50 protein-coding genes and 2 pseudogenes are annotated in these 48,321 nt (G+C 67.3%); 28 read left to right on the top strand and 24 right to left on the bottom strand.

All coding sequences use genetic code 11. From position 1 onward, the window contains the following. The 3 genes from NN4_RS34950 to NN4_RS34940 all read left to right on the top strand — a co-directional run. A partial coding sequence (locus tag NN4_RS34950) for an asparagine synthase-related protein (RefSeq protein ID WP_222595226.1) occupies positions 1 to 1,023 on the top strand: 1,023 nt, incomplete at its 5' end. 5 nt (positions 1,024 to 1,028) lie between these two features. Next, positions 1,029 to 1,304, top strand: coding sequence for a PqqD family protein (locus NN4_RS34945; RefSeq protein ID WP_107655861.1), 276 nt, complete (start codon positions 1,029 to 1,031; stop codon positions 1,302 to 1,304). Continuing rightward, a complete protein-coding gene (locus tag NN4_RS34940) occupies positions 1,301 to 1,819 on the top strand; it encodes a lasso peptide biosynthesis protein (RefSeq protein ID WP_147140208.1) in 519 nt (172 codons plus the stop codon). The genes NN4_RS34945 and NN4_RS34940 overlap by 4 nt, the downstream gene beginning before the upstream one ends. Before the next feature lie 35 nt (positions 1,820 to 1,854). Here the strand turns inward: NN4_RS34940 and NN4_RS34935 are convergent, their stop codons facing one another. Continuing rightward, complete coding sequence (locus NN4_RS34935) at positions 1,855 to 2,694, bottom strand: helix-turn-helix domain-containing GNAT family N-acetyltransferase (protein WP_147140206.1); 840 nt, start codon at positions 2,692 to 2,694, stop codon at positions 1,855 to 1,857. 98 nt (positions 2,695 to 2,792) lie between these two features. Between NN4_RS34935 and NN4_RS34930 the strand changes: the two genes are divergently transcribed. Genes NN4_RS34930 through NN4_RS34920 form a run of 3 tightly spaced genes read left to right on the top strand, consistent with a single transcriptional unit; the run spans position 2,793 to position 6,439 of the window. Next, a complete protein-coding gene (locus tag NN4_RS34930) occupies positions 2,793 to 4,148 on the top strand; it encodes an NAD(P)-binding domain-containing protein (RefSeq protein WP_147140204.1) in 1,356 nt (451 codons plus the stop codon). Positions 4,149 to 4,157: 9 nt separating this feature from the next. Next, positions 4,158 to 5,375, top strand: coding sequence for an MFS transporter (locus NN4_RS34925; protein WP_147140202.1), 1,218 nt, complete (start codon positions 4,158 to 4,160; stop codon positions 5,373 to 5,375). After that, positions 5,372 to 6,439: a flavin-containing monooxygenase gene (locus tag NN4_RS34920; RefSeq protein WP_147140200.1), complete on the top strand. Its 1,068-nt coding sequence runs from the start codon at positions 5,372 to 5,374 to the stop codon at positions 6,437 to 6,439. The genes NN4_RS34925 and NN4_RS34920 overlap by 4 nt, the downstream gene beginning before the upstream one ends. A gap of 98 nt (positions 6,440 to 6,537) precedes the next feature. Here the strand turns inward: NN4_RS34920 and NN4_RS34915 are convergent, their stop codons facing one another. Next, positions 6,538 to 7,455 (bottom strand): universal stress protein, encoded by a 918-nt coding sequence (locus NN4_RS34915; RefSeq protein ID WP_147140198.1) that lies wholly within the window; start codon positions 7,453 to 7,455, stop codon positions 6,538 to 6,540. Between the two features lie 323 nt (positions 7,456 to 7,778). Here NN4_RS34915 and NN4_RS34910 point away from each other — a divergent pair, with 323 nt between their 5' ends. The 3 genes from NN4_RS34910 to NN4_RS34900 all read left to right on the top strand — a co-directional run bounded on the left by NN4_RS34910 (position 7,779) and on the right by NN4_RS34900 (position 9,642). Continuing rightward, positions 7,779 to 8,126: a DUF5713 family protein gene (locus NN4_RS34910; protein ID WP_246181251.1), complete on the top strand. Its 348-nt coding sequence runs from the start codon at positions 7,779 to 7,781 to the stop codon at positions 8,124 to 8,126. 129 nt (positions 8,127 to 8,255) lie between these two features. Then, complete coding sequence (locus NN4_RS34905) at positions 8,256 to 8,978, top strand: PP2C family protein-serine/threonine phosphatase (protein ID WP_222595225.1); 723 nt, start codon at positions 8,256 to 8,258, stop codon at positions 8,976 to 8,978. 346 nt (positions 8,979 to 9,324) lie between these two features. Further along, positions 9,325 to 9,642, top strand: a complete 318-nt coding sequence (locus NN4_RS34900; protein ID WP_147140196.1) for a hypothetical protein — start codon at positions 9,325 to 9,327, stop codon at positions 9,640 to 9,642. An 83-nt stretch (positions 9,643 to 9,725) separates the two neighbouring features. Here NN4_RS34900 and NN4_RS34895 read toward each other — a convergent pair whose 3' ends face one another. From NN4_RS34895 to NN4_RS34875, 5 genes are read right to left on the bottom strand one after another with little or no spacing between them, the layout of a single operon-like run. Continuing rightward, positions 9,726 to 10,613: an STM4011 family radical SAM protein gene (locus NN4_RS34895; protein ID WP_147140194.1), complete on the bottom strand. Its 888-nt coding sequence runs from the start codon at positions 10,611 to 10,613 to the stop codon at positions 9,726 to 9,728. 2 nt (positions 10,614 to 10,615) lie between these two features. Next, positions 10,616 to 11,956, bottom strand: a complete 1,341-nt coding sequence (locus NN4_RS34890; RefSeq protein WP_147140192.1) for an STM4012 family radical SAM protein — start codon at positions 11,954 to 11,956, stop codon at positions 10,616 to 10,618. Then, complete coding sequence (locus tag NN4_RS34885) at positions 11,953 to 12,774, bottom strand: STM4013/SEN3800 family hydrolase (RefSeq protein WP_246181250.1); 822 nt, start codon at positions 12,772 to 12,774, stop codon at positions 11,953 to 11,955. The genes NN4_RS34890 and NN4_RS34885 overlap by 4 nt, the downstream gene beginning before the upstream one ends. Continuing rightward, positions 12,761 to 13,879 carry an STM4014 family protein gene (locus NN4_RS34880; protein WP_222595224.1) on the bottom strand — a complete coding sequence of 373 codons (1,119 nt, stop codon included), beginning with the start codon at positions 13,877 to 13,879 and terminating at the stop codon, positions 12,761 to 12,763. The genes NN4_RS34885 and NN4_RS34880 overlap by 14 nt, the downstream gene beginning before the upstream one ends. Then, the gene (locus tag NN4_RS34875; protein WP_147140188.1) at positions 13,872 to 14,852 is read right to left on the bottom strand and encodes an STM4015 family protein; all 981 of its coding nucleotides are present in this window, start codon (positions 14,850 to 14,852) and stop codon (positions 13,872 to 13,874) included. Before NN4_RS34875 ends, NN4_RS34880 begins: the two co-directional genes overlap by 8 nt. A 107-nt stretch (positions 14,853 to 14,959) precedes the next feature. Between NN4_RS34875 and NN4_RS34870 the strand changes: the two genes are divergently transcribed. Together NN4_RS34870 and NN4_RS34865 are read left to right on the top strand one after the other, a co-directional pair. Continuing rightward, positions 14,960 to 15,400 (top strand): DUF8820 family protein, encoded by a 441-nt coding sequence (locus NN4_RS34870; RefSeq protein WP_246181249.1) that lies wholly within the window; start codon positions 14,960 to 14,962, stop codon positions 15,398 to 15,400. A gap of 46 nt (positions 15,401 to 15,446) precedes the next feature. After that, positions 15,447 to 16,457: a DUF6745 domain-containing protein gene (locus NN4_RS34865; protein WP_147140186.1), complete on the top strand. Its 1,011-nt coding sequence runs from the start codon at positions 15,447 to 15,449 to the stop codon at positions 16,455 to 16,457. Positions 16,458 to 16,642: 185 nt separating this feature from the next. On the opposite strand, the gene NN4_RS34860 is transcribed toward NN4_RS34865, so the two are convergent. Continuing rightward, the gene (locus tag NN4_RS34860) at positions 16,643 to 17,131 is read right to left on the bottom strand and encodes a DoxX family protein (RefSeq protein ID WP_147140182.1); all 489 of its coding nucleotides are present in this window, start codon (positions 17,129 to 17,131) and stop codon (positions 16,643 to 16,645) included. 16 nt (positions 17,132 to 17,147) lie between these two features. Continuing rightward, positions 17,148 to 17,873, bottom strand: a complete 726-nt coding sequence (gene aztA, locus NN4_RS34855; protein WP_147140180.1) for a zinc ABC transporter ATP-binding protein AztA — start codon at positions 17,871 to 17,873, stop codon at positions 17,148 to 17,150. 47 nt (positions 17,874 to 17,920) lie between these two features. Here aztA and aztB point away from each other — a divergent pair, with 47 nt between their 5' ends. The 3 genes from aztB to aztD are packed head-to-tail and all read left to right on the top strand — an operon-like array spanning position 17,921 to position 22,029. Further along, positions 17,921 to 19,912, top strand: a complete 1,992-nt coding sequence (aztB, locus tag NN4_RS34850) for a zinc ABC transporter permease AztB (protein ID WP_147140178.1) — start codon at positions 17,921 to 17,923, stop codon at positions 19,910 to 19,912. Continuing rightward, positions 19,909 to 20,832: a zinc ABC transporter substrate-binding protein AztC gene (aztC, locus tag NN4_RS34845; RefSeq protein WP_147140176.1), complete on the top strand. Its 924-nt coding sequence runs from the start codon at positions 19,909 to 19,911 to the stop codon at positions 20,830 to 20,832. Before aztB ends, aztC begins: the two co-directional genes overlap by 4 nt. Before the next feature lie 27 nt (positions 20,833 to 20,859). Further along, on the top strand, positions 20,860 to 22,029 hold the full coding sequence (gene aztD, locus NN4_RS34840; protein ID WP_147140175.1) for a zinc metallochaperone AztD: 1,170 nt from the start codon (positions 20,860 to 20,862) through the stop codon (positions 22,027 to 22,029). A 79-nt stretch (positions 22,030 to 22,108) separates the two neighbouring features. Here aztD and NN4_RS34835 read toward each other — a convergent pair whose 3' ends face one another. Then, the gene (locus NN4_RS34835) at positions 22,109 to 22,321 is read right to left on the bottom strand and encodes a hypothetical protein (RefSeq protein WP_147140173.1); all 213 of its coding nucleotides are present in this window, start codon (positions 22,319 to 22,321) and stop codon (positions 22,109 to 22,111) included. A 267-nt stretch (positions 22,322 to 22,588) separates the two neighbouring features. On the opposite strand from NN4_RS34835, the gene NN4_RS34830 reads away from it, so the two are divergent. Both NN4_RS34830 and NN4_RS34825 read left to right on the top strand, forming a co-directional pair. Continuing rightward, a complete protein-coding gene (locus tag NN4_RS34830) occupies positions 22,589 to 23,134 on the top strand; it encodes a hypothetical protein (RefSeq protein WP_186818777.1) in 546 nt (181 codons plus the stop codon). A 90-nt stretch (positions 23,135 to 23,224) separates the two neighbouring features. Then, the gene (locus tag NN4_RS34825) at positions 23,225 to 25,312 is read left to right on the top strand and encodes an MMPL family transporter (protein WP_147140168.1); all 2,088 of its coding nucleotides are present in this window, start codon (positions 23,225 to 23,227) and stop codon (positions 25,310 to 25,312) included. On the opposite strand, the gene NN4_RS34820 is transcribed toward NN4_RS34825, so the two are convergent. From NN4_RS34820 to NN4_RS34810, 3 genes and pseudogenes are all read right to left on the bottom strand, one after another. Then, on the bottom strand, positions 25,269 to 25,790 hold the full coding sequence (locus NN4_RS34820) for a CAP family protein (protein WP_147140165.1): 522 nt from the start codon (positions 25,788 to 25,790) through the stop codon (positions 25,269 to 25,271). The genes NN4_RS34825 and NN4_RS34820 overlap by 44 nt on opposite strands. A 248-nt stretch (positions 25,791 to 26,038) precedes the next feature. Then, positions 26,039 to 26,248 (bottom strand): annotated as a pseudogene (locus tag NN4_RS34815) (alpha/beta fold hydrolase); the annotation flags it as partial. A 47-nt stretch (positions 26,249 to 26,295) separates the two neighbouring features. Continuing rightward, positions 26,296 to 26,961 carry a dioxygenase family protein gene (locus NN4_RS34810; RefSeq protein WP_135236594.1) on the bottom strand — a complete coding sequence of 222 codons (666 nt, stop codon included), beginning with the start codon at positions 26,959 to 26,961 and terminating at the stop codon, positions 26,296 to 26,298. A 400-nt stretch (positions 26,962 to 27,361) separates the two neighbouring features. Here NN4_RS34810 and NN4_RS34805 point away from each other — a divergent pair, with 400 nt between their 5' ends. From NN4_RS34805 to NN4_RS34775, 8 genes are all read left to right on the top strand, one after another. After that, entirely contained in the window at positions 27,362 to 27,739 is a 378-nt protein-coding gene (locus NN4_RS34805) for a nuclear transport factor 2 family protein (RefSeq protein ID WP_147140161.1), read from the top strand. Between the two features lie 135 nt (positions 27,740 to 27,874). Further along, complete coding sequence (locus NN4_RS34800; protein ID WP_147140159.1) at positions 27,875 to 28,927, top strand: multicopper oxidase domain-containing protein; 1,053 nt, start codon at positions 27,875 to 27,877, stop codon at positions 28,925 to 28,927. Between the two features lie 2 nt (positions 28,928 to 28,929). Continuing rightward, on the top strand, positions 28,930 to 30,111 hold the full coding sequence (locus NN4_RS34795) for a ZIP family metal transporter (protein WP_147140157.1): 1,182 nt from the start codon (positions 28,930 to 28,932) through the stop codon (positions 30,109 to 30,111). Further along, positions 30,108 to 30,524: a Rieske (2Fe-2S) protein gene (locus tag NN4_RS34790; protein WP_147140155.1), complete on the top strand. Its 417-nt coding sequence runs from the start codon at positions 30,108 to 30,110 to the stop codon at positions 30,522 to 30,524. Before NN4_RS34795 ends, NN4_RS34790 begins: the two co-directional genes overlap by 4 nt. Before the next feature lie 43 nt (positions 30,525 to 30,567). Then, on the top strand, positions 30,568 to 31,134 hold the full coding sequence (locus tag NN4_RS34785) for a GNAT family N-acetyltransferase (RefSeq protein ID WP_147140153.1): 567 nt from the start codon (positions 30,568 to 30,570) through the stop codon (positions 31,132 to 31,134). Positions 31,135 to 31,180: 46 nt separating this feature from the next. Then, complete coding sequence (locus tag NN4_RS34780; RefSeq protein ID WP_147140151.1) at positions 31,181 to 31,450, top strand: hypothetical protein; 270 nt, start codon at positions 31,181 to 31,183, stop codon at positions 31,448 to 31,450. Beyond that, entirely contained in the window at positions 31,447 to 31,587 is a 141-nt protein-coding gene (locus NN4_RS45370; RefSeq protein ID WP_186818776.1) for a hypothetical protein, read from the top strand. Before NN4_RS34780 ends, NN4_RS45370 begins: the two co-directional genes overlap by 4 nt. Positions 31,588 to 32,724: 1,137 nt before the next feature. After that, positions 32,725 to 33,504, top strand: a complete 780-nt coding sequence (locus NN4_RS34775; RefSeq protein WP_147140150.1) for a class I SAM-dependent methyltransferase — start codon at positions 32,725 to 32,727, stop codon at positions 33,502 to 33,504. Positions 33,505 to 33,539: 35 nt separating this feature from the next. Here the strand turns inward: NN4_RS34775 and NN4_RS34770 are convergent, their stop codons facing one another. Genes NN4_RS34770 through abc-f form a run of 3 tightly spaced genes read right to left on the bottom strand, consistent with a single transcriptional unit; the run spans position 33,540 to position 37,037 of the window. Then, a complete protein-coding gene (locus NN4_RS34770; RefSeq protein ID WP_246181247.1) occupies positions 33,540 to 34,748 on the bottom strand; it encodes a macrolide family glycosyltransferase in 1,209 nt (402 codons plus the stop codon). Positions 34,749 to 34,753: 5 nt separating this feature from the next. Then, the gene (locus NN4_RS34765) at positions 34,754 to 35,374 is read right to left on the bottom strand and encodes a CatB-related O-acetyltransferase (RefSeq protein ID WP_147140218.1); all 621 of its coding nucleotides are present in this window, start codon (positions 35,372 to 35,374) and stop codon (positions 34,754 to 34,756) included. 55 nt (positions 35,375 to 35,429) lie between these two features. Next, positions 35,430 to 37,037: a ribosomal protection-like ABC-F family protein gene (abc-f, locus tag NN4_RS34760; protein ID WP_147140216.1), complete on the bottom strand. Its 1,608-nt coding sequence runs from the start codon at positions 37,035 to 37,037 to the stop codon at positions 35,430 to 35,432. Between the two features lie 157 nt (positions 37,038 to 37,194). Here abc-f and NN4_RS34755 point away from each other — a divergent pair, with 157 nt between their 5' ends. Further along, positions 37,195 to 37,824: a TetR/AcrR family transcriptional regulator gene (locus tag NN4_RS34755; protein ID WP_147140149.1), complete on the top strand. Its 630-nt coding sequence runs from the start codon at positions 37,195 to 37,197 to the stop codon at positions 37,822 to 37,824. On the opposite strand, the pseudogene NN4_RS34750 reads toward NN4_RS34755, so the two are convergent. Both NN4_RS34750 and NN4_RS34745 read right to left on the bottom strand, forming a co-directional pair. Next, a pseudogene (locus NN4_RS34750) lies at positions 37,825 to 37,926 on the bottom strand (GTP cyclohydrolase I FolE); the annotation flags it as partial. 182 nt (positions 37,927 to 38,108) lie between these two features. Further along, positions 38,109 to 38,585: a hypothetical protein gene (locus tag NN4_RS34745; RefSeq protein ID WP_147140148.1), complete on the bottom strand. Its 477-nt coding sequence runs from the start codon at positions 38,583 to 38,585 to the stop codon at positions 38,109 to 38,111. A gap of 92 nt (positions 38,586 to 38,677) precedes the next feature. Between NN4_RS34745 and NN4_RS34740 the strand changes: the two genes are divergently transcribed. The 3 genes from NN4_RS34740 (at position 38,678) to NN4_RS34730 (ending at position 41,176) form a co-directional block, all read left to right on the top strand. Next, complete coding sequence (locus NN4_RS34740) at positions 38,678 to 39,349, top strand: helix-turn-helix transcriptional regulator (protein WP_147140147.1); 672 nt, start codon at positions 38,678 to 38,680, stop codon at positions 39,347 to 39,349. A 109-nt stretch (positions 39,350 to 39,458) separates the two neighbouring features. Continuing rightward, positions 39,459 to 40,544, top strand: a complete 1,086-nt coding sequence (locus NN4_RS34735; RefSeq protein WP_147140146.1) for an NAD-dependent epimerase/dehydratase family protein — start codon at positions 39,459 to 39,461, stop codon at positions 40,542 to 40,544. A 152-nt stretch (positions 40,545 to 40,696) separates the two neighbouring features. After that, positions 40,697 to 41,176, top strand: a complete 480-nt coding sequence (locus tag NN4_RS34730) for a hypothetical protein (RefSeq protein WP_147140144.1) — start codon at positions 40,697 to 40,699, stop codon at positions 41,174 to 41,176. A 93-nt stretch (positions 41,177 to 41,269) separates the two neighbouring features. Here the strand turns inward: NN4_RS34730 and NN4_RS34725 are convergent, their stop codons facing one another. From NN4_RS34725 to NN4_RS34700, 6 genes are all read right to left on the bottom strand, one after another. Next, a complete protein-coding gene (locus tag NN4_RS34725) occupies positions 41,270 to 42,100 on the bottom strand; it encodes an alpha/beta fold hydrolase (RefSeq protein ID WP_246181246.1) in 831 nt (276 codons plus the stop codon). A 43-nt stretch (positions 42,101 to 42,143) separates the two neighbouring features. Beyond that, positions 42,144 to 42,782, bottom strand: coding sequence for an NADPH-dependent F420 reductase (locus tag NN4_RS34720; RefSeq protein WP_147140142.1), 639 nt, complete (start codon positions 42,780 to 42,782; stop codon positions 42,144 to 42,146). Continuing rightward, entirely contained in the window at positions 42,779 to 43,396 is a 618-nt protein-coding gene (locus NN4_RS34715) for an antibiotic biosynthesis monooxygenase (protein ID WP_222595223.1), read from the bottom strand. Before NN4_RS34715 ends, NN4_RS34720 begins: the two co-directional genes overlap by 4 nt. Before the next feature lie 9 nt (positions 43,397 to 43,405). Continuing rightward, positions 43,406 to 44,842 (bottom strand): aldehyde dehydrogenase family protein, encoded by a 1,437-nt coding sequence (locus tag NN4_RS34710; protein ID WP_246181245.1) that lies wholly within the window; start codon positions 44,840 to 44,842, stop codon positions 43,406 to 43,408. A 50-nt stretch (positions 44,843 to 44,892) separates the two neighbouring features. Continuing rightward, complete coding sequence (locus tag NN4_RS34705) at positions 44,893 to 46,401, bottom strand: GMC family oxidoreductase (protein WP_147140140.1); 1,509 nt, start codon at positions 46,399 to 46,401, stop codon at positions 44,893 to 44,895. 234 nt (positions 46,402 to 46,635) lie between these two features. Beyond that, the coding region (locus NN4_RS34700; protein WP_222595222.1) for a helix-turn-helix domain-containing protein at positions 46,636 to 48,321 on the bottom strand (1,686 nt) is incomplete at its 5' end.

Raw genomic sequence — 48,321 nt, 5'->3', positions numbered from 1 at the left:
ATCGGACTACTGCTGAGCGGCGGCATGGATTCCTCCGCCGTGGCCGCCGCGCTGGTGGCCAACGGCGCCGACGTCACCGCCTACCACCTGGCCACCGACGATCCGCTCGCCGACGAATCCGAGTACGCCCGCGAAGTGTGCCGGTATCTGTCCATCCCGTTCGTACCGATCATGACCGACACCGGTGCCGGGCACGTCAACGAGGACTGGCGGTTCTCCCACCCGTACAACCACACCGGGTTTCGCTGGCTGGAGCAGATCGTGCAGCGGGTCCACCAGGACGGCGTGCAGCTGCTCACCTGGGGCCGGGACGGTGACCTGCTGTTCAGTCCCGCCCCCGACTACGGCGTGTGCGATGTGCTGTGGGGGCGGCTGAGCTTGCCGGAGAAGCGCCTGATGCTGCGCGGCCTGCTCTGCTCGCGCTGGACGCTGACGGATCTGCTGAAGAGCGTCCGTCGCTCGTATTCGCTGGCGATCGACGCCTCGGCGTTCGGCGATTACACGCGCCACCCCGACTTTCTGGTCCCGATGCCGGGCGTGCGGTTCGAGTTGCCCAACCCGGAGTTCGTCCCCGAGGAGCAGACCACCGATCTGGCCCTGGCCTGGCCGCACGGCGTCCAGTTCTGCTCGCCGATGGCCGATCGGGCGCTGTACGAGCTGATGACCGGCATGCCGAGGGCATACCGGTGTATTTCGTACGGCGGCCGAAATATCAACAAACCGGTGCAGCGGTTGATGCTCGAAGACCGGCTGCCGCCGATGATTTGGCGTCGGCACGGACGGTTGTGGCTGGGTTCGCCGCACGAGAACTTCTGCCTCAACCATCCGCAGGCGCTCGCCGGGCTACTCGGGCCCGACTCGCTGCTGGCTCGGCTGAACATCGTCGACCCGGCGCGGGTGGTCGCCGTGCTCGGCCATCCGTTGTCGACCCGCCGCCACGCGCAGAGCCTGATCTGCACGGCCATGACCGAACTATTCCTGCGCAGTCTGGAAAGCCGGACCGCACATCCGGTGAGGAGCTGATCACCATGCCGCTGCTGCAACTCGGCGACGACGCCATTCTGGACACCACCGACGGCGTCGGCGTCATCATGGACTCCCGGGCGGGCGTCTACTTCGAACTGAATCCCGTTGCCACGCTGATGGTTCAGGCTGCGATGAGCTGCGAGACCGTCGAGGATGCGGTCCGCGAGCTCGAGCAACGTATCGATGCGAGCGCCGAGACATTGCGCGCCGGTCTGGGCAAGCTGGTCGATCAGCTCGCCGAACACCGGCTTCTCGCGCGAACGGATGCCGCGAAATGACCGAGCTGGCACGCCAATTGGAGTCCATGCTGTCCGATATCGATGGTGTGCCTGCACCGCCGCGCCCGTCGTATCGGCTCCGCGGTTACGCGGTGCGCAGCACGTGGCGGGCGCTACGCCTGCTCGGCACGCAAGGGTGGGGACCGGCCCATCGCTACCTGCAGGACCTGCGGCCCGGACCGGGCTGGCAGGCGTCCGCCGAACTGGCTCCTGCGGAGGCGATCCGGCTCGTCCGGCGCGAGATCCTGTTCAGTCAGCTGGTTTTGCGAACCTTGCAGCCCAACGGGCTATGTCTGCCCCGTTCCTTCTCACTGGGAACTTATCTTTCGGCTATCGGACTGTCGGCCGAAGTCATCGTGGCGCGCGAGCGAACCTCCACCAACCCCCGCTACTCCTTCCACTCGTGGACGGAGCTACACGGGGAGGTGCTCAACGACAGTCAAGATGTCACCGTGGGATTTTCGGTGCTGCAACGGGTTTCCGCGCGCGCACTCGGCGGTCGACCATCGCCCTGAAGTCGCACAGTTGACGGACGAACCCCGACACGCGCTCAGTTCACCGGTGAGCGGCGTTCGAGGAGAACTGTGTCGTGCCAGACGCCGTCGAGTCGCGCGACGCGTTCGCGAATGCCGACGGTGCGGTATCCGGCGCTGTGGTGCAGGGCAAGCGCGGTGCGGTTCTCGGTGAAGATCGAGGACTGCAACGTCCACAGGCCCGCGGCGTCGGCGGCGGTGACCTGCTTGTGCAGCAACGCTTTTCCGACACCTCGACCGCGGTAGTCCGCACCGACGTAGACCGAGGTCTCCGCGACGCCGGAATACGGCGCGCGGGTGGAGGCCGGGCTCGCGGCGGCCCACCCGACTACCTCGCCGTCGATCTCGGCGACCCAGCGGTGCTCGGGCAGCCAGTGGGATTCGAGGCTGGGGCGGCTGGGCACGGTGGTCTCGAAGGTCGCCAGGCCGGTGGCGAGGCCTTCGGCGTAGATGCGGCGCACGGCGGTCCAGTCCGCGGCCCGCAGGGCGCGCACGGTGACATCGGTGGGTACGTCGTCGGGGCAGCAGGGGCGCGGCGCGAGCAGCCCCATGACGGCGTCGGCAGCATGCGGCAGGCCCGAGCAGCAGGCTTGGTTGACCGTGACGATGGTGGCCGTGCCCTCCTTGTGTAGATGCACGAAGCCGACGTCGGCGAGTTTGCGGACGTGGTGGGAGGTCGTGGACTGGCTGGTGCCGAGGATCTCGGTCAGCGCGCCGACGGTGATGCCCTTCGGTGTGGTGGCCACCGCGTGCAGGAGTCGCACCCGCACCGGCTCGGCCAGGCAGGCGAACCACTCGGCGTAGGTGGCGGCCTCGCTCGGCGGCAGGACCTGGGCTTGCGGCAAGGCGACGGGCATGTCACCGAGTATATCGATTTGTATCGATGGTTGCATTCATCGACGGTGGTCGATACTGTCGCACTTGATCGATACAGATCGATGGAAGCGAGAAGGTCATGAGTACTCTCCCTGTTGTTGTCGTCGGTGCGGGCCCGAGCGGGCTGGCCGCGGCCGCCGAACTCACCGCCCGCGGACTGCCCGTGCTGGTCCTCGAACGCGGCGCGCACGCCGGCGCGGCGGTCGGCGAGTGGAACCATGTGCGTCTGTTCTCCCGGTGGGGAGAGCTCATCGCACCGGCCGCCCGGCCGCTGTTGGCAACCCACGGCTGGCAGGAACCGGACCCGGAGTCGTATCCGACCGGTGGGGAATGGGTCGAGCAGTACCTGCGTCCGCTCGGTGCCGCCCTGGGTGACCGGGTCCGGTTCGAGGCCGAAGTGGTCGGTGTCGCCCGGCGTGGCCGCGACCGGGTGGTTGATGCCGGGCGTGACAGCGAGCCGCTGACCGTGCACGTGCGCACCGCCGACGGGGAGGGGCGGATCACCGCCCGCGCGTTGATCGATGCGTCCGGAACGTGGACCACCCCCAGCCCTCTCGGCGGCGACGGTCTGCCCGCGATCGGGGAAGCCGCTGCGGCAGAGCGCATTTCCTACCGGGTGCCCGACCTCTCCGGTCCCGATGGTCTTGCTCGGTACGCGGGCAAGCATGTCGCCGTTGCGGGCAGTGGGCACTCCGCGCTCACCGCGTTGATCGTGTTGGCCGGGCTCGTCGAACAACATCCGGCCACCCGGGTCACCTGGTTGCTGCGCCGCGGGGAAATCGGTGCCACGTTCGGCGGCGGCGCGGCCGACCAGCTGCCTGCGCGCGGCGCGCTCGGGCTGCGTGCGCAGGAAGCGGTCGCCGCCGGGCACATCGGCGTGGTCACCGGATTCCGCACCGAAACCGTGCAGCGCGACGCGGAGGGCCGCCTGGTTTTGATCCCGGCCGAGGGGCAACCGGTCAGCGGGGTGGACGAGGTCGTGGTGCTGACCGGGTTCCGGCCGGACCTGTCCTGGTTGGCGGAGGTGCGGCTCGGCTTGGACGCCACCTTGCAGGCGCCGACTTTGCTCGCGCCGCTGATCGATCCGAACGTGCACTCCTGCGGGACGGTGTATCCGCATGGCGTGCGGGAACTTTCGCATCCCGAGCCGGGGGTGTTCCTGGTCGGCATGAAGAGCTACGGTCGTGCGCCGACCTTCCTGGCGATGACCGGATACGAGCAGGTTCGCTCGATCGCGGCCGCGCTGGCCGGGGACCAGGAGGCCGCTGATCGGGTGGAATTGGTGCTACCCGACACCGGGGTTTGTGGTGGATCCGGGCTGTTCGATGCGCCGGTTGAGGAAAGCGGTGGCAATGGCTGCTGTGCGGCGCCCGCGGAGCTGTCCGCGCCCGTAGCGCTTCAGGACTTGACCCTGTCGGCTACCGCCACTCGCTGAAGCGCTGCGATGCAAGCAGTTTCGACGCTACCCGCACCCGCCGGACTGCGGCGGGTGCTGGTGGTCCTGTGCGGTACCGAGATCACCAGCTGGGGCATCCTGTTCTATGCCTTCCCGGTCCTATTGGGTGACATCACCGCCGACACCGGCTGGTCGGCCACCGTGCTGATGGCGGCGTTCTCGGCCGGGCAGCTCGTCGCCGCCCTCGTCGGGATCCCGGTCGGGCGCCGGCTCGACCAGCGCGGACCACGGACAGCGATGACAGCAGGTTCGGTGCTGGCGGTTCCGGCCCTGGTCGTGGTGGCGCTCGCACCGACTCCGGCGTGGTTCTTCCTCGGCTGGCTGCTCGTCGGGGTGGCGATGGGCGCGGTGCTCTACCCGCCGGCCTTCGCCGCCGTCACCCGCTGGTACGGGCCGGATCGGATCCGGGCACTGACCGCCCTCACCCTGGTCGGCGGGCTCGCCTCGACCCTGTTCGCGCCGTTGACCGCAGTGCTGTCGGCCCATCTGGACTGGCGCACAACATATTTGGTGCTCGCGGTCCTGCTGGCCGTAGTGACGATTCCGGGCCACTGGTTCGGCCTGACCCTGCCGTGGCCGGCGCGTCCGGCGGCCGAACCGGAGTACGCGCACCTCACCGATCCTGGCCGCACGGCACGCAGCCCCGCGTTCTGGGCGTTGGCGATAGCGTTGAGTGTCACGGGGTTTGCTTCGTTCGCCGCGGTGGTGAACCTGGTGCCGCTGCTCGTCGAACTCGGCTTCGATACCGGAATCGCCGCTGTCGCATTGGGTCTCGGCGGTGCCGGGCAGGTCGTCAGCCGTCTCGGCTACTCCGCGTTCGCGGCGCGCACCAGCGTCCGCACCCGCACACTCTCGATCCTGCTCGCCATCGCCGCCACCACCGCACTGCTCGCGGTGTTCACCTCCGCGGTGGCGCTGATCGCCGTCGCCGTCCTGGCCGGTATGGCGCGTGGGGTATTCACCCTGCTCGAGGCCACCGCCATCACCGACCGATGGGGCGCCGCCCATTACGGTCGGCTCAACGGAGTCCTGACCGCCCCGGTAACCATCAGCCTGGCCCTGGCCCCGTTCGCCGCCACCGCCGTGGCCGAAGCTGTCGGCGGGTACCCGCGCGCCTTCCTGATTCTCGCTGCCCTCGCCACCGCAGCGGCCTTCCTGTCGCTGGCCGGCATCCCGAAACAACCACGGAAAGAGCACTTCTCATGATCGATGCCCTTGTCATCGGTGCGGGACAATCCGGTCTCAGCGCCGCCCGCGCCCTGCTCGACCACGGGCTGGCCCCGGTGATCCTGGAAGCCGGCCCTGAGCCCGTCGGGTCCTGGTCGTGCTACTACGACAGCCTCACCCTGTTCTCGCCCGCTGCGCACAGCACCATGCCCGGGCTCGAATTCCGTAGCGGCCCAGACCATTACCCGCACCGTGATGAAGTCGTCGACTATCTGCGCCGCTACGCCATCACCCTCGACGCCGACATCCGCACCGATACCCCGGTCGCAGCGGTCGAAGTCCATACCGATACGGGATTCCTCGTCCACACCACCACCGGTGAGACGCTGCACACCGCCGGGATAGTGGCCGCCACCGGCTCTTTCGGCAATCCGTACCGTCCGCGGCTGCCCGGACAAGAGCAGTTCACCGGCGACCTGCTGCATGTCGCCGACTACCGTAGCCCCAAACGTTATGCAGGCCAACGGGTCATCGTCGTCGGTGCCGGAAACTCCGCGGTCCAGGTCGCCTATGAACTGGCCGAGACCGCGACGGTGACCCTCGCTACCCATCGACCGGTCAACTTCCTCCCGCAGCGCCGCGACGGGCACGATATCCACCACTGGCTGGTCGACACCGGCTTCGACCGGTTGCCGCCGGAATGGCTGATCCGCTATGCCGGCGGCACGCTGGTCATGGACACCGGCGACTATCAGCACGCCCTCGACAGCGGCCGGATGGACCGGCGCCCCATGTTCACCGCCTTCGACCAGGACGCGATCGTCTGGACCGAGGGAATCCGTGAGCCCGCCGACACGGTCATCTTCGCCACCGGATACCGTCCGCACCTGGACTACCTCGCCCCGCTCGGTGCCCTGAACGATGGCTATCCGCTGCACCGGGACGGGGTGTCCATGACCCACCCCGGACTGGTTTACGTCGGGCTGGAATTCCAGCGCTCGTTCTCCTCCAACACCCTGCGCGGCGTGCACCGCGACGCTGAACATGTGGTGACCGCACTGGCCGCGCATGTCACCGGAGCGCCGGCGCTGGTCGGGTCGTAGGCGGAGTGCGGCGCGGTCGGCATGTGCGGTCGACGCCATCGGACCGGCGGCGCGAAAACGGTCCGCCTGCTTCGCAAGCGGACCGTTTGCTCTCCCGGCTACTCCGGATGTGCGACCAGCACCGGGCAGTGGGCGTGCTGGACGAGGAAGTGGCTGGTGGAGCCGAGCAGCATGCCGGTGAAACCGCCGCGGCCGCGGCTGCCGACGACGATCAGCTGGGCGCTGTTCGACCATTCCGCGAGTTGCTCGGTGGGTTCGGTGCGGTAGACCTTGCGGGTGACGGTGACGTCGGGGTACTTCTCCTGCCACCCGGCGAGGCGTTCGATGAGGATCGCGTCCTCGGTCGATTCGATCTGTTCTCCGGCGACCAGGACGTAGGGTTCGCCCGCGAAATCGCCGAGCTGCCAGTAGTTCCAGGAGTGTGTGGCGATGAGGTCGGTGCCGCGGGCGGCGGCCTCGGCGAAGGCTGCTGCGATCGCGGCCTCGCTGACCGGGCCGCCGTCGATGCCGACCACCACCGGTCCGTCGGTTCGGATGTGCTGTTCGGTGTCGGTCTCGCGGACCACGACGATCGTGCCGTGGCCGTGGCTGACCACGGCGAGCAGTGTGGAGCCGAGATGGGCGATGGTGCCCAGATTGCCGGTGGCGCCGATCGCGACGAGGTAGGCGGTGCGCGAGTGCTGAATCAGCATTTCGGCGGCTGATGCGTCGGTCGTCTCCGTGGTGATGTGGAGGTCAGGGGCGACCGCGGTCGCGAGCCGGTGTGCGTGGGCGACGGTCTCGGCGCCCTGGGCGCGGGCTGTTTCGATGAACGATGCCGCCGCTATGTCGTAGCCGCCGACCACCGAACGCATGGCCGCAAGATCGAGGCCGTGCGCGATGAGTAGTGTGCGGCCGCGTTGCGCGGCGAGCTCGGCGGCCCACCGAACAGCCAGGTCGCTGCCGAATGACCCGTCGACGCCGACGACGACCGGTGCCTTCGCGAGTTGGTGCGGATTGCCGTGCGGTGTAGCCATAGTCGTTGTTGCCCTTCGTGCTGCGAGGTGGTCGCCACCATCTACGACGTTCCGCAGTGGTCGCTGCGTGGTCCGCTCCGGGAAGGTGTTCCGGCCGGTCTGTTCCCAGGTTCTCGCGGATCGCGGTCGGTATGCAGGGCCGTTGGTCCCATGCTGAGGGGAGCAAAGACAGCTATCGGTAGCGGACCGCGAGCAGGGATCCGCCGGGAGATGCACCCACCCGAACGCATCCGCGCCGTCTCGGAGCCGCTCGAATAGGTTGAGCCGCATGGTCCTCCGCTACAGTGACCGACGGCCGACGGCCGTTCGCGCAGGAGAGAAGAGTGACAGTGTCGATCACGAATCAGCAGGTGAACGAGCATGCGTTCCTGCAGATGATGTACGAGGACCCATATTTCCCGAACCACGTCTTGGACAAAGGTACCGAGATCCTCCGGCGGCTGTGCGCGCAGATCGAAGCGGAACCACCTGCCGATCTGACGAAACTGTACGAACTCACCCAGCGCGCCACCGAGGAGTTCAACGCGCTGGAAGCGGAGTTCGAAGCGGCAGACAGTGGAATCGAAACCACTGCGCGCGAAGAGATCTGCGAGGAGTTCTGCTTTATCGCCGACGCTTACGGGTTCGAAGACGCGGATCCAGAAGAACTGACCGCCACTCGCGAGTGGTAACGGGGTGCCCGAAGCGCGAGCGCGGACGTCGTGGCAAGCGCGCCTGATGCTTCCTCCGTCTTCGCGCCGACTGCCTTGACGCCGAGACGGTTCCGAGCACCAGACCTGGGTTACTGGCACAGTGGTGCGATGACCACGCTGAAGCTCAGCTCCGCAAGTGGGAGCGAGATGGGAAATCGCTACCGGGCCAATTACGATGTCATGCACCTGGAACCGGAACCCCTGCTCGCGGTTGTCGCGGACGGCATGGGCGACAGTGAAGGTAGTGCCCTCGCCGGGCGGACCGCGGTGGACACCTTCGTCGACCACGTGAATGCCGCGGACGGCAAAGTCTCCCCGGACGTTCTGCATGCGGCGGTCGCGGCGGCACAACAGCGGGTGGGCGACATCGGTCGGCGGGTCGGCGGGCTGGCCGGCTGCACGCTCACCGCGCTCATCGGGTCGGATACCGGGTACTGGATCACGAACATCGGTGACTCCCGGGTCTACCGGCTCAGAGAAGGACTATTGGAGTTGCTCACCACGGACCACACCATGGCCTGGCTAGGCGTGATCCACGGCTGGTACCCCATGGACTCACCCCAAGCCGCCGCTGCGCGCTACCACCTCACCCGATATGTCGGGCATGGCGCGCATCCGGAGCCGGACGTGCTGAGCGTGAGCGTACGACCCGAAGACCGGTTTCTGTTGTGCAGCGACGGTATCGCCGATCAGGTTGCCTACCAACAAATCCTGGAAATACTGGAGCAGCAGAGCTCACCCGACATGATGGTCTGGCAGCTTCTCTCCGCTGCTGATGCGGCAGGGGGAAACGACAATGCCACGGCCATCGTCATCCACGCTCACCGTTAGATGACCACGCGTTCAACCTCAACCGTGGTCGGTCGCTGACGAATTGGGCGCGGTATCTCGCGGGTTCGTTTGGTTGACGGTTACCGGGGTGTCACTTGGGGTGGGGGTGGTCGCGGTATCGTGCGGGTGTGGCGGATGGGGGCATCGAGTTCAAGCCGGATGCGGATGATCCTAAGCGGGTGCGGATGTGGCGGGGGTTGCCCGGTGGGGTTTCGCGGGCGGAGATCAGTTTTCGGGTGGCGGGTGGGTTGCGGGGGACGCGGGTGGTGCGGCGGTCCGACGCGGAGTTCGTGCAGCTGCGGACGGGGCGTATGAAGGGCCGTGGAGTGAGCCGGAGCGGCTGACGGTGGAGGAAGGCCGACGTTATGTCGAGCAGGTGGAGCAGCGGATAGCGTTGCGGGAAGCTGCGATTCGGCGGCGGCGTGAAGCTGTTGATTTGATGTGCCAATGGTGTGAAAGGCAGCGGACCTATATCGGGGTGCTGGGGTTTGTCACCGGGCATGCCGGGTTGTTGACCGATCATCCGAGCGAGCTGGGGCAACAGGTGGTCAAGCAGCATGCTTATCGGTGTGATCGGTGTGGGTCGATGATGTTCTTCGCTGACGGGTTCATGGCGCATCCGTTGCCTGGTCGGGCTGCACCGGAAGGTAGCGACCGGCCGTAGAACTGTGTCGTGCAGGTACGGCCGCTGTGCCGCGATCAGGGCTGGTTCGATATCGGGCGGGGCGAGGTCGTCCGCGTGGAAGGTCAGGCAATTCCGTGCCACTGCGGGACACCGAGGTCGGTCGCGCCGAGTCGAGCGGGGATGCGTTCGAGGATGCCGCCGGCGAAGACATCGTAGAGCGGGAGCGTTTCGAGGTGGACGTAGCCGATGTGGCAGTCGCAGATGGTGAGTGGGCAGGGGCGCGGGGTCAGGGCGCTGCGGTAGGAGTTGTCGTAGAGGTTTCCCAACGGGTCACGGACGAAATGGCAGCGGCGGACGGTGCCGTCGCCGTCGACGGAGATGACCGACGAACCGGTGCGGCAGGCTTGTCCGGCGGAGTTGTGGGGGTGGCGGCTGACGGGGAAGAGGGGGTCGAGGGCGGTCCAGCGCTCGGCTTGGGCGTCTGTGTAGGTGTGGCCTTCGGCGGCGTTCACCCAGAGGTAGACGTGGTCGGGGAGGTCGGTGCGTAGCCGTTGTGCGTGTTCGAGATGCTCGGGGACGCCGACTATTCCGACGCTGAAGCGGATACCGGCACCGGCGAGCTGGTGGGTTTTGTCGAGGAAGCGGTGGTAGGGGGTTTGGCCGGGGTGGTAGGTGCACCAGAGGGCGAGGGTGTCGGGGTCGGCGTCGGACAACCAGTTCGTGCGGCAGCTGAGGTTGGTCTGGATGGCGACGCGGTCGATATGTGGCGCGTGGGACAGCTCGACCAGTGCGCGTCGGTACCAGGAGCGCACCAGGCCTTCGCCCCAGGGGGTGAAGAGGAGGGAGAGCCGGTCACCGGTCTGCTGGTGCGCCCAGGTGGTGAATCGTTCGAGGCAGGCGCGGTCGGCGCGCAGTTGCGCGGTGCTGTCTCTTCGTTTGGCGAAGGGGCAGTACGGGCAGTCGTAGTCGCAGGACGCGAGTGGGCCGCGGTAGAGGATGGTCAGGTCCACGGCTATCTCAGTTCGTAGGCGGCCATGGCCGCTTGCACTGTGGGGGAGAAGAATTCGGGGCCGATGGCGTCCGAGTAGGCGAGGCCGTCCGAGGTGAGGCGCACGCGGTCGACTTCGGTGTCGGACAGCCAGCCACGGTCACCGAGGGTCTGTAATTCGGTGGGGAAGTCCTGCCACGGGTCGTTGCCGAACTGAAGTCGATAGTCCGCGGTCGAGAAGCCGTCGGCTTGTAACAGCGACTGGAGCAGGAACCTCCGCTTCGCCTCGTCCTGATCGATCACTCGCCCGTGGACTGCGCGGCTGAAATCAGTTGTGGCGGTGTAGGTGTCGATGATGGTGCGGACCTCCCGCATGGAGACCGCGTAGTCGAACGAGTAATGCAGTGCGGAGGTGTAGGAGCGGGCGCCGCAACCGAGTCCGATCATGCCGTCGGTCTGGCAGGCGTAGTCGTCGGGTCCCTGTGGCGGGGCGTCGGTTCGGCGGAACATGCGCATGGAGACCTGCGTATAGCCGTGCGCGAGCAGATGATCACGGCCCTCGGTGTAGCGGCGCAACCGTTGTTCGTCCCAGTCGCGTTCCGCGACAGCGGGATCGGCATGACGGGCGAGGCCGGTCAGCGGGCGCACGTAAAGCGGATAGAGGTAGATCTCTTCGGGTCGCCAGGCGAGTGCGGCATCGAGCGAGCGTCGCCAACTCGCCTCGGTCTGACCGTCGATGCCGTAGATCAAGTCGATATTGAGGACCGGGATGTCGGTGTCGCGGATGCGTCCGAGGGCCGCCTCGACCTCGGTGCGTCGTTGGGGTCGTACGGCGGCGCGGGCCTCTTCGTCGATGAAGCTCTGCACGCCGATGCTCAGCCGGGTTGTTCCTCGCTCGGCGAGTACGGCCAGACGATCAGCGGTGGCGGTACTCGGCGAGGTCTCGACCGACAGTGGGATGGACCGCAGGTCGGCGCCCATGAGCACCTCGGCGATATCGCACAGTCGCGACAACTCGGCGGCCTCGAGATAGGTCGGCGTGCCGCCACCGAACGCGGCATTCGCGAAACGCACGGGTTCTCGGTCGCCGAGTGCCGCCCGCACGGCTTGCGCTTGCCGGGCGAGGGCGTCGAGGTATCGGCCGGTGAGCCCGTCCGGTGCGCCGACCCGGGTGAACAGATTGCAGAAGCCGCAGCGCACTTCACAGAACGGGATGTGCAGATACAGCGAAAGCGCTTGTCTGGGTTGGTCTGCCCACAGATCGGCGAGTGCGGGACTCGGTGTCAGCGGCCGATACGCCGTCTTGTGCGGATACGCGTACACGTAGTTCTGGTAGGGCCGCGGTAGCGCGATGGTGTCGATCATGCGGAAGGCTCCAGGAAGAAATGGCTGTAGGGGACTGTCCATACGGATTCGTGGCCGAGCCGGTGTCCGGTGTAGCCGTCGTCGCCGTAGGCGGTGCCGTGGTCGGAGCAGACGATGGCGAAGCAGCGCCGCCGGGAACGCATGGCGTCGAACAGGCGGCCTACGTGTCCGTCGATGTATTGCAGAGCGGCAGCGTGTGTTTCGCGGCTGTCCCCGGTTTCGCGGGTGGCTCCCGGCAGATGGAACCAGTTGGGTTGATGGAGCGCGGAAGCGTTGAGGAACAAGAAGAGTCGTTGCTCGGCAGGCAGGTCGGCGACCACTTTCTCGGCGCGGGCTACCTGAGATTCGAACGAACTGGGCGATGCTACCGAGAATTCCGGCTCCCAGTGACTTTCGGCGAACAGTCCGGGCAGCACGTTGCCGAGGGCACCTTGCTTGTTGAAGAACCCGACGCCGCCGATGCATACCGTGTGATAGCCGCGGTCCGCGAGCGCGGTTACCAGGTCGGGGGAGTCGAAGACGAAGGTGCCGTCGGCGGTTGTCTCACTACCGGCGAAACGTGCGGCGAAGAGGCGGGGGTGCGGGCCCGGTGCTGCGGGAGTCGGTAGAAATCCGGCGAATATTGCCTGATGGGAGGCGTAGGTGAAATTGCCTGGCGCGTGTCGCTGCTCCCACGTGCCGCCGGGAAGATGGGCGGACAGGTTCGGTAGTTTGCCGGCCGCCGCGAGCTCCACCGCGACGTCGTAGCGGAGCGTATCGAGGGTGAGTAGCAGCAGATCGTCGCGGCCGACGACCTCGTTCATGTCAGGCCGGTGCATACCTCTCCTCCGATGAAACCCGCTGTCGGGCAATGAAATATGGCGCTGCGCGCAGTTGTGCGGTGTAGGTGTCCGTGCCTGCGGAGGGGCCTTCGGGTAGTCCGGTGAGCCGGGGAAGGAGATCGCCGAACGCGTTGACCTCGCCGACCGTGAACCGCCGCCAGCCGATCGAGGGCAGCAAATCGACACCGACGCACAGCGTTCCGGGAAAGCAGGCGGCGGCCTGTTCGCAGATCGACAGCGCGTCGTCCCAGTACTTACCCGCCGCCGCGCGAACGGCGGCCAGGTCGCCGCGGGCGCCGCCGAGGTGCAGGTTGGTCATCGGCGCCCGGCTCGTTCGCACCACGGCATGGGTGGCGCGGCCCGCGACGACGAGCACCCGTAGGTCGGCGGTCCGGCCGGCCAGCGCAGCCTTCGGCACCCACTGTTCGATGTGCAGCCCGTCCGGTGCGAGCCGGTCGACGATCGCGGCGACCTCGGATTCGCTGGTGTAGCAACGGATCTTGAGCGAGTTGTGGAGTCGGCCGCCGGGCGCGACCTCCACCGAGGTGGTTGCCCGCAGTCGGCCTGTGCTGGTGGATTCGATCGCCAGCACACCCGATGCGGAGGATCCGTGCGCGAGCTTCACGAAGACGCGGTGCAGGCGGGCGTCGCGCATGCGGTCTCGCACGTCGGACCAGCCTCGCACAGGCGCAGCGACACCCGAGGTGGGCGAGCGCGGCACCGGTACGGCCGCGGCGTCGAGGCGGGCATGGCACAGTCGCTTGTCGAACAGCAGCGCCAGTTCCGCCGGATCGTCCAGCCGGATGCCACCGCGCAGCGAACCGACCGCGTCGCGGAACCGCGCGTACCACCGTGCCGAACCTTCTACGCGGGTCGGGTCTTTCACACCGCGCAGTAGCTCGTCCACCTCGGGATTCTCCCCGGACGAATCGAGCCGGACGATCTCGTCGTCGGCGAAGTCGTGTCCGCCGTCGCGCAGCACGTCACGCCACTCGACGACCCGCGGCGCGGCCATACCTGCCGCGCGCGCGGTGTCGAGGAACAGGCCGACCCGACGATTCTCGCTGTTGCCGACGACTACCCAGCGTCGCGACTCACTCACCGACCGCGACGAAGCGCCAGACAGTGCCCGCGTCCTCGTCTTCGTCGGAGTAGGCGTCGTCGGGATCCAGATTCAGCTTCACCCCGGCAGGCGCGAGTGCTTCGGTCAGCCGGGTGCGCATCGCCGCGGACAGGTAATTGTGGTGCAGGTCCAGGAATTGCAGATGGGTGAGCGGTTGTCCGGTGAGCAGGGCGGCGGCGCCGTCGTCGGTGAGCACGCCCATCGAAACGTCGAGGACATCGAGGCGGGCCACCACCGGCGCCGACGCGAGCGCGGCGCAGACCTCGTCCTGGATCTCGCTGTTGCGCAACGCTAGGTGCTTCAGGCTCGGTAGCCGGGTGCCGGCCAGGATCGGGGCGAGATCGGCGATGCCGGCGTCACCGCCGTACTCCGAGGTGCCGAGCCACAGGTCGAGATGGGTGAGTGCGGGCAGGTCGCTCGCGGCGATCCCGCGCACCACCTCGGCGGGCATACCGCCGGTTTCGACGGTCAGCTTCCGGAGACGCTCGTGGCGGATCGCCGGGAACACCAGTTCCTGGCCGCCGCGTATGCCGAGTTCCGTCAACTCCGGGAAGGCCTCCAGCAGCAGCGTCGGCTGCCCCTGGTGGATCCAGGAGATCTCGCACTCCTCACCGACGATGTCGCCGAGGAACAAGGCGCGCAGCGCGGGGAACCGATCCTTGGCGTCGAGCAAGGCCTCGAACACCTCGTCCGGCTTGGTTTCGTACGCCTCGGTCCAGCAACCCACGATCAGCGCCCGCACCTCGGTGGTGTCCACGGTGTCGAGGAATTCGGCGAAGGCCGCGCCCCAGGATTCTTCCTCTTCGTAGGACGGGACACCGATGCGCCAGGCGACCGAGTCCGTGACCGGGAGCACGACGCCTGCGGACTTCTCCGGGCCGTCCGTATCGGTGGTCGGAAAGTCGTACGCCGGCAAGCCGCCGAACTCTTGCAGATGGTCGCCGACACTCATGCCTGCACCTCGCTCGCGCTCGGCTCCGGCCTGCGCGTTGCGCACTGCGACACGATTTGCTCGCTCATACGTCCCCGCCCCTTCTGTCCTGTTTCGATAGTGATGAGGTGAGTTCTACCAAGTCCCACCGACATCCGGGGCAGCGGGCGGGCTTTGTCGGTGCCCGCCGCTACCGTCCTGGGCACGGCACCGATCTCGGGCCGGCGGTGGGAGGAGAAATCATGTATCGGCAAGGCGACGTCTTGATCGTTCCGTTGGCGGAAAGCGCGGTGCCCGAAACGGCCGTGCACGCGGCCTCGGAACCCCGCGACGGCCGCGGGCGATTGGTGCTGGCGCTCGGCGAAGTCACCGGCCATGCGCACGCAATCGCCGGTCCCGGCAGGTTGATTCGCGAGGCGAGTGTGTTCGGACCGATGCTGCTGCACCTGCCCGAGGGCGGTCGCGTCGTGCACGAAGAGCATGCGGCCATCACGCTGCCGAAGGGGTGGTATCGGGTGGTGCGCCAGCGGGAGTACGTGCCCGGGTCGGTACGAATCGTCGCCGACTGAACATCACAGCGTCAGACAACCTTACGAACACAGGAAGAGTGAAGACGTGACGGAACGTGATGTGTGGCGGGCGATTTCGGCGAAGACCGGCGCCGGTGATCGAGCGGCGGCGGAGGCCGGGGTGCGGGCGGCCTATCGGCAGGCGGGACTGGCCGAGCCTGAGCGGATCGTATGGGTCGGTTCGCCTTTGGCGGCGGTGCGGATGCTGTCGGAGGGCGGGGTGGGGGAGCGCGGTGCCAGTGTGCGCGAAGCGGTGCGTAGTGCGCCGTGGGCGGCCGAACGTGCCCGCGTCCATGCGGAATTGGGGTCGAAGGCGTTCAACGAACGCTGGCAGGCCACCGGTGCGGGCTTGTGGGAGCTGACGCAGACCGTTGTCGATCGGGTGCGTGAAGGTGTCATCGAAGCTGCGGCGAGCACGGCCGAGCAGCGCACCCAGGTTCGCCTGTTGCTGCTGGATGCCACACTCGGCCAACATGATTCCGCGTGGTTGTGCGCCTTCGACACCGACGCAGGCTCGCCACTCGGTGGATTGGCCGCGGTGGCAAGGGAAGCTGGCTGGTGGTGGCCGTACGAGAAGGTCGCCCTGATCAGCGAACGCCCCACCGCCTTGCACCGCGACGAAGCCGGCCGCCTCGACCGCGGCGACGGCCCCGCGCTGGCCTATAGCGACGGCTTCGAGCTACACGCATGGCGCGGCATGTCCGTCAGCGCCGAATTCCTCGACAGCTTGCGGGCACTGACTCCGGAGCAGATTCGCGCGGAAGAGAATGCCGAGCTGCGCCGGATCATGCTCGAGTACTACGGCTACGACCGCTATCTCGACGAATCGGGCGCGCAACCGATCCACCGCGACGAAACAGGGGTGCTCTGGCGGATCGAGCTCGTCGGTGACGAGGACGTGGCGATGGTCGAAGTCGTCAACTCCACCCCCGAGCCCGACGGCACCCACCGCACCTACTGGCTGCGCGTCCCCCCGGCGACCCGCACCGCCCGCGAAGGCGTGGCATGGACTTTCGGACTGGGCGCAGAAATCTACGAGCCCGTCCAGCAGACCTGAGTACTTGTCACTGTGCCTGGGGTTGCTCCAGCGGCAAAATCCGCACCGACTCTCGGGATCTGTACCCACCTGGGCGCCCCTAGTGGATGCGGATCCCGAGAGCCAGTGCGGATTCTCGGGAGTTGCGCAGCGCGCCGACCGGGCTGGGCGCTGTCGATCGGCGGCGATGGTGCATGCGGGGGCAGTCAGTAGGCGAGGGGGCGGGCTCCCCGACGGGCGAGGCGTGCGTCGATCGACCAGGCTCCGGCGCCGACGATGAGGAGGAAGACACTGCCGCACAGTTGGGCGAGGTCGGTGCGGGAGTCGTGGATGAAGTCCCACCAGCCGGACTTGCCGCTGAACAGGGGCGCGTCGCCCCACAGGATCGGGAGTTTGGTGATCAGCAGGGCGCCGAGCATGTTCACGATCATCGGCACCGCCGCGAGGCGGGTGAGGAGCCCGGCCAGAATCAAAGCGCCGCAGACGATCTCGAACACGCCGTCGAGTGGGCCGAAGAATCCTGGGGCCGGGATACCGGCTTTGTCGAATCGGCCGGTGCCGAGGGTGTCGGGGTAGAGGAACTTCTGGATGCCTTCGAAGAAGAACACCGCACCTACGTAGAGGCGAATCCAGATCGTCGCGGCCGGCGCGGTGGTGGAGAGCAACCGAGTTCGCCAGGGGACGGTGTCGGACACGCGGAGCCCCTTTCCGTCAGGTCAATTCTAGGGCCCTTTCGTTCGCTGCGGAGGGCACCGCGCGGTATCGGATGAGAACGTCATCGGGCGCGCCCTCGGAGATCAGGGTGCCGTCGCGCAGGTAGAGGCAGTGGTCGGCGCGGGCCGCCTCCTCGGCGTCGTGGGTGGCCTGTACGACGGTCACGCCGCCGGCGCTGATTTCTCGAATGGCGCGCGAAATCTCTTGCTGGGAACTGGAATCCAGTCCGGCGGCCGGTTCGTCGAGCAGCAGTACCTCGGCCTCCTGCGCCAGCGCTTGGGCCAGCAGGGCACGCTGACGCTGACCGCCGGACAGGGTGTCGAGCCGGCGGCCCGCCAGGTCGGTGATGTCGAGACGCTCCAGACAGGTGTCGACGAGGGCGCGGTCGGCCCGGGTCAGCCGCCGCCACGGGCCGCGGTGCGCCCAGCGGCCCATCGCCACCGTCTCGCGCACCGTGATCGGCAATGTCGCGGGCACCGCGGTGTGCTGGATCACGAAGGCGGGCCTGCGCTCGGTGGTCCGCTCGACCGTCCCTGCGGACGGGGCGAGCACGTCGGCGAGTACCGCGAGCAGCGTCGATTTCCCGGACCCGTTCGGGCCGACGATCGCGGTGACCTGGTCGGCCGGAATCACGCCGCTCACCTGGTGCAGCACCGTACGACCTGCGTAACCCGCGGACAGGCCGTGCAGGCGCAGCGCGCTCGGGGTCTCCGTGTGGATCATTTCACCTCACTTGTAATGACAATCGTTTTCATTCTACTGTAGGGCGCATGGAGTGGTTGTTCGCCCCGTTCGAGGTGGCTTTCGTGCAACGGGCGCTGTGGGGCGGCCTGCTCGTGTCCTGCATCTGTGCCCTCGCGGGCACGTGGGTCGTGGTGCGCGGCATGGCTTTTCTCGGGGACGCGATGGCGCACGGCATGCTGCCCGGCGTCGCGGTGGCCTCGCTGCTCGGGGGCAATCTGCTGGTCGGCGCCGCGATCAGTTGTGCGGCAATGGCGGTGGGCGTCTCCGCGATCGGCCGCAACAAACGATTGTCGGCCGATACCGGCATCGGTTTGCTGTTCGTCGGCATGCTCGCGGCTGGTGTCATCATCGTGTCGCGCTCGCAGTCGTTCGCGGTCGACCTGACCGGGTTCCTGTTCGGCGACGTACTGGCGGTGCGCGACCGGGATCTGCTGTATCTCGTTGTGGCGCTGGGTATTGCGGTGCTGATAACGGCACTCGGGCATCGCGCGTTCGTGGCATTGACCTTCGACGCGCGCAAAGCGCACACCCTGGGTCTGCGCCCGCAACTCGCGCACGTGGCGCTGGTGGGACTGGTGACACTGGCGATCGTCGCGTCCTTCCATATTGTCGGCACGCTGCTGGTGTTCGGGCTGCTCATCGCACCGCCCGCGGCCGCGACGTACTGGGCCGACCGGATTCCGATGGTGATGGTGCTCGCCGCGGTGTTGGGCGGTGTGGCCACGACGACGGGGCTGCTGATCTCCTGGCACGCGGGGACGGCGGGCGGCGCGACGATCGCCGCCGTCGCGGTCGCCCTGTTCTTCCTGTCCGCGCTGGCGGCTGCGGCGCGGGACCGGCTGCGTGGCAAAGGTATTCGCACAGCGGCGGTAGCGGCGAGTGCGCTTGCCGTGGTCCCGCTGGCCGGTTGTGGAACAACCCCCGAGTCCGCCCCACCGGTCGAGACGCCGCACGGCTATGTGGCCGGTGCGGAGGAGTCCGCCGAGCCGCAATCACGGCTGATCCTCGCCGACCGTGGCGCGGGCGCGATCAAGGTGCTGGATCTGACCACCGAGAAGTCCGTGGACGCGGGCCGCGCCGACGGTGTGCGCCGCATCGTCGGCGATGGTCGCTATGGCTATGTGAGCGTGGGGAATTCGACGCGCATCGTGGACAGCGGCGGCTGGATGGTCGATCACGGCGACCACGTGCACTACTACCGTGCCCCCGTCCGCGAAGTCGGCACCCTCGGCGGGCAGGTGGTGGCTGCGCACAGTGATCCGGTGCTGGCGGCGCTGGTGCTCGAAGACGGCGCCACGGTGCTGCTGGACCGTCCCGCGCTCGATCAGGGCTCGATCGTCGAGCGCGGCAGGATCACCGGTGCCGCGGCGCTGCCGTATGCCGCGCACCTGCTGGTCGCGACCGGTGACAAGGTCGAGGTACGTACCCGCGACAACGCCGCAGTGACCACGATCGCCGAACCGTGCCACGACCCGCGCGGCCGGGCGGTGACCCGCCGCGGCGCCGTATTCGGTTGTGCCGACGGTGCTTTGGTCGTGACGGGGGACGAAGGCAACTTCACTGGACAGAAGATCCGCTACCCGGCCGACGTCGCCGCCGCCGACCGCGCCGTGGAGTTCACCCACCGCCCCGGCAGCGCGACGCTCACCGCCCGCGCCGGCGAGCAGGGATTCTGGACGCTCGACGTGCGGAAGAAGAACTGGACGCTGGCGCAGGTCGGCCCGGTCGTCGCGGTGAACACCGCGGGCGAGGGTGCCACGCTGCTCGCGCTGACCCGCGACGGTGTGCTGCACAGCTTCGATCCCGGAACCGCAAGGGAGACAACGCAGGTCGCGCTGCTCGAACCGCTCGCGGACGGCGCCGCCGCACCGGCGATCCTGGTCGACTCCCAGCGCGCGTACGTCAACGACGCACCCCGCGGGAAGGTCTACGAGATCGCGTACAACGACAACCTGCGCCTGGCCCGCACCCTCACCGCCGACCTCGCACCGACCCACATGACGGAGACCGGCGAATGAAAACCCTGCTGCGCGTAGTCGCCGCGCTTGCCGTCGTGGTCCCGCTGCTCGTCGCGTGCACCGGAAGCGGCGGTGATCGCACCGGAATCGTGGTCACCACCAACATCCTCGGTGATCTCACCCGCGTCATCGCCGGCGACACCGCCGAGGTGACGGTGCTGATGGCCCCCGATGCCGACCCACACTCGTTCGCGGCCTCGGCTCAGCAGGCCGCGAAACTCGACCGCGCCGCGCTCGTCGTGCACAACGGTTTGGGCCTCGAAGAAGGGGTGGCGCGCCATGTGGCGGCCGCGGCGAGTTCGGGAGTTCCGACGCTCGCGGTCGGTGACCACGTCGACCCGATCAGCTACACCTCCGACGAATCCGCAGGGCGTGTCGATCCGCATTTCTGGACCGATCCCAAGCGGGTGCGGGTGGCGGTCGAGACGATCGCCGCTGCGATCATCGAACACGTCGACGGTGTCGATGCGACGGCGATCCGCGCCAATACCGATCGGTACCTGACCGAGCTCGATCAGCTCGACCAGTGGGTCGCCGACCAGTTCGCCGGTATTCCCGCCGAACGTCGCAAGCTGGTCACCAACCACCACGTCTTCGGTTATCTCGCACAGCGTTTCGGCTTTCAGGTGGTCGGCGCGGTGATGCCGAGCGGCACGGCACTTGCCTCCCCGAGCTCGTCGGACCTCAGCTCGCTGGCCGATGCCATCCGGACCGCCGGCGTCGGCGCGATCTTCATCGATTCGTCCCAGCCCGACAAGCTCGCTCGCGTGCTGGCCGAGCAAGTCGGGGTGCGCGTGCAGGTCATCGCACTGCACACCGAGTCGCTGACCGCGCCGGGCGGCGGCGCGGCCACCTTCCTGGAGATGACGCGCGCGAACACCGCGGCGATCGTGCGCGGTCTCACCGCACCTCCCACCTGATACCCCACGAGAACACGGAGTAAGTAAATGCACATGCGGTCACGAGCCACCAAGACAGTGGCTCTATCCGGAATCGTCGCTTCGGTAGTCGCCGTAAGCAGCTGCGGCACGGACGATTCCACCGAGTCGGCGGCGCCCGCGCACGGTGCCGAGCCGATCGCGCTCACCTATGACGGCGGCATCTACGTCTTGGACCCGACCACGCTGGAAAAGACCGGTGAGGTGCAGCTGGAAGGCTTCAACCGGCTCAACCCGGCCGGCGACGACCGGCATCTGATGGTGACGGTCAAGGACGGCTTCAAGGTCTTCGACGCGGCCGCCACGAAATTCACCGGCACCGAATTCCCGGCCGCCAAGCCAGGTCACGTGGTGCGCCACGCAGGCCGCACGGTGCTGTTCGCCGACGGCACCGGCGAGGTCACCGCCTTCGAATCCGCCGCGCTCGAGTCGGGGAAGAAGCCCGAGACCGAGGTCTATCGCACGCCCACCCCGCATCATGGTGTCGCGGTGCAGCTGGCGAACGGCAACCTGCTGGTCACGCTCGGCACCGAAGAGAAGCGGGTCGGGGCCGTGGTGCTGGACGCGCAGCGCAAGGAGATCGCCCGCAACGAGGACTGCCCCGGCGTGCACGGTGAAGCCGCAGCCAAGGACGAGGCGATCGTCATCGGCTGCCAGACCGGCGTTCTCGTCTACCGCAACGGAGCCATCACCAAGGTCACCAGCCCGACGCCCTACGGCCGCATCGGAAATGCGGCGGGCAGCGATGTCTCGCCGATCGTGCTCGGTGACTACAAGCAGGACAAGGACGCCGAACTCGAACGCCCCCAGCAGATTTCGCTCATCGACACGGTCAGCGGCTCGCTGCGCCTGGTCGACATCGGCACCAGCTACACCTTCCGCTCGCTGGCCCGTGGCCCGCAAGGCGAGGCGCTGGTGCTCGGCACCGACGGCCGCCTGCACGTGATCGACCCGGTGGCGGGCACCATCACCCGCTCCATCCCGGTGCTCGCGCCGTGGCAGGAACCGCTGAAGTGGCAGGATCCCCGCCCGACCCTGTTCAGCCGCGACGGAATGGCCTACGTGTCCGACCCGGCGACCAAGCAGGTACACCGGATCGACCTGAGCACCGGCGCGGTGGCCGCGAGCGCGACACTGGCCGCCACGCCGAACGAACTGAGCGGAGTGATCGGACACTGATCGGACCCGACTAGCTTGTTCATGCGGTCACCCGGCTCGAACTTCAGTGCTTCGAGCCGGGACCGCATGGCAAGTCAGGCTATTTCGCCGACAGCGAGGACGAGCCGCTGAACAGGCATGTTAGCAAGTTGAAGTTGCTCGGATTGCAATCGATCGACTTCGCGGTCGGGTTCGGCTGCGGTTCCGTCGGAACCGTCGACTCGGCGTAAGCGCTCGCGCCCGTGATCGCGGTCATGGTCACGAAAACTGCGCCGACAACAGCGCTGCGCAGTGCCGTTCGAGAGGTAGGCATTCGATCTCCTTCGGTGGATGCTGATGCTGAATGCCATCAAGTTATCCGGTGCCGGAAGCCGCCCGCACGCCCCGAGTTACGTTGCCCCCCATTACTTTCTCGATGATTCGGTTAGGCTCACCGTGTGTCCGAACCGACGGAGTCGGACGTGATCTGCACGAGGTGGGCAGTCTTATGACCGCGACGGCGAACGACGATGCGTCTCCGGTGCCGGACCGGCCGGGCAGCGCTACCGAGCGGGCGCGTCGGAGACAGCGGATTATGTGGATGGTCGCTGTCCTCGTACTTTTCGCGGTGGGAGTCGCGGCCGGGCCCGCATGGTTTCAGTCACTCCGTTTCTATCGATTCGACTGGGTCCCGGTATGGGCGCCGGCGGCGTGCTGGACGGCCGCCGTGCTACTGCTCGCCGTGCAGCGAGTGGGTCCGCGCCGCAGTCCGGGTCAGCTTGCGGTTGCCGCCACCCTGGGGCTGGTGCTGGTGCCCGTGTGGGCCGTTTCGATGTTCGTGCACGGGTTCGTCGCCGAGGAAAGCAAGGTCGTGGCCGTCGAAGTGAGTCCCGACGGGAGCCACGAAGTCGTCACGGAATCGCACAAGATCTACAACCACCCGCCCGGTTGCCGCGTCGTGCTTCGTGAGCGTGGCGGGCTGTTCAGCAGGCAGGCCACCGTCTGGAACGAGGACGAGTGCCCGCAGCGCGTGTCCTTCACCGGCGACACCACGATCAGCCTCACCAAACCGGGCTCCGGGAAGGTCGAGACGACGACCTTCGACGCCGAGCAGATGCAGGTAGCAAAGATTTATGGATTCGACTGATCGCTGCGCTTTGCCTACCGGGCCGTGATCATCCCCACGTGGCCGGGGTGACAACGCGCGCCCCGGCAGTGGTTCTGCCATCGTGTGGTGATGCGCATGTGGGATCGGTTCGCGACCGCGGTCACCGCCCGTAGGTCATGGTTGCTGCTCGTGTTGCTCGCCTTAGTGTCGGCCGCATTGATCGGTGGAATCGGCGGTAACGACGCCGCGGGGGAGGCGCCGAACTCCTTGCCGGGCAGCGCGGAATCGGCGCGGGTCAAAGAGCTGCTCACCCAATTCCCGGATGCGGGTACCGCACCCGCGGTGGTCGTGGTGACCCGCACCGACGGCGCCGAATTGGCTGCCGATGAGGTGGCGGAACTGCGGGTCCGGCTCGGTGAGCTGGCCATTTCGCCCGATCGGCAGGCCGCGATCGGACGGCTGCCGGTCGACGCGAAGTTGAGCGGGTTCGCCTTGACCGACCGCATCAACGAACTGCGCGAGTCCGTGAAAGCCGGGCAACCGGCGGATCTGAACATTCAGGTGACCGGCGGGCCCGCGTTCGGCGGAGACATCGCCGATTCCTTCGCCGGTGCCAACATCACCCTGCTCGCGGTGACGGCCGCCGTCGTCGCGTTGCTGCTCATCGTGACCTACCGGTCGCCGGTGCTGTGGCTGGTGCCGTTGCTCGTGGTCGGCTCGGCGGATCGCGTCGCGGCCACCGTCGGCACTGGACTGGCCCGGTGGACCGGGCTCGCCTTCGACGGCTCGACCTCGGGCATCACCAGCGTGCTCGTCTTCGGCGCGGGGACGAACTATGCGCTGCTGCTGGTCTCGCGCTACCGCGACGAGTTGCATCGCAATGCCGATCATCGGGCGGCGTTGCGCCACGCGGTCCGGCATGCCGGACCGGCGATCCTGGCGAGCAATGTCACCGTCGTCGCCGCACTGTTGACGCTGCTGCTGGCTTCGCTGCCCAACACTCGCAGTCTCGGTGTGGGCGCCGCCGCCGGGTTGGTGGTGGCTCTGGTGTTCGTTCTGGTGGCGCTGCCTGCCGCGCTGGCCTTGTGCGGGCGCAATATCTTCTGGCCGTTCGTCCCGCAGGCGGACGATCGGATGGCGGCCGAGCAGGGGATGTGGCATGCGATCGCTGCGTGGGTCGTGCGTAAGCCGGTGATCGTCGCCTGCGGCACACTGGTGGTGCTCGGTGGGTTCGCGGCCGGCTTGATCGGGACCGACGTGGGGTTGTCACAAACCGATCAGTTCCGGGTCCGCGCCGAATCCGTCGAAGGATTCGACACCCTCGCCGCGCATTTCCCGGCCGGTGCGGCCAACCCGACGATCGTCTTGGCGAAGGCGGATGCGGGGGCCGAGGTCCAGCAGAAGCTGCGGGCCATGCCGGGCATCACCGAGGTAACGCCCACCGGAACCTCGCCGTCCGGGCTGATGCGGTGGTCGGTCGTGCTGAACGCCGAACCCGGTTCGCCGCAAGCCTTCTCGACCATCGAGTCGATGCGGACCGAGCTGTCCTCGATACCCGGCGCACTGGTCGGCGGCGGCGACGCGGAGGGGTTGGACACCAGGACAGCCGCCGAACACGATCAGCGCGTGGTGATTCCGATGATCCTGGCGGTCGTGTCGGTCATCCTGCTCGCCCTGCTGCGTGCCGTTCCCGCTGCCGTGCTGCTAGTGGGTGTCTCGGTGCTCAGCGCGCTGGCCGCGCTCGGGCTCGGGGCCTGGATCGGCTTGCATGTCTTCGGTTTTCCGGCGTTGGACACCAGCGCGCCGCTGTATGCCTTCCTCTTCCTGGTAGCGCTCGGCATCGACTACACCATCTTCTTGGTGACCCGAGCGCGTGAGGAAACACCCGACCACGGCAGTACCCAGGGCATCGTCCGCGCCGTGTCCGCCACCGGCGCCGTCATCACCAGCGCGGGCATCGTCCTGGCCGCCGTGTTCTGTGTGCTCGGCGTCCTGCCGTTGATCATCCTCACGCAGCTCGGAATCATCGTCGGGCTGGGTATTCTGCTGGACACCTTCCTGGTCCGAACCGTAGTCATCCCAGCACTTTTCAGCATCACCGGGCCGAAAATCTGGTGGCCCAGCGCCCTCTCCCGCGTCCCCACTCCAGCGGGGGCGCGGGATGCGGGGCAGCTCAGTTCTGCGGACGACCGACGTTCTGCGGGAACTGGCCCCTGACGTTTCCCGGCGGGGTGTAGCGGGCGACTATGTAGGTGCTGGGCTGCGAGAAGATGGTGCCTGCTGGGCATGAAGCAATGCCCACGGTCAGCTGCGTGCTGGCCTTCCACACCACCTGGGTGAAATGTCCTGTCTCGGGGGAAAAGCCGGGATTGTTGTAGTCGTACTTGCTCGCCTCTGCCATCCAGCTCTTCATCGCGTCTTCGAAACTGCGATTGCCGGTGCCCGCATAGAGATTCTCGCCGTAGCGGCCGCGCGAATCCGAGTGCTGGAACTTGCATGCCGCGGCGTATTGCTGTGTGTCGGCGGACAAGCCCGAGTTCCAGGTCATCGGAGGAGCCCCATACTGTGCACGCGCCGCGTTCGCCACGGAGAGCTTGTGGGCATCGGAGGTGTCCGCCCCGGCTGGGACGGCGAGGGCGACTGAACCGGCGAGGGCGACCAGGGCACCGGCAATTGCCAAGCGCGACTTGTGCATTCGACTTCCTTCCGATCGGTGGATAGCGCGTCCCACCGTAGGACCGGTCGGTCTGCGCCACAAGAGAATGATCACCAGTGGCGCTCCCCAGTCGAGGGGAACGCGGGAGGCTGACCGCCAGCAGGGGCGACGCGAACTTCGGCGGAGCAGTTCTGAGCGGGTCCGGGGACAGCGATGCCCGCCGCGCGGAGTTTGCCGGCGAAGAGCGCGGACAGGCCGTGCGGGGCCACCAGCGGCGGCGCAAAACGCTACCGGTGGAACAGTTTACGGGCCCGATCCAGGTCGGTGTCGTCGGTCCAGCCCATCGGGAACGGGCCGACCACGCCGATCACCCGGCCCGGGTTGCGGTCGGCCCAGTGCACGCCGAGTAGTGCGCCGTAGGACCAGCCCACCAGCAGTGGGCGGTCCACCCCTCTGTGGTTCAGGACGGCGTCGAGGTCCCGGACCGCCGCCTCGAACGTGCACCTTGACCTCGGGCAAGGTCAAGCGCGCGAACTCCGGCATGTCAGCGGAAGTTCAGAATGAAGTCGTAAGTCGCCTCCCGCCCGGTGGGCACGGTACGGACCGTCATCAGCAACCGACGGTCGAAGATGGAATCGGTGTTGTTTCGTGGCTCGTTGGGGAAATACAGCTGGGTGGTCAGCACCCGCTGGTTAGGAGCCTGCACTTTGACGTGGATGTGCCGGGTGCGGCCCGGGTACAAGCCCGGCACGATGGTCGAGAGTTTGAATTGGCCGTTCGCGTCGGTGAATTGATGGCCGCGCCACTTGTAGCCCGAATTGTCGTAGGCGCCTGCGTTGTCGGCCTGCCAGAAGTCCAGTAGTGCCTGGGCGACCGGGCGGCAGGAGCGCGTGAACACATAGCCGCTGACCGTCAGCCGGGTGCCGGGGGAGCCGGGTATCACCAGATCGCTCCGGAGCGGCGAGTTCGGCTTGAAGTACGGGCCTTCGGTTTGTGAAATTGTGGGTGCGTCCCCGTCGTGGCAGGCCGGGGTGGGTTCGAGGTCGTCCGGTACGGCCTGCTGACCTTCGTCGGCGTTGCCGATGCCGACCGCGGCACCGGTCAGTGTCGCCGCGGCGGGCACGGCCAGTAAACCTAGTTGCAGCAGGCGTTTCCGAGTAATCGCCTGGGGGAGTTCGGTGTCGTCATCCGGCAAATGGTCGGTGCTCATGATTTGATCTCCTCGCGAGAGGGTGGGCGGGAGTGTTCAGGTGTCACATCCGGTCGGCAATAGGTCATTGCACTACTCGCAACCCGAGCAGCGGGCTGTTGTGCTGCTCAGTAGCCAAACGCCTTGTCGGCGAAGGTATTTCGAGCTCGAATGTGACAATGACGATAGGTCGCGCACGGCGGACCGGGCAAGGGGCCGGGGGTGGAAGAAGTACAACTTTCATTGATATGTAGCCGGGATCTCCAGTGCCTCAAGGAAACTGGTGCGGGCCCGTGACTTGCGGCGATGTGTCCCCAGTGACTCCCCGGTTGTCGGATATCGCTGTCACGGCCTCGGCGATTCGCATTCTCCGGTTGGTGCAGACTGGGGACATTGTCGAATACCACGTGAGGATGACGGAATGGCTGAGGTAGATGGTCCGCTCGATGCGTTGGTCGATACGTATTGTCTGGGATGGAGTGATCCGGATCCGGTGCGGCGACGGGAATTTTTGAGCGCAGCGTTGGCGGCGGACGCGACGTATACCGATCCAACCGTGCACGCGGTCGGGGTCGAGGAGCTGGCGGCCCATATCGATGCGGTGTTCGCGCAGCAGCCGGGGATGCGGGTGCTGCGGGTCAGCCGGATAGATGCGCACCATGACATGGCTCGGTTCGGCTGGCGGCTGGTGCAGGCGGATGGCACGGCGTTGCCGGACGGGGTGGACTTCGTGGAGGTCTCGGCGGAGGGGCGGATCCGCCGGATCGTCGGATTCTTCGGCGGGTTGCGCAGCATTTAGCGCGAGTTGAGCTGGTAGTCCACGCTCCGGCCGGATGTCGATCCGAGCTGCGGCGTTCGATGGGTTGAATTTTAGAGTTCGGTAGCCCAAACTTTACCTACCGTTCCATCGATCCACGAAGTAAGGCACACCTGAATGGACATTCCGACTCGGCGCCGATTCCTGGCCGGCGGGGCTGCGGCCGGTGCGGTAGGTGTGGCTTTAGGGGCAGGTGGGGTCTTGGACTCGGCGTCGGCCCGGGCGCGGGAGCACGACCGGCCGGCGCACCAACACGGCGCTGATCAGCACGGCGGGGGAGCTTCCGGGCCCACGTTTCGCAAGGGCAGCGTCGTCGACCACGAGGCGAACGGATTCGATCCGACTGCCATCCTGCGCGACTTCGACTACGGCCGGGTCACCACCGGCCCGGACGGTCGCACGCTGCGGGAATGGGATGTGTACGCCAGCGACGAGGACATCGAGATCGCGCCGGGGGTGAGTTTCCCGGCGTGGACGCTCAATTCGCGGATTCCGGGACCGACCTTGCGTTGCCGGGAAGGCGACATGCTGCGGGTCAATTTCACCAACGGCTCGAAACACCCGCACACGCTGCATTTTCACGGCATCCACCCGGCCGACATGGACGGCATCCCCGGCCTCGGCCGCGGCATCATCAACCCGGGGGAGAGCTTCACCTACGAGTTCGACGCCACCCCGTTCGGACTGCACCTGTTCCACTGCCACGTCGGGCCGCTGGCCGAGCACATCGCGCGCGGCATGTACGGGACGTTCATCATCGATCCGCCGCAGCCGCGCCCGGCGGCCGACGAGATGGTGATGGTGCAGCACGGCTACAACACGACCTTCGACGGCGAAGGCAACCAGCTCTACGCGGTGAACGGGATCCCGTTCCACTACATGCACGAGCCGATCCGCGTGAAACGCAATGCGCTGGTGCGCATCTACCTGGTGAACGTGCTGGAGTACGACCCCATCAACAGCTTCCACATCCACGGAAACTTCTTCGACTACTTCCCGACCGGAACGCGTTTGGAGCCAACGGAATTCACCGACACCATCGTGCAGGGGCAAGGGCAGCGCGGCATCTGCGAGCTGCGGTTTCCGCATCTGGGCCAGTACATGTTCCACGCGCACAAGACCGAGTTCGCCGAGCTCGGCTGGATGGGCATGTTCGAGGTGACGGAGTAGCCATGGTGGACATCGAGCGCACCCGCAGGCCGTGGCTGCTCGGCCTGGTCTCCGTCGGACTGCTGGCGATCGCGTTGGTCGGGTTGGCCGTGCTGGGCGGGCGCAGCCTGCCGGAACGTACCGGGCCGCCGGTGGAGGAGATCGCGGTCGAGCAGACCAGGCTCGAGCCTGGTTCGATCGACTTGACGCTGCGTAATACCGGGCCTGATCCGGTCTCGGTCGCGCAGATCTTCGTCAATGACGCCTACGTCGACTTCACCGGTCCGGCCGAGCCGATCGGACGCTTGGAATCGGCGCGCGTGCGGCTGGACTATCCGTGGCAGGACGGTCAGCCCTACCTCGTGTCGATGCTGACCTCGACCGGGCTGGTCATCGAGCACGATATTCCCGCCGCGGTCGAGACACCCGCGACCAATGCGTCGTTCTTCGGGTTGATGGCCTTGCTCGGGACCTATGTCGGCATTATTCCGGTGGTGCTCGGGATGTTGTTCCTGCCGGTGATGCGGGCCGCCGGTGGTCGGGTCGTGCGGATACTGCTCGCGGTGACCGTGGGGTTGCTCGCGTTTCTGGCCTGGGAAGGTACGAGCGAAGGCTTCGAGCTGGCGGGTCGATCGGGTGGTGCGTTCGGCGGTACCGCGCTGGTCGTGCTCGGCGCGGTGCTGGCTTTCCTCGGGTTGACCGCGGTGGACCAGTGGCTGCGGAGCCGTCGACAGTCGGCCGCGGTGCAGGGGGCCAGTGGCGTGCGATTGGCGCTGATGATCGCCATCGGTATCGGACTGCACAATCTCGGTGAAGGTCTGGCCATCGGATCCGCCTATGCCGTAGGGGAATTGGCGCTCGGGACGTTTCTGGTGATCGGCTTCGCCATCCAGAACACCACCGAAGGGCTTGCCGTTGTCGCACCGTTGACCGAGCGCCGACCGCCACTGCTGATCCTGCTCGGACTCGGTCTGGTGGCGGGGGCTCCTGCCATCATCGGTGCCGTGGTCGGGGCGACGGTCAACAATGCGGAACTGTCCGCGCTGTTGCTCGGTGTCGGTGTCGGCGCGATCGTCCAGGTGATCGTGCAAATCGTGCCGAGCCTGCGGGAACCGGAGGGCAAGGGGATCGCGGTGTCGACGCTCGGCGGTGTTTCGATCGGGTTGTTGGTGATGTATGCGACGGGGTTATTGGTGACCGCATGATCGACGCACCAGATTCCGGTCGGCCATCCTGCAGCGGCTGCACCAGGCGCAGTGTGCTTGTCGGTGCCGCGGTGGCTGTCGCGGCAACCACCGCCGCGGGCTGCGGCCGAGGTGACGCGGACACCGCACCGGCTCGGGTACCGCTGGCCGAGGTCCCCGTCGGTGGTGGACGTATCTACCCGCAGCAAGACCTGGTCGTCACCCAGCCGGTCGCCGGCGATATCCGAGTCTTCTCGGCCACCTGCCCACACCAGGGTTGCCTGGTCGCCCGCGTCCGTGACGGTGCCATCGAATGCGCTTGTCACGGCAGCGGATTCAGCATCAGCGATGGATCGGCGGTGCGCGGCCCGGCGCGGAAACCGTTGTCCGCGCGCACGTTTGTCATCGAGGCTGCGGAGATCGTGGTTCGGTAGAAAACCATTGGATCATTCGATCCGCTCCATGTGAGCATCGCGTATGGCTGTCTACCTCGAGACCGACCGACTGACCCTGCGCCACTTCACCGAGACCGACGCCGAGCTGCTCATCGAGCTCGACAGCAACCCCGAGGTGATGCGCTACCTCTCCGGCGGCGTGCCCACACCGCCGGAGAAGATCCGCAAGGAAACGATTCCTCGGCTGCTGGGCCAATACAAGACATGGAACAACACCTACGGCACAATTGCCGCGCACGAGAAGGCCGACGGCGAGTTCATCGGCTGGTTCATCCTGCGCCCCGCAGCCGACGGCCCGCTCGACGAAGTCGAACTCGGCTACCGGTTCCGTAAGTCGGCCTGGGGTAAAGGATTCGCGACCGAGGGGTCGACGGCGTTGCTGCGCAAAGCGTTCACCGAACTCGGCGTGCGCATGGTCTGGGCCGAAACGATGTTCGTGAATAAGGGTTCGCGGCATGTCATGGAGAAGCTCGGCATGACCCACGTGAAGACGTACCACCCCGAGCTACCCATGATCGAAGGTTCCGAGCACGGGGAGGTTCGCTACGAGATCACTCGCGCGGAGTGGGAACACAACAGCCTGGTGTGAATCGGCGCCCAGCCCGCCGGGCAGCCACGTTTATGCGCCATCGGCCGTGGACCCCGAAAAGGTCGGCTGGTCGATCCCTGCTGGTTCGACGTCCCGATTCGACACCACCACCTCGGCAAATGGTGAAGTCGCTACCGTCATCGAGATACCCAATGCCGCAGCGCCGCAAGAGTACTCGTTCAGACTGGAGCTGCCTGCCGGTGCGGTCACCGAGCTACAGCCCGACGGGTCGGTGACCGTCAACAACAAACAGGGTCGACTGGTGGGCGGATTCAAAACCCCGTGGGCAAAAGACGCCGGAGGAGCCGCCGTGTGATCTGGCAGTTGGCCGACAGCGCCGAGCTGCTGGTGGGCTGGCGGCCCACCGACGACGCGCGCGCCACGGAGAAGGCCATGATCGCTGAGTTCGTGGCGACGTACGGCAAGCGGCCCTTCGCCAACCGCACCGGGTAGGACAAGCTGGGCGATCGGGCCGAGAATTCGCGACTCGGCAGCCAAATCAAGGTCTACGCTCAGGTTATCCACGAACTGCGCACCGAACGGATGACTCGTGCCGCAGCGACAGATGTTGGATTCGTGCGCCAACTGCGCACGGTGGAGTAGCTCGATCCGGCGGCCCGCCGAATTGATCACGACGAAATCTGTTGGCCTGATACAGATCAGATATCCCCTGCTGAGAGTTGTTGTGTAGCAAAACAATTCTTTGACCACCCAGGACGCCGTCCGCGTCGGCGCGTCACAGCGCCAGCGTCGCGTCAGGGCTCGCGAACAGCCCTCCGAGAATTCCTGAAGCTCCGGTGAAGTGCCACAGGTCGATTTATACTCAGAGTGAAAAGTGTTTCACAACAATTGTTTTGAAGAAATGGGGGTTACCGTGCATCCACGTATCTTACGAACATCGAAGAGAGCGGCTGCGGTCATGGCTACGCTCGCGGCTGTCGGGGGTTTGACTGTGGCTGGGGCGCCCAACGCGGCTGCCGACGATCGGGCCATATTCGAGCTCCCCTTCGGGGCGACCTACTACAGTGGCACGATCGAATTCTACAACCGCTCGGTCGTCGTCGCCGGCAGCCTTCGAGGCCTGAGCACCGGTTGCCGCCGGGGGTATGCTCTCAGCGAAACTGCCTGGGGCCTGGTTTTGGACGACAACACTACGAGCGCCACGTGCACGGGGCCCGTTCATCGGGAGATCCACCTCACGGCAGACGTGGCCGGTGGAGCCAGAATAGTCCAGGTCTGGCTCGTGGACGAAGACAACGGCGTCTTACTGGTGGGGTGCTCCGTCACGCGCGGAGGGGATCGCTGCGTCCGCATCCCCTAGAGCTCGGTTCGTCGCCGTGGCCAGAAAACAGTGAGAACCCGGCAAGTACCGGGCAGGGCCGTGGGTGCGGGCGTTGTGCGCAGCGGGTAACGGTGAGGGGCGAGAGCGCTGCCCACACATCGGTTCTGCGTAACAGGCCGACCACGCTCTGCAGTCGGAAACGATGCTGCTGTCGATTACGGATATGTGGGAGCCGGTCTCTGCAATAGATCAGGATTGGCTTTTGCTGGTGCTCGGAATTCGGTGATCCGCGCGACTAGGGTGACTGCATGGAAGACGAAGTGCGGCTGCGGCATTCCTCGTCGTTCGGTGCGGCGGCGCCCGCCTATGCCGAGCATCGGCCGGACTACGCGGCTGACGCGGTGCGTTGGGCGTTGGCGGCCGCGCCGGGACCGCGGGTGTTGGATCTCGGGGCGGGGACCGGGAAGCTGACTGGCACGCTGCTCGCGTTGGGCGCCGATGTTGTTGCGGTCGAGCCTGATTCGGCGATGCTGGCCGAGTTGCGTAGTGTGCTGCCAGCTGTTCGTGCCTTGTCGGGTAGTGCGGAGGAGATACCGCTGCCGGATGGGGCGGTCGATGCGGTGCTGGCGGGGAATGCCTTGCATTGGTTCGATATGGCTGTCGCGGGGCCCGAGATCGCGAGAATTCTCGCGCCCGAAGGGATTCTGGCCGGGTTGTGGAATGTTATGGACGACCGGGTCGACTGGGTTGCCGGACTAGAGCGGGTCGGCGGGAGTGCGGCCATCGGTCCGCGTGACACGTTCAGCAGCTGGCGCGCCGCGACGGAGCGGTTGTATCTTCCTGCGACTGGCCTGAATCCCCGGTTCGGGTCGCCGGAGCAGGCCGAGTTTACGCATGGACAGCGGCGCACGGCCGACTCCCTCGTTGCGACACTCGGAACCCGCGCGGGCGTGCTGGTCATGCAGGAGCCGGAACGACAGGCCGCGCTCGGCCGTATCCGCGCCTTTCTGGCGAGCAGGTCGGAGACCTCGGGCGGCGAGTTCGCCCTCCCGTTGCTGACCGGCGTACTGCGCGTTCGGCGCTTGTGAGATATTCCGGTCAGCGCGGTGAGATGGCTTGCGGATTAGGACATCCGAAGTGACATTGCTGGGATATGTTGGGGCAGAGCCGCTTCGACGAGGTCGGCGGCTCGCATGGTGCCGCCCTCAGCTCGCGCGGCGGCGCGCAACTGTGCTGCGCGGCGGGCCACCTCGGGGTCGGAGGTCAAGTCGTGCAGTGCCTCGCGTAGTTTCTCGGCGGTGGCTTCCTGGGTGTCGATGCGGCGGGCCACGCCCAGTTCGACGAGCCGGTCTGCGTTGAGGAACTGCTCGGCGGCCTGCGGCACGGCGATCATCGGAACACCGGCCAGCAGTCCTTCGCCACAGCCGCCCATGCCGGCATGGGTGACGAAGGTGTCCGCCTGTTCCAGGATCGCCCGCTGCGGAACCCAGGAGTGCACTTCGATGTTGGCGGGGATGTCGCCGAGTTCTCGCGGGTCGGTGTGCTTACCGATCTGTAGTACAACGTGCCAGCCGGGCAGGTCTCGGTACGCTTGCAGGCATTGGCGGTAGAACGCCGGTTGGCGCGTGTAGGCCGAGCCCAGCGAGATCAGCAGGACCTTCTTCGCCGCGGCCGGGCGGACCCAGCCCGCAGCGTCGCCGCGCGGGTCGAAGCAGGGTCCCACGAATGTCACCACCCCGGTATCGACGTCGTCGGCGTGCGGTTGCATGGCCCGGGGTATCAGCGCCAGGGCGCGGTCGGGCAGGCCGGAGAACGCGTCCACGTCGGTGGTCGCCGCATGGCAATCGGCAAGCCACCGTGCGAACTTCGCGCGGTAGGCGTCGGCGCCCGGCAACTGCCATAGGGGTGCCGCCACCTCCTGTTCGTAGCCTTTCCAAGCTACGAACGTGGGCGACAGCTGGACGACCGGGCGACCCTGCGCTTCGGCGAGGGCACGCCCGGCGTAGGCACCGATGTCATAGAGGTAGAGGTCCGCGGGGTCTGGGTCGTAGGCCGCGTGCAGTTGCGGGAGCGCCTGGACGGCGTTGTCGAGGAACAGGTTCATCACCGCGACGGGATCAGCGGGCCAGTTGTTGTCGGCGACCGGCAGCGCAGACGTGCACGGAACCAGGTCGGCGCCTGCCCCGGTAATCAAATCGGCGACGGCCGGGTCGTTGGCGTAGCTCACTCGATGGCCACGGGCAATCAGCTCGCGGATGAGCTCCAGGCTCGGCAGGACATGGCTGACGATGGGGATGCCGACCATCGCGATATGGGCAGGTCGTGAAAGCATTTCACTCATTTCCGGGCCTCGGCGGCTTCCAGGTCGGTAATGCTGCCGGACATGATGGTCGGCACGTGTTCGGTGAGGTGGTCGAGGGGCCAGTCCCACCACGCCACCGCCAGCAGGCGGGCGATGTCCTCGTCGCTGTAGCGGGTGCGGATGAGGCGGGCCGGGTTGCCGCCGACGATGCCGTAGTTGGGTACGTCGCCGACGACCACGGAGCCGGTGCTGATGATGGCGCCGTGGCCGATTCGCACGCCGGGCATCACGGTCGCGCCGTTGCCGAACCAGACGTCGTTCCCGACGATGGTGTCGCCTCGGCCGGGTAGGCCGGTGAGCAGGTCGAAGTGGTTCGACCATGAGCCGCCCATGGTGGGGAAGGGGAAGGTGGAGGGGCCGTCCATGCGGTGGTTGGCGCCGTTCATGATGAAGCGGACGCCGGTGCCGAGGGCGCAGAACTTTCCGATGATCAGTTTCTCGGGTCCGTAGTGGTAGAGCACGTTTCGGGTTTCGAACGCGGTCGGATCGTCGGGATCGTCGTAGTAGGAGAACTCGCCGACTTCGATCAGTGGTGAGGTGACCAGCGGCTTCAGCAGCACCACGCGCGGCTGGCCGGGCATGGGGTGCAACACCATCGGGTCGGCGGGGACAGGGCTGTCGGGCACGCGAAACTCCTTCGGGGGCAGGGGATCAGACGGATACGGACGCGCGCAGGTCGAGCTGAGCACCGCGCCAGCGGGCGCGTAGCCGGCGGTCGTGGCTGACGATCACCAGGGCGCCACGGTATTCGGCCAGCGCGGTTTCCAGCTCTTCGACCAGGCCCGGCGACAGGTGGTTGGTGGGCTCGTCGAGCAACAGCACGTCGACGGACTCGGTGACCAGCCGCGCCAAGGCGAGCCGCTGCCGCTGCCCGGTGGACAGATTCTCGACACGCGTCGTCAGGCGAGCACGGTCGAACAGGCCGAGGGACAGCAATCGTTCGGCGTGCTCGTCGCTTTCGCCGGTGCGACCGCGGGCGAAAGCGGCCAGCAGGGTTTGCCCGGGTTCGGCGGGCGGCGGGTCCTGCGCGAGGTAGCCGACCTTGCCGTGGCGAATGATCGTGCCGGTGTCCGGCGCGAGCCGACCGGCCAGTACCCGCAACAGCGTGGACTTGCCTGCACCGTTCGGGCCGGTGATCAGCAGCCGGTCGCCTGCGGTGACCGTCAGACCGGTCCGGTCGAGCCTGCCCGCGACAGCGATGTCGGTAGCGTCGAGCACGGTGCCGCGGGCACCGCCGGCCCGCAGTGTGGGTGCGAAGCGCAGTGGTTGCGGTGGCGGCGGCACCGGATCCGCGAGCAGACGGCGCAACCGTTCCTCCGCATTGCGCACCCGGCTGGCCAGTGACTGCTGCACCCGCCCGCCGGCCCGGTCGTAGGCCATCTTGTTGTTGTCCTTCATCGCCCGGCCCGGTGCGACATCGCGGGCGGTGGTGGCGGCGAGTTCGCGGAGCCGGTCGGTGTCGGCCTGCCATTGGTGGTACGACTGGACCCACCGCTGGCGCGCCGCCGCCTTCTCGGCCAGGAATCCCGCGTAACCGTTGCCGTAGCGGACGACTCGGCGACGGTCCGCGTCGACCTCGAGCAGGGTGGTCGCGACCCGCTTGAGGAAGGCGCGGTCGTGCGAGACCGTCACCGTGGTGCCGCGGCGGGTGCGCAGGTGATCTTCCAGCCAGGTCAGGGCGTCGCCGTCGAGATGGTTGGTGGGTTCGTCCAGTAGCAGCACCTCGGTACCGGCGGCGAGGATCGCGGCCAGGCGCAGCCGGACCTGCTCGCCGCCGGACAGCTCGCCGACGGTGCGGGTGCGGTCCACCAGGCTCAACCCCAGACCGTGCAGGGCGCGTTCCACTCGAGCGTCGGCGTCGTAGCCGCCGCGTAGCTCGAAAACTGTTGTCAGCTCGCCGTATTCGGTCATCCCGGACTCGTCGCCGTCGGCCATCGCGACCTCGAGCCGGCGCATCCGCTGTTCGAGCGCCCGGAGTTCGGTCAGTGCCCGATCGATGACCTCCTGCACGGTCGACTGCGGCGGCAGCTGTTCTTCCTGGGCGAGGTAGCCGATGCCGCCGTCGGCGTGCACGACGATCTCGCCGTGATCGGGCTGCTCTCGTCCGGCGAACAGGCGCAGCAGGGTGGTCTTGCCGGAGCCGTTCTCGCCGATGATCCCGGTTCGCTCACCCGCGGCGAGCGAACACGTCACCTCATCGAGAACCGTTGTGCCGTTGAAGGATTTGCTGACCGCTCGCGCGGTGATCTGGGTGGGCATATGCACTCTCCGAAGCGTTCGAGGACGACACGGTCAGCAGGGACCGCAGGGCCGGGGAAACACTTCGGAAGAACATCGGCACCCTCACTTAATACGACGACTGTCGCACTAAGGTATCGTGGAGACTCCATCCCGTCAAGCAATCGGACTGCCGACCATGAATTCCGCACCTCCACCGGCCGAGCCGGCCCGTCGCCCGGGTGGGCGAACCGCCCGCATCCGCGACCAAGTGCTCGAAGCGGTCAGCGCGGAGTTGACCGAGCATGGTTACGACGCGCTGAGCATCGATGCCATCGCCGCGCGGTCGGGCGTGCATCGCGCGACGGTGTATCGTCGCTGGCACGATGTCGGCGGCCTGCTCGCCGACGTCTTCGATGCGGCGAGTCAGCAGCCGTGGGAACCGCGCGACACCGGTTCGCTCCGTGGGGATTTGGCGGCGCTGAACCAGGAAATCCAGGATTCGCTGAGCGAGGAGTCCTCGATCGCGGTGGCGCTGATCGCGGTGTCGTTCCGGTCCGAGGAAGCCGCTCGCGCGCTGCGAAGGTTGTGGGAGGACCGATATGCGCAGTCCGAGATCATCATTCAGCGCGCGGTGCAGCGCGGCGAACTCGCGCCCGAGGTCGACGCGCGTGCGTTGCTGATCGCGGCTACCGCACCGCTCTATCACCAGTTGGTGCTGCTGCGCACGCCACCCGATCCGGACCTGCCCGACCGTGCAGCAGTGAGTGCTGCATTTGCCGCAGCGGCAGGCGCTTTCGCTCCGTCGCGCTCAGCGGGTACCGGCTGATCAGGTGTTGACGCCGGTGAGCGCGAAGAATTCTTGACGGGAACGCGGGTCCTCGCGAAGGGGGCCGAGCAGCGTGGAGGTCGCGGTGGCTGACCCGATCGCAGCCGCCGCGCTTTCGGCCGCGGCCATGTCCCGGCTCAGCGCTTGATGGAGAACGCGCATTGTCGCTTGCGAGCCCGTTCCTTCCGCGAAAACTAGGTGAGGTCCACCTGGCGACGCCGGGATGGGCGTCGCCAGGTGGACGAGATGATCAGTCGAATCCGAAGGGGTGCAGCGGGTTCCGGTCAGGCGGCGCTGAGTTTGCCCGCGGGCGCGGTGCGCCGGTGCCAGGCCGGGTCGTAGACGAAGGCCAGCCGGCCCAGGGTGAGTGCGGCGAGCATCAGGCCGAAGTCACGCAGTGCGACGTCGTAGAAACCCGGGTAGGTCAGCAAGTTGAGCACGATGCCTGCGAGCCATGCGGCGACGACGAAGGCGGCATAGCGCGGTTTGACCGCGACGGCCAGGCCCGCGGCGACCTCGATCGCCCCGACGATCCACATCGTCTGCTGTGCGGTGAAGGGGACTAGGTCGATGATCCACGGCGCGAGATAGTTCTCCCAGGTGGTGAGCACGTTGGTGAACTTGTCCAGGCCGAAGATGGTCGGCAGCACGGTGAAACCGATCCGCAGCAGCAGGAACGCGCCGTACGCGGGTTCGCTGCGCGCGCGTTGCACAGCTTCCCCGAGGCTGCGGGGAGAGGGGAGCGAGGTCGAAGCGTTCATCACGGAAACCCTTCTGTAAGAATAATGAGATGTGTTTTTAGAGTCTGCCCTCGGCGCCTATTTGTCAACACTGGTTGGTGTTAGAGTTGGGCATGCCTACTCCGCGTTCCGGCGTTCCAGCGGTTCTGGCGGCGCTCAGCAACCTCGACGACCCGGTGCGGCGCAAGCTCTACGAACATGTGGTCGAGAGCGACGCGCCAGTCTCGCGCGAACAGGCTGCTGCTGCCGCCGGAATCGGCCGGACACTGGCGGCCTATCACCTGGACAAGCTGGCCGAGGCCGAGTTGGTGACGGTCAGTTACCAGCGTCCGCCCGGTCGTGGCGGACCCGGCGCGGGGCGGCCGGCGAAGTTCTACGCCCGGGCCACGAAGGAAATTGCGTTCACCGCGCCACCGCGCGACTACGAGTTGCTGGCCCGGTTGATGGTTTCCTCGGTCGAGCAGGACGACAGCGGCGCCGTGCGCGCGGCCGTGCACGAGGCGGCGCTCGCCGAGGGGAGGCGTGCGGCCGTGGCCAGCGGTGGTGACCTGCTGGCAGCGCTGCGGAGTTGCGGGTACTTGCCCCAGGTCGACGACGGTCGTATCAATCTGCGCAACTGCCCTTTTCATCTGGTTGCCCAGGACCATCGGGAGTTGGTGTGCGGGCTGAACTTGCGGTTGATCGAGGGCGCGATCGCCGAGAGTGCCCAGCCCGACGCGTGCGCGGAGTTGGCACCGCATCCGGATCGCTGTTGTGTGGTCGTGCACCCTGCCGGGTCGAAATAACGCGTAGACCCCTCGAATATCGGTCATTGAACTTCGGCGCGGTGAGGTGTTCGCAGCGCGGATGCGGGTATGCCGCGAGCTGAGGACGTTCTCGGGACGAGGAGTTCAGATGCGTGTCGTCGTAACGGGTGCCACCGGAAATGTCGGAACCGGCGTGGTCGACGCACTGGCCGCGGATCCGGAAGTGACGTCGATTCTCGGACTCGCGCGGCGCAAGGCGGGCCGTGCCGTGCCCAAGACGGAATGGGCCGCGGCCGACGTGCGGACCGACGATCTATGCGCGCTGTTCCGCGGTGCGGACGCGGTGGTCCATCTGGCCTGGCTGTTCCAGCCGACGCATCAGCCGACGGTGGCCTGGGAGACGAATGTCATCGGCAGCTCTCGAGTGTTAGAAGCTGTTGCCGCAGAACAGGTTCCGGTATTTGTGTACGCGTCCTCGGTGGGCGCCTACTCCCCGCGGCGCGACGAACAGCCGGTCGCTGAGAGTTGGCCGACCAATGGCTGGCCGTTGGCCGGCTACACGCGGGAAAAGGCTTACGTCGAGCGCCTCCTGGACACTTTCGAACAGCAGCACCCGCAGTGCCGGGCAGTGCGACTGCGCCCCGCGTTCATTTTCCAGCGCGGCTCCGCGAGTGCGCAGCGGCGCCTGTTCGCCGGTCCGCTGCTGCCCAACCGGTTGGTGCGCCCGGACCTGATCCCGGTCCTGCCCGATATCCCGGAACTGCTGTTCCAAGCTGTACACACCGCCGACGCGGGCGAGGCCTTCCGGCTCGCCGTCACCCGAAAAGTGGCCGGGCCCTTCAACATCGCCGCCGACCCGGTGCTCGACACCGCACGCCTGAGCGAACTGCTCGGCGCGCGCCGAGCGCGCATACCCACCCGTCTGCTGCGCTCCGGACTCGCGGCCGCCTGGTTCCTCCGCCTCCTTCCCGTGTCACCCCAGCTACTCGACGCGTTTCTGCGGATCCCGGTGCTCGACACCACGCGAGCACGCACCGAACTCGGATGGCAGCCGCGCCACAGCTCCCTGGATGCGGTGCAGGAGCTGCTGGAAGGCATCCGCACGTCGGCGGAGATCGACACTCCGCCGCTGGCCCGGCACGCCGGTGGTCCGCTGCGCATCGATGAATTCGCTTCCGGTATAGGAGGTTCGGACCCGGTCGACCGTACCTCGGCGAACTCGCATCGCTCCTGATCGAGGTCGCGCGTCACCCACCCGGTGGAATCTCGCACGTGGCGGGAGGGACTTGTTGCCGCAGTAGATTGAGCGGTGCCCACGCGCGGGCATACGGTTGGACCGGCATCGCAGAGGATCATCGACCCTCGCTGTGAACGCAGGAGGTCATCGTGAGGGCAACCGGCATCATCGACTACGACGGCGGATCGATCTATCTTCTCGATGACGACCTGACCAAGCAGATCCGCACCCTTCCGGCGCTCGACACCGGACGTCTACGGCCCGGTGTCGGGGCACTGGGGATCAAAACCGTCAACGACCGCAGTTATGGTCATCTCGCACGAATCAGTGTGGAAGTCGCGGACGTTGGATTCCCGGCCGAACCGTCCGACGCCGAGTTCATCGAAGAGGCCAGCTATCTCACCGAGCTGGGGTGCCAGCGAATCGGTGACTGCTATTTCGCTGAATGCCAGGGAGAACTGGCCGCGCCGCTGACACCACCCGGGCGCGCACGGGTACACGTGCGGCTCTATGAAATTCCTGGTCCGCATGATCCGTACCTGGCCACCGCACCCGGCTACCAACCCCGCTTGGTCCCGGTGAACGAGCACCTACTCCTGCACATCTGGAACGAACGCACCGATAGCTAGGCATCTTTCGCCGCGCCGGCGACGCATGACGTCGCCGTCATCCAGGTCGGAATGACGGCGACGCGTGTCGAAGCCTTAGGGGCGGAAGAGGATTCAGCTGGTTTTGGCTGCGGCGGTCTCGATGACGTCGACGACGGCTTGGGGTTGGGAGAGGGCGATGGCGTGGCTGCCTGCGTGCTCGACGACGGTGGCGTTGATGCGGGTGGCCATTTGGCGTTGGCCGTCCGGCGGAATCATGCGGTCGTCCTTGGCTACCAGGGTCCAGCTGGGGAGGGTCTTCCAGGCGGGTTCGGCGGATGGTTCGGTGAAGGAGGCTACGGCGATGGGGCGTTGGCCTGCGGCGAGGACCTCGGCGTCGGTGGCGGGGAGGTCCTGGGCGAAGAATTCGCCGAACTTGTCCGGGGCGATGGTCAGTTCGGGGGCGTTGCCCTTGCCGTCGGGTAGTGGATATTCGTGGGGCACCGAGATTTTGGTGGCGGGGCCGCCGAAGCGACCGTCGAGCTCGCCGAGGCTCTCGCCGCGGTCGGGGGCGAATGCGGCGATGTAGACCAGGCCTGCTGCCTTCGGTGAGCCGGTGGCGGCATTGGTGATGACCGCGCCGCCGTAGGAGTGGCCGACCACGATGGTTTTGCCGGGCATGCCGTCCAAAACGCTTCGGATATAAGCGGAGTCGTAAGTGAGGCCGCGCAGCGGGACGGCTGCGGTGGTCACCTGGTAGCCGTCGCGCTGTAGCTTTTCGGCGACCTTGGTCCAGCTCGAACCGTCGGCGAACGCGCCGTGCACGAGCAGGACCGCCGGCTTGTCGACCGGCTGCTCGATCGCCGGCTTGTCGGCCTTGGCCGAACACGCGGTGACTGCCATGCTCAGCGTGACGGCCATGCCGATCAGCAGGGTGCGTCCGAGCCGAATTACTCTGGTACTCATAGTTGATCAGCCTCTCTGGCGAGTGTGGGGGGTGGGGTGGGCTTCAGAGTGCGGCAAGCGCTTCGGCTCGGTTCACCGGCTTGCCCAGTGCGCCGAACTCGTGCAGGTCGCCGAAGACCTCGATGCGGATCGATTGGTCGAGTCCGCCGATGGCGAGCGGGTCGAAGCCTGCCGCGGTGATCAGTTCGGCAACGACCTTGCCTGCGGCTTCGTCATCGGCGGCGTAGAACCCGACGGCGCGATCCGGTGCCCGGCGGGAGGCGGATCCGAGCGACTCGGCGGAGAGGGTGCCGAACGCCTTGACCAGGCGGGCGCCCGCGGGGACGAGGGCCGCCAAAATCTGCCCGGCGGATTCGTCGACGGCGATCGTTTTGGCGAAGCCGTCGTTGCCGTCCGGCGCGATCGGATTGGACGGGTCTACCAGGATTTTTCCTGACAGCCGGTCCCCGTACTCGGCGAAAAGTTGCTTGGTCGTATCGAGCCAGACGGCGAAGATGATTACGTCCGCCTGGTCGATGGCCTGGTCGACGGTGACCGCCGTGGCGCGCTCGCCCAAGGCCTGGGCGAGGCTCTGCGCGTCGGCGAGATCGTTGCCTGCGAGCAGCAGGTCTGCACCGCCCGCGACGAGGTCCGCCGCCAGGCGGCTGCCGATGTTTCCGGTGCCAATAATTGCGGTGGTCATGGAATCTCCTTCTGCAGCTTGATGTTCGGGGGATGAGCTGGCTGGCCGGGTCCGAGCCAGCGGCGCAGCACGCGGGTGACCAGCGGCATGGACAGGTAGGTCATCAGCACGCTGAACAGCGCGGCGAAGCAGGCGGTCCGCAGCACCAGCGGGAGTGCGGCCAGGTAAGGACCGAGCACCGCGCTGCCGAACAGCGAGATCGGGAAGATCCCGATGGCCGAGCTCGCCGCCATCTTCCAGCGCGGCGGGACAGACCCGGCGGGGTTCGCCGCTGAGAACCAGGTCTCCATGCCGGTCAGTTCGCGACGCGCGACCTCGGTGTGCCGGTGTCCCTCGATGTTGTCGAAGAACCCGGCCCGTTGCGGCGAGTCCAGCCACCTCTGCAACGCATCCTGATTTCGGAAGCGGTGCACGATGATCCACGGTCCGCCGTCCACGACCGGGTGGAAGAGGCCGCCGCCCAGATAGCCGATCGTGGTGGCGGCAGCAGCCAGAATGCCGCGCGCCCACTCCTGGAACGCCTCCTCGTGTCCCGGCTCGACCACCCGCGCCACGATGAGCGCCACGTCCGCCGCGGGCGCGGGTTGTGCTGGACCCGAAGGTATTTCGGCCACGGACGCCGGTCAGGCAGGCGAGGTCGCGTGCACGAAATGCTTGGTCTCCTGGAACTCCTCCAGCCCGCGCACACCGTTGAGGCGTCCGAGGCCGGACTGTTTGAAACCACCCTCTTCGAACATGTCGTGCACCACGGCCCAGGTGTTGGTCCACACCGTGCCTGCCTTGATCTCGCGCATGACGCGCAGCGGCAGGTCGACGTCGCGAGTCCAGATCGACGCCGCCAGACCGTATTCGGTGGCGTTGGCGCGGGTGATCGCTTCGGCCTCGGTGTCGAAGATCTCGAAGGTGGCGACCGGGCCGAACACCTCCCGCTGCACGATCGGCGCGTCCAGATCCTGGACTTCGACCAGCGAAGGGTGCAGGAACGCGCCGTCGCGCCGACCCTGCACCAGCACCGTCGCGTAGGTCGCGGCGTCCGCGACGACACCCTCGACGCGTTGGGCGTTGCGCTCGTCGATCATCGCGCCCATCTCACTGCTGGGATCGTCACCGGGACCGACCTTGACCGCTTGCAGCGCCGCGACCATCCGGCGACGCAGTTCGTCCGCGCTGCCGCGCTGAACCAGAATGCGGCTGCCGGTCATGCAGAACTGGCCGGTGAAGGTGGTGATGGCCGCGGTGAGCACGGGCACCACGGCATCGAGATCCGCGTCGTCGAAAACGAGCATCGGACTCTTGCCGCCGAGTTCCAACGACAGCGGCTTCAGCGTCGGTGCGGCGTTCGCCATGATCATCCGGCCGACCATGGTGGAACCGGTGTAGCTCACGACATCCACCTCCGGCGACGAGACAAGTAGTGGCGCACCATCATTGCCCGATTCGGTGAAGATGTTCATGACGCCGGGCGGCAGGCTGTGGGTCTGGGCGACCAGCTCGGCGAGCAATCCGTTGACCAGACCGGTCTGGCCCGGCAGCTTCACGACCACGGTGCAGCCTGCGGCCAGCGCGGGCGCGAAAGACCGGACCGCCAGCACGATCGGCGAATTCCACGGTGCGATGACACCCGCGACGCCCGCCGCTTCCCGCAGCGTCATGGAGTACAGGCCGGGCCGCACTTCGGCCGCGCCACCGTGGTCGCTCAGGGCCAGGGCCGCGTAGTAACGCAGCTTGGGAATGGTGAGGTCGACCTCGAAGGTGGCGTCCCCCAGGATCTTTCCGTTCTCACGGGCGAGCAGGGTGATGAAATCCTCGCGGCGGGCCTCGAGGTGGTCGGCCATCTCGAACAGCGCCTTGGCCCGCAGCGCGCGGTCGCGGGCCCAGTCGGTGGTCTCGAATGCGCGACGGGCGGCGGCGATCGCGGCGCGTGCTTCGTCGGCGCCTGCCTCGGCGAAGGTGCCGAGAATCCGGCCGGTGGCCGGGTTCAAAGATTCGGTGTGCGTTGCGGAATCGACCCACTGGCCGTCGATGTAGTTGCGGGCGTGCGGGAGACCGGAGATGGTCACGATGATGGAGTTCCTTTGACCGTGCGGAAAGTCGAACAGGTTGTCGGAGTTCAGATCTGGCGGGAGATGTGTTCTGCGGCCGCGATGACCGTCAGGTTGGTGGCGGCGGAGGGGACGTCCGGGAAGATCGAGGCGTCGACGACCCGCAGGCCGGGCACACCGCGCACGGCGCCGAGCCGGTCGGTCACGGCGGCCGGGTCGTCGGGCGCGCCCATCGGGGCGGTCGAGGTGGGGTGATGGTAGGTGTCCAGGGTGGCGAGCATCGATGCTTCGATGTCGGCCCGGCTGGTCGCCTGCGGACCGGGGTTCAGCTCGCGTTCGACGAGGTCGGCCAGCGGTGGGGCGGCGCCGAGGCGGCGGGCGAGCTCGATGCCCTCGATCAGGCGGCGGCGGTCGCCGGGCTCGGCCAGGAAATTGAGATCGATACGGGGTGCGACCGCCGGGTCCCGGCTGACGAGGGTCAGGGTGCCCTGCGAGTGCGGACGCACCAGGGCGACCGCGAGCACGAAGCCGACACCGGTGGGGCTGGTGGCATGCTCGAACAGGTGGGTGGCGGTGATATGCAGATCGAGCTCGCCCGCGTCGGCCTGCGAACTCGCGGTCCATACCTTGGCCCCGATCACCGGAGTCTGGACGCCGATGCGGTCCGGATCGGCGGCGTAGGCGTTGTAGTAGAAGGGATGGTCCTGTAACCGCAGCCCGACGGGGAGGTCCGCGATCACCGGAATACCAAGGGCCGCAATGTCTGCGGCGGGACCAATGCCCGAGCGCAGCAGGATCGCGGCGCTGCCGTAGGTCCCCGCGCTGAGGATCACCTCCCGCGCAGGGATTTCGGTGTCGTCGGCGAGGACGACACCGGCCGCCTGCCCGTCCGCGAAGAACACGCGGTCGACCAGCACGTCGGCGCTGATGGTGAGATTGGCACGGGCGCGCACCGCCTCGGTCAGATAGGCCATGCCGGTATTGACGCGAACACCGTCGCGCACATTCATCGGATACGGGCCGACACCATCGGGCTCCGTACCGTTGAAGTCGGTGACAGCCTGAAAGCCTTGTGCCAGAGCAGCATCCATGAAGGCTCGCTGCATGGTGCTCAGGTCGTCTCGGGTGAGCTGGGTGATGGGCAGCGGCCCGCCGCGGCCGTGCAGCGCGTCCGCACCGGCGCCGGTGGATTCGAGCGCCCGGTACGCGGGCAACAGGTCCGCGTACGACCAGCCGGTCAGGCCACCCTTCGACCAGCGACCGAAGTCGGACGGCAAGGCGCGGACGGCGACCGAACCGTTGACCGCCGAGCTGCCACCGAGCACCTTGCCGCGGTAGGCGGCGACGGGGTGGCCGAGGTAGCCGGGTTCGGAGCGATAGTCCCAGTCGTGGCCGGTGTACGCGCCGAGCATGCGGCTGTCGGCGACCTCGGCGGGGTAGGCGTCCGGCGCGTACTGCGGGCCCGCTTCCAGCAGCAGCACACGGCGATCGGGATCCGCACTGAGCCGGGCGGCGAGCACGGCGCCGGCCGAACCGCCGCCGACGATGACGGTGCGGTGCGCGGTGGTGTTGTCCATGGCACCGACGCTAGAAGCCCGGCCGCCCTGGGAAATCCGTCATCGAATAGGTCGGTGACGCAGCTCACCGACCTAGGGCCTGTCGCAAAGTCCCATCCGGCGCCTCCGGTGGCTGGATCGCCGCCTGGCCGCGTTGTCGTCGTCGCCGATACAAACCCGGTATCGGCAACTCCTCCGCCTTGCCAGGCGACGATCCAGCCACCGGATGCATCCGGCCGGACTTTGCGACAGGCCCTAGGTCGGTCGCGCGGAGAGGTCGGTCAGACGCATGCCGTTCTCGAAATCCACCCTGGCCAGTTCGCCCCGGCCGGCGATACCCAACTTCGGGAAGACGCTGGACAGGTGGTGCCCCACGGTGCGGGGGCTGATCAGCAGTTGGGCGGCGATCTCCCGATTGGTGAGCCCGTCCGCGGCGAGACGGGCCACCCGGAGTTCCTGCGGGGTGAGCAGGAGCTCGGTACGGCGCTCGGATGATTCGGTACGGCGCAGTTGCTGACCGGTCAGCTCTTGCTCGGTCAGGCTGCGTGCAAGCAGCGGCGCGGCGCCGAGCCTGCGGAATATCTCGGCTGCTTCGGCCAGCTGCACCCGGGCATCCGTGCGGCGGCGTGCTCGCCGCAGCCACTCCCCATAGAGCAGCCGAGTGCGCGCGTGGGCGAACGGGCGCGCCGTCGTACCCGGCACCGCAAGGGCGCGCAGGAAGAAGTCCTCCGCTTCCTCGGTGGCGAGCAATGCCGCACTGCGGTGCGCGGCGGCCGTGGCCCAGGCTGCGCCGGTGCGTTCGGCCCAGTCCCGCAGCGACCCCAGGGCTTCCGCGGCCAAGTCGGCACGGTCCGCCCGGACCGCGGCCTCGACGGTGTCCTCGGCGGCGAGCATGGCGAAGGTCGCATGCGCCGCATCGTGACCGGGTTCGGTCAGCCGAACCAGGTGTTCCAGGCTTTCGGCTGCCCGCCCGGCGAACAGCGCCGCCTGCCCTCGATGCCAGTAGGCGGCGGCGGTCAGCGCGCGCACGCCGCGCGGCACCGACAATTCCAGTGTGCGAGTGGTCAATTCGTTGACTGTCCGCTCGTCGCCGCGCAATGCCGCGAGCCAGGACAATGAGTTACGGCATTGCGAGGCGGTGTGGTCGGCGCCGATTTCCTCGGCGAGGCGCAGCGTCTCCGCGGCGTCGGCGCCCGCGTCCGTCCATCGCCCTGCCACGATGTCGAGAGTCACCAGCTGAGACGTGGTCAGCACGAGCCCGGTGACCGCGTCGGTCCGGCGTAAGCCGTCCATCTTGTGCCGATACGCGTCGCCCAGCCACTGCTCCATGCCCCACGCCACGGCCAGCGGTGCCGGTGGCATCAACCGCCAGGAGAGCGCGCCGAGCTGGCCTGCGGTCTCGTCCGTCCACGGCACCGGCGCCGGTCGCGGTGCGCTGCCCCACCACTGCTCGACCACGGAAAGCAGTGCGCCCTTGGGGAAGTCGGCGTTGACCGCCAATCCGGTCAGCCGCTGCAACGCCGCGCCTTGGCGCTCGGCGGACCCGCCCGACCAGCCCGCGCGAATCGCCAGGCACGCCAGCTCCACCGCCATGGCCGGGTCGGCCACCGCGGCGGAGTCCCGCAGCAGCCACCGATTCGCCTGCGCCTGATCGCCACACACGAATTCGATGCCGCCACGCAGTCCGCCACTGAGTCGCGCCACCGTGTCCTCGGGCGCCAGTCTGCCCGCCCGCTCGAGCAGTTCGCGCGCCGGGCCCACTTGCCCTGCCTCCCAAGCGGATCGAGCGCCCAACGCGAGCCGTCGCGCCGCATCCGCAGGCATCGGCGACAGCGCCGCAGCCTGGCGCATCGCCCGGGTCGCCGTCGCGTAGCCGCCGCGCCGCCAGCAATCGCGCGCATGACGTTCGAGCAGCGCGGCCACCTCCTCGTCGGCCTCGTC

Source organism: Nocardia ninae NBRC 108245 (assembly GCF_007990755.1).
GTDB lineage: Bacteria > Actinomycetota > Actinomycetes > Mycobacteriales > Mycobacteriaceae > Nocardia > Nocardia ninae.
This window is presented reverse-complemented; position numbering and strand designations above follow the sequence as displayed.

What these genes read in the sequence shown, in the direction of transcription:
- NN4_RS34795 (WP_147140157.1), top strand. Translation starts at nt 28,930, where the DNA reads ATGGTGGACATCGAGCGCACCCGCAGGCCGTGGCTGCTCGGCCTGGTC.
- NN4_RS34765 (WP_147140218.1), bottom strand. Translation starts at nt 35,374, where the DNA reads ATGGTGTTGCACCCCATGCCCGGCCAGCCGCGCGTGGTGCTGCTGAAG.
- NN4_RS34875 (WP_147140188.1), bottom strand. Translation starts at nt 14,852, where the DNA reads ATGAGTGTCGGCGACCATCTGCAAGAGTTCGGCGGCTTGCCGGCGTAC.
- NN4_RS34725 (WP_246181246.1), bottom strand. Translation starts at nt 42,100, where the DNA reads ATGAGTACCAGAGTAATTCGGCTCGGACGCACCCTGCTGATCGGCATG.
- aztC (WP_147140176.1), top strand. Translation starts at nt 19,909, where the DNA reads ATGAAAACCCTGCTGCGCGTAGTCGCCGCGCTTGCCGTCGTGGTCCCG.
- NN4_RS34925 (WP_147140202.1), top strand. Translation starts at nt 4,158, where the DNA reads ATGCAAGCAGTTTCGACGCTACCCGCACCCGCCGGACTGCGGCGGGTG.
- NN4_RS34825 (WP_147140168.1), top strand. Translation starts at nt 23,225, where the DNA reads ATGCGCATGTGGGATCGGTTCGCGACCGCGGTCACCGCCCGTAGGTCA.
- NN4_RS34805 (WP_147140161.1), top strand. Translation starts at nt 27,362, where the DNA reads ATGGCTGAGGTAGATGGTCCGCTCGATGCGTTGGTCGATACGTATTGT.
- NN4_RS34820 (WP_147140165.1), bottom strand. Translation starts at nt 25,790, where the DNA reads ATGCACAAGTCGCGCTTGGCAATTGCCGGTGCCCTGGTCGCCCTCGCC.
- NN4_RS34885 (WP_246181250.1), bottom strand. Translation starts at nt 12,774, where the DNA reads ATGCACCGGCCTGACATGAACGAGGTCGTCGGCCGCGACGATCTGCTG.
- NN4_RS34830 (WP_186818777.1), top strand. Translation starts at nt 22,589, where the DNA reads ATGGTCGCTGTCCTCGTACTTTTCGCGGTGGGAGTCGCGGCCGGGCCC.
- NN4_RS34755 (WP_147140149.1), top strand. Translation starts at nt 37,195, where the DNA reads ATGAATTCCGCACCTCCACCGGCCGAGCCGGCCCGTCGCCCGGGTGGG.
- NN4_RS34935 (WP_147140206.1), bottom strand. Translation starts at nt 2,694, where the DNA reads ATGCCCGTCGCCTTGCCGCAAGCCCAGGTCCTGCCGCCGAGCGAGGCC.
- NN4_RS34785 (WP_147140153.1), top strand. Translation starts at nt 30,568, where the DNA reads ATGGCTGTCTACCTCGAGACCGACCGACTGACCCTGCGCCACTTCACC.
- aztB (WP_147140178.1), top strand. Translation starts at nt 17,921, where the DNA reads ATGGAGTGGTTGTTCGCCCCGTTCGAGGTGGCTTTCGTGCAACGGGCG.
- NN4_RS34705 (WP_147140140.1), bottom strand. Translation starts at nt 46,401, where the DNA reads ATGGACAACACCACCGCGCACCGCACCGTCATCGTCGGCGGCGGTTCG.
- NN4_RS34920 (WP_147140200.1), top strand. Translation starts at nt 5,372, where the DNA reads ATGATCGATGCCCTTGTCATCGGTGCGGGACAATCCGGTCTCAGCGCC.
- NN4_RS34890 (WP_147140192.1), bottom strand. Translation starts at nt 11,956, where the DNA reads ATGATCGACACCATCGCGCTACCGCGGCCCTACCAGAACTACGTGTAC.
- NN4_RS34740 (WP_147140147.1), top strand. Translation starts at nt 38,678, where the DNA reads ATGCCTACTCCGCGTTCCGGCGTTCCAGCGGTTCTGGCGGCGCTCAGC.
- NN4_RS34720 (WP_147140142.1), bottom strand. Translation starts at nt 42,782, where the DNA reads ATGACCACCGCAATTATTGGCACCGGAAACATCGGCAGCCGCCTGGCG.
- NN4_RS34735 (WP_147140146.1), top strand. Translation starts at nt 39,459, where the DNA reads ATGCGTGTCGTCGTAACGGGTGCCACCGGAAATGTCGGAACCGGCGTG.
- NN4_RS34905 (WP_222595225.1), top strand. Translation starts at nt 8,256, where the DNA reads ATGACCACGCTGAAGCTCAGCTCCGCAAGTGGGAGCGAGATGGGAAAT.
- NN4_RS34940 (WP_147140208.1), top strand. Translation starts at nt 1,301, where the DNA reads ATGACCGAGCTGGCACGCCAATTGGAGTCCATGCTGTCCGATATCGAT.
- abc-f (WP_147140216.1), bottom strand. Translation starts at nt 37,037, where the DNA reads ATGCCCACCCAGATCACCGCGCGAGCGGTCAGCAAATCCTTCAACGGC.
- NN4_RS34775 (WP_147140150.1), top strand. Translation starts at nt 32,725, where the DNA reads ATGGAAGACGAAGTGCGGCTGCGGCATTCCTCGTCGTTCGGTGCGGCG.
- NN4_RS34835 (WP_147140173.1), bottom strand. Translation starts at nt 22,321, where the DNA reads ATGCCTACCTCTCGAACGGCACTGCGCAGCGCTGTTGTCGGCGCAGTT.
- NN4_RS34915 (WP_147140198.1), bottom strand. Translation starts at nt 7,455, where the DNA reads ATGGCTACACCGCACGGCAATCCGCACCAACTCGCGAAGGCACCGGTC.
- NN4_RS34770 (WP_246181247.1), bottom strand. Translation starts at nt 34,748, where the DNA reads ATGCTTTCACGACCTGCCCATATCGCGATGGTCGGCATCCCCATCGTC.
- NN4_RS34800 (WP_147140159.1), top strand. Translation starts at nt 27,875, where the DNA reads ATGGACATTCCGACTCGGCGCCGATTCCTGGCCGGCGGGGCTGCGGCC.
- aztD (WP_147140175.1), top strand. Translation starts at nt 20,860, where the DNA reads ATGCACATGCGGTCACGAGCCACCAAGACAGTGGCTCTATCCGGAATC.
- NN4_RS34745 (WP_147140148.1), bottom strand. Translation starts at nt 38,585, where the DNA reads ATGAACGCTTCGACCTCGCTCCCCTCTCCCCGCAGCCTCGGGGAAGCT.
- NN4_RS34930 (WP_147140204.1), top strand. Translation starts at nt 2,793, where the DNA reads ATGAGTACTCTCCCTGTTGTTGTCGTCGGTGCGGGCCCGAGCGGGCTG.
- NN4_RS34790 (WP_147140155.1), top strand. Translation starts at nt 30,108, where the DNA reads ATGATCGACGCACCAGATTCCGGTCGGCCATCCTGCAGCGGCTGCACC.
- NN4_RS34945 (WP_107655861.1), top strand. Translation starts at nt 1,029, where the DNA reads ATGCCGCTGCTGCAACTCGGCGACGACGCCATTCTGGACACCACCGAC.
- aztA (WP_147140180.1), bottom strand. Translation starts at nt 17,873, where the DNA reads ATGATCCACACGGAGACCCCGAGCGCGCTGCGCCTGCACGGCCTGTCC.
- NN4_RS34810 (WP_135236594.1), bottom strand. Translation starts at nt 26,961, where the DNA reads ATGAGCACCGACCATTTGCCGGATGACGACACCGAACTCCCCCAGGCG.